We start from the raw sequence: 57671 nt of genomic DNA on the forward strand, positions 1-57671 counted from the left end.
GAAATCTTAGTGAAATAGCTGCGCCGGCGAATTCTGTTTGCAGCCTATTTTGCGCATGCTGCAGGCAGTTCAGCTTATTTGCTGTATTGATTTAAACTTTTCTTATTTATAAGAAATATGCATAATAAGATGCTGTTTTAGCTTTGCATTTTACAATTATTTATTACTTTTTTGGGTATAGGGTTTAGGGGTTTACTGTTAATGATTTACTGCTTTTATGGGAATCAAGCCGATCATGCCCATGAAGAGCGCATGCTTCAGAATTTTTTATCACAGCTGCAGCTGGACTGGGATGGTCCAGAAAAATGGATTTATATCGTTTATAACGCCATGTGGAATGGGCAGGATGTAGACTTTGTATGTTTTAGCCCATTTTCAATTATTGTGGGCGACTTTAAAAGCTATACCGGCGCACTAACAGCCGGTGAGAACGGCCCTTGGAAGCTGCTGAATCATAATAACGAATTGATTGAAGTCAAAGGCGGCAATCAGTTCAATCCCTACCGCCAGCTGCGCAATAATAAATTTTCCCTGCTGAATTTTTTAAGCAATGAGCCGGCTTTCAGCCGCTGTGAACTGGGGCATATCGGTGCCGTCACGGTCTTTACTGCATTAACAGATGTTGAAGATCAACTGAGTGAAAAAACCCGGAAGTGGATGGGCATTACGGATATCGCGCATTGCAGCGCATATTTCGCGGCTAAAAAAAGCGCTGGCATCCGCTTAGAGCAGCAGTGGGTGTCCGAACTTATGGGCAAAATGAACTTGATGCCCTATGAATGGCAGCCAAAACCGCCGGTTGATGCTGTTGCGCATGCATATTTAACGCCTAAAGCAGTGCCGGACACAGCAGCGACGGTAAAGGTGAAAATGCGGCAGGCGCAAATAAAGCCCCCGCGCAGCAGCCAGCCGCCGGCGCTGAGTAAATTTTGGCCGATAGCGTTTCTTGCATTACTGCTGCTTATTCCGGCCGCATGGCAAAAAATCGGGAATATTTTCACCCAAATGATGAGCAAAAAAACTGAAAGCGCTGTCAGTGAAACTTCGCATCAAAGCACCGTGGACACTCGGGGCCGTGCAGAAACGGACGCATCCTCAGAACAGCCTCAGGCCGAACTGAAATGGTCGGATGAAAAGCCGGCGCAGCGGGCACACCAGCAGGATGATTTTTGGGAAAACCGCCCAAGAAGCCTTGAGCGGCCGGAAGCGGAACGGCCAGCGCCAGCGGTCCAATTGACGGAACCTGCGGTGCAAAAAACGAAGCAGCAGCCGGCATCAGAACAAATACTGCAGCCGAAGCGCGGAGAGCAGAATCCGCCGCCGGTTATTGCTGAAACGCGCGCAAATCCGGCGCCCCGCGCAGCAGAAGCGAGAACGCCAGCCGCCGCAGCGGAAGAAAAAATACAGCAGGCTGATGACCTTGATTCACGCTTAAGGGATTCGAGCTACTAAAGCCTGCATAAATTTGAATTACAGGATGTATCACTAAAAATGCACATATTTTCAAAGAAAATCATTCCGCTTGCGATCAGTATGCTGGTTTTAGCCGCGCCGGACGCGGTCTATGCTTTGCCTTCACATGGGCAGTTTGATCAGACGATGGATGAGCTGAAAATTGCGCCATCTGGCAAACAGAAGCTTTATATTGCCCAGCTGACACAATGGGCAAAAGAAGGCCATACGCCATCACAGGTCAATCTGGGGCAAATGTATCTGCTAGGAGATTTTGTTCAAAAAGATCTGCGTCAGGCCTATGAATGGACCAATGCAGCCGCAGCAAAAAACAATCCGAAAGCGCAAAATAATCTGGGCAAGATGTATCTTCGCGGCATGGGGGTAAAAAAGGACACTTTAAAAGCCTATGAATTATTCGGCAAAGCTGCCCAAACAGGCCTTTCAGATGCGCACTATAACTTGGGGGTAATGTTTGAACAGGGCATTGGTGTCGAAATGTACTTGCCTTATGCATTCGGCTATTACCTGACTGCAGTTAAAACAGAGGCGCCGCAAATGCTGCAGCGGAATTTGGAACACGCCAAGCAAGGCCGCGCCATAGCGCAAAATGATTTGGGCTATATGTACGCGATCGGATTTGGAACTGAAAAAAATTCACAGCAGGCGCTCTATTGGTTTGAGCAAGCTGCAAAACAGCAGCTGCCGGAAGCCATGAATAATTTAGCTGTGCTGTATGACGGTTCCGGCGAGTTCGTAGCTAAAAATTTTGATCCGGGTTATTACAAGGCGATTAAGCATTACAGATCCTCTTTAACCGATTCAAAACGCTTGGAAAATACCGCTACGCAGGTAGCTTTGAATCGTGATTTGGCTAATCATTATTTTGCTTTGGCTTTGAAATTAAAGCATCCGGCTGCCCAATTCAATATGGCTAAAAAATATGAAACCGGGCTGGGTGTAAAAACAGACCTGCAGCAGGCAGTGCAGCTGTATCAGGCTTCGATTGCTCAAGGCTTTGTTTTGGCTGAGTTTGGTTTAGCCCGATTGTATCTCGATCAAAATGACGCGGTCAACAGAGCAAAAGCGCTTCCGCTGTTTGAGAGCGCAGCGCGTAAAGGGGACAGCCGTGCCATGAATTATGCCGCGCTGCTCTCTGGACATATGATTGATATACCCGGCTGGTTCAATCCAGAAGAAAATACAGGGCCTGAAGCCTTTCAGCGCTGGGTAAAGACACAGCCGAGGGATCAATTGACTGAGGAAGATTATACAGAAGCAGGCATACAAAAACTGACCGAGCAAGCGCAGCGCGGAAGCGCATCGGCGCAGTATAAGCTGGCGATATTTAGATCCGAAGGTTTTAAATATTTGCAGCAAGATTATGCTGAAGCGGAAAAGCTATTTAAAGCAGCAGCTGCGCAAGGAAATGCCCACGCCATTTATAAACTGGGCTGGCTCTATTCACGTGAATATGTACCGGCTGCGAAGGACGCATCTGACAGCAGTCTGTTTGCCAGTCATAAATTAGGGCTGGCTTATTTTGAAGCAGCAGCCGCTCAAGGTGTTCCAGAAGCGCAGCATGAATTAGCGATGACCTATTATGCAGGCATGGGGGTCGAAAAAAATCCGGCGCTGGCTGCAAGCTATTACCGTCAAGCCGCAGCAAGCGGATTTCCCCACGCAGTAAGATGGATCAACCGGTTCAAAGATGCAGACCGTAAATAACGCGGATTAATGAAGACTTCTTCGCGGAAAGATCAAGCTGACTAAGCGGTTTCCTTGTCATATATAAGCGCTCAGATGCTATGTGGGCTTTTTTCATTTCTGTTTGCCTGTTGGCGCATCTGTTTATTTTGGTGCATTTTGCAGGCAAAGCGCATTTTCTGCACCTGAAAGATTCAGGCCTCTTCTGATTCTTTGCCAAACTTCCAGAATTAGCAGTATTACCGGTTGTATAAATAGTATTACTGTTTTGGCACAGCCTTTGCATTTCTACTTACATCATAAAGTGATCTAGGGTTCCGATACATGAAGTTTCATGTAGGTCTGCGACCGAGAGTTCACGGCTTAAGTTGCAAGCTCAAGCTACACGGAGGGATAAAAGCCCGGGAGGTAAATAGTTAAGAATTAGGCAGAGGCTGCAATGAGCACAAAACATTATCATGACGATAAAGCACTATGGACTGAACTTTTACCGGGTGGACACCACTGGTCAGCACGTATTCAGCGAGGGGCAATATTACAGATTAAATCGCTAGGGCAAAATGCCAATGTGTCGCTGTACTGTGTAAATAGTGAAGATAAGCTTGAGCGCTATAACATGCCAGATAGCCTCAAAGGTCAACACACGGCATATTTAAGTACAGGTCATATTTTGGCGTCGGATTTAGGCCGTGCCATGATCTCGATTGTGAAAGATGATCACGCTTGGAATGATGCTTTTTGTGCACCAAGTACGGCATCGCAAATTGAAAACCAATTCGGCAACAAAACTTTCCAAGATGCCCGTAATGATATGTACCGTAATGGCAAAGATAGCTTATTGCTTGAAATGACCAAGTTTGGCTTATCTGCAACTGACCTCAGCAGTACCTTAAATTTATTCTCTAAAGTTCAACCTGATGACAATGGCAACTTAAGTTATGTTGCATCGGACAATACAAATCAAATCATTGAACTGCGCTTTGAAATGGATTGTTTAGTCTTTTTATCTAGTGCACCACATGCTCTAGATAACACCACTGAATATGCACCTGCCGATGTTCAATTGTCTTTATACAAAGCACTTCCTTTAGGCGACAACGATGTATGTCGTGATTCATGCCCGCAAAATCAACGTGCATTTCAAAACAACAATCGTTACTACGCACTCAGCGCTTAATTTGGAGGATACAACATGACAGCTTTAGTGAACTCACTACAACCTCATGAAAAAACAGTTTTAAGTGAAGTTTGTCCTGCCGGTAAAGCATGGATGTGTGAAGTCAAAAAAGGGCAATATTTCCGTATTGTAGACTTAGAGGGCAATCAAGCGGTTGATACGCTCTTTATCTCGGCGTCAAACCCTGAAGAGCGCTATAGCGCAACTGATACCTTAGCGATTAATCAACAAATCTATTTAGAAAAAGGCACAGCTTTATACACCAACTTTGGCAACAAAATTGCCAGCATTCATGACGACAACTGTGGCCGTCACGATACTTTAGGCGGTGCATGTTCATGTGAAAGTAACACCGTTCGTTATGCACATGACAAATATCCAATGCACAGTTGCCGTAACAATTTCATGATTGCATTGTCTCAGCATCCAATTGCCAAAAAACATGGCTTAAACGTACGTCACATCGGTCCAAACATTAACTTCTTTATGAATGTGCCTGTGACTGCGGAAGGTCATCTTAAATTTGATGATGGTATTTCTGCACCGGGAAAATATGTCGAGATTAAAGCCGAAATGGATTTAATTGTCCTCATTTCTAATTGCCCACAACTGAATAACCCATGTAATGCTTATAACCCTACAAAAATTCAACTGATCGTCCGTGAAGGTGAGGAGTAATAGCATGTTTAATAAAGTCCTCATTGCCAACCGTGGTGCAATCGCTTGCCGTGTGATCCGTACACTCAAGAAATTAGGTATTCAATCTGTTGCTGTGTATTCCGAAGCAGACCGTGATTCTTTGCATGTGACCTTAGCCGATGAAGCAGTATTTATTGGCGATAGTCCTGCCAGCCAAAGTTATTTAAATGTCGATAAAATTTTAGAAGTCGCGAAACAAACAGGCGCAGAGGCGATTCATCCAGGCTATGGTTTCTTGTCTGAAAATGCTGAATTTTGTGATCTCTGTGAAGCTCAAGGCATTGTATTTTTAGGGCCAAATTCGGCGCAAATGAAATCCTTTGGCTTAAAACATACGGCGCGCGAACTTGCGATTCAAGCCAATGTACCACTTCTTCCCGGTAGTCAGCTTTTGGCAGATGAAGCTGAAGCACTGCTTGAAGCCAATCGTATTGGTTATCCTGTGATGCTGAAAAGTACCGCGGGCGGTGGTGGTATTGGTATGCGTTTGGTGTGGAATGAAGAAGAGCTGAAAGATGCTTATTCTACAGTGTCATATCTTGCCCAAGCCAACTTTAAAGACGCAGGTTTATATTTAGAGAAATTTGTACAGAATGCCCGCCATATCGAAGTGCAGATTTTTGGTGATGGCAAGGGCTTAGTTTTAGCACTTGGTGAGCGTGATTGTTCGGTGCAGCGCCGAAACCAAAAAGTCGTGGAAGAAACGCCAGCACCCCATATCAATGATGAGCAACGTGCCTATATTCAATCGGTTGCGATTGGGCTGATGCAGTCGGTAAGTTACCGTTCGGCAGGTACAGTTGAGTTTGTGATGGATACCGACACACAGGAATTCTATTTCTTAGAAGTGAATACCCGCCTGCAAGTTGAACATGGCGTGACGGAGCAAGTGTTTGGTGTAGACCTTGTGGAATGGATGGTCACTCTCGGTAGTGGTGATTGGGTTGTACCAACAGCAGAACTTGAATCGAGAGGTCATTCGATTCAAGTACGTTTATATGCCGAAGACCCGATCAAGAACTTCCAGCCAAGTGCAGGTTTACTTACACATGTCGAGTTTGATAGCCATGCCCGCAATGAAACTTGGGTGGAAACAGGTTCCAATGTATCGTCATTTTATGACCCGATGATTGCCAAAATCATTGTCACGGCAGATGACCGCGATTCAGCAATTCAAGCCATGACCGAAACACTTGCCAAAACATCGGTTGCAGGCATCGAAACCAATCTTGAATATCTACAAAATATTATCGACTGCGATGTATTTAAAGCCGGTACGCAAACCACACGTTTCTTAAATACATTCGAGTGGAAAACTCAAAAAATTGAAGTGCTACAAGCCGACATTCAAACTTCTGTGCAAGATGTGACAGGTCGTTTGGGGTACTGGGATGTCGGTGTGCCACCCTCAGGTGCGATAGATCCATTATCACTGAATGTTGCAAACCAGTTGCTTGGTAATGCCTATAACACTGCAGGGCTTGAATGTACCCTACAAGGGCCAACCTTAAAATTCCATTGTGACAGCCAAATCGTACTTGCCGGCGGTGATATGCCGTCGACTTTAGATGGTCAGTCTGTGCCAATGTGGCAAACCGTCAATGTGTGTAAAGGTCAGATTTTAAAATGTGGCAAAATCGCGACAGGTTGCCGTACTTATATCGGCATCAAAGGTGGTCTGAATGTGCCTGAATATCTCGGCTCACAAGCGACTTTTACCTTGGGGCAGTTTGGTGGTCATGCCGGGCGTAACTTACTGATTGGCGATATGCTCCCAATTACAGCATTCACAAGCGATGAAATTAAAGCTCTTGCACCTGAACAAGTGCCTTCATTTAGCCATGAATGGGAAATTGCGGTGATGTATGGCCCACATGGTGCGCCTGATTTCTTTACCAAAAATGACATTGATACTTTCTTTGCCAATACTTTTGAGATTCACTTTAACTCAAGCCGTACCGGTATTCGTTTAATCGGGCCAAAACCGGAATGGGCACGTGAGGATGGTGGTGAAGCAGGTCTGCATCCATCCAATATTCATGACAATGCTTATGCCATTGGTGCGATTGATTTCACTGGTGATATGCCGATTATCTTGGGTCCAGATGGTCCAAGTCTCGGTGGTTTCGTTTGTCCTGCGGTGGTGATTCATTCTGAGCTATGGAAATTAGGTCAATTGAAAGCCGGTGACAAAGTTAAATTTGTGCCTGTGAGCTATCACCAAGCCAAAATGCTGAATGAAAAATATCATGCGCAACTAGAAGCTTCAGATACCCAAGCTGTCGCATTTGATGAGTCGTTCTATCCTGAACTCGCAACCTTAAAAAATGCCGTGCTTGATACCTTAAAAGGTGAAAATGGTGCGCCTGATGTGGTGTATCGTCCTGCGGGCAATAACTACATGTTGGTGGAATATGGTGAGTTGGTGCTTGATCTAAACTTACGTTTCCGTATCCATGCGCTCATGCAATGGGTTCAAAAGCAAAATATCACAGGGATTATTGATCTCACACCGGGGATTCGTTCGCTGCAAATTCATTTTGATTCGATCAAGCTTGATCAAATTGATTTACTTCGTTTACTGCAAGTCGCTGAAGCTGAACTGCCTGATGTGACTGAGATGCAAGCACCGTCACGGACTGTGTATTTACCACTCGCTTGGGAAGATTCACAAACCCAGCTAGCGACAGAGCGTTATATGCAAACGGTACGTCCAGATGCACCATGGTGTCCTGATAATATTGAGTTTATCCGTCGTATTAATGGTTTAAAAGACAAACAAGCGGTCAAAGATGTGGTTTATGACGCAAGTTATTTGGTCATGGGCTTGGGCGATGTGTACTTAGGCGCACCTGTGGCAACGCCACTTGATCCGCGTCAGCGTTTAGTCACCACCAAATATAATCCTGCACGAACTTGGACACCTGAAAATGCCGTGGGTATTGGCGGTACATATATGTGTGTCTACGGCATGGAAGGTCCGGGAGGCTATCAGTTTGTTGGTCGTACCACGCAAATGTGGTCACGCTACCGTAAAAATGCCGACTTTGAACAAGGCAAGCCATGGTTATTACGCTTCTTCGACCAAATTAAATTCTATGAAGTGTCTGAAACTGAACTCATGCAAATGCGTGAGGACTTTAAAGCAGGACGCTTAAAACTGCGTGTAGAAGAAGGTGTGCTGAACCTAAAAGAATACAATGACTTTTTGACTGAAAATGCAGAATCAATCTCAGCATTTAAATCTGTCCAACAAGCCAATTTTGATGAAGAACGTCGCCGTTGGCATGAAGCAGGGCTTGCAGAGTATATTTCTGAAAGTTTAGATGCTGTAACTGATGATAGCGATATTCAAATACCTGATGGTGGCTGTGCAGTGGAATCGCACATGCCGGGCAGTATTTGGAAAATTGAATGCAAGTCAGGTGATATTGTTGAAGAAGGTGCAACGCTTGCGGTGATTGAAGCGATGAAGATTGAGATTCCAATTATTGCACCTGAACGTATGAAGGTTTCTGAAATTACCATTGAAAAAGGGCAAACAGTGAAAACAGGGCAGGTGTTGTTTACGTTGTCGCCTGTGGCTTAAAGTAGATAAGTTATATTAGGGAGTAGTTTTTACTCCCTTTTTTCTTTATAAATGTGTAATCCGTTAAGTTATACAATTTATAAATATATGTTTGATTACCAAAATGATTTCCCTTTATTAATTGACTCTTTACCTGAACGTCTTCAGAGATTATTGCGTTTAGAGTCTATTGAGAACCCTTCAGCTGAAATTGAAGTTGCAACAAGGTTTGAGAAAAATAAATATGAGGATGGTTATGAATACATCCATATGATTATGGCTTGTATTCCAGAAAATGATTTATCAAAAATTTCAGTATTTGCTGAAGCAACTACAGGATTAGTTAAAGAAAGCATACCGTGTGTAAGCAATAAAGGTGGTCTTAGACAAATTACATTAGATGTTTCAGGCTACGATTATATCGTTGCTTCGTGGGGGGATGGAGCAAAATACAGTTATAACTTAGCTGAAAAAGTATGGACGACTTTAGGATTGACGCCTCGATTACTTGGTAATGAGGATCAACGAATTATTTATGATGACTTATCATCGCCATTATTAAGCGTTGCGAGTGGTGATGTTTCTTGTGAGTATGAATTTACTCAATCTAAAAATATAAAATGGACTATGCGAAATGACTACTTAAGAAATTTTTTATGGATGAAGAATTGTTATGCGTTTAGAGTTTTCTATTATGAAAGCTACATTGAAGAAACTGACGAAGTAAATCAGTTATTAAGCAATGAAGATTTTTACAACAAGAAAATATCTATTTGGGGTGAACTTTGCATTCGTCGGGTCAATGGCAGAATATTGATTCAGCTCCATGCTGTAACATGTGCAGTAGAGCCTGATAAGTGTCATTCAACTAGTGCTGATCAACTTATATGGCCAAATCAAACGAAACCATTTACGAGAAAAGAACTTACAAACTTTGCTACTCAAGAATTTGTTTATGTTAAAGATGAATTTTTAGTAAAATATGAAAAAGATACTTTGTATGAAGCTATACCATTTAAACAATATGGTGACCATTTTTATTGTTCACCTTCATATAAAGGTCAATGGTCATTTCAAAATTGTCTAAGAGAAGGGCGTAATTTATTCAGAGTATCGTTGTACGAGTTATACAAAAATGTGCCTGATGAAGAAATTTTTCATGTACATGGATATGCTTTAACTCAAATTGAAGCTGATCAGTTTGATTTGAGTCAGGAAAATATTGTATTAAAAACAGAAAAGTTTTTATTACAGTTATGTAGTTTAAACACAAATTTAACTAATCTAGACCGAATATTGACAGGGAATAGTGATACTTCTAAGTTCTCAGAATTTGTGATTGATGATTATAAAAGTGAAGGCTTTAGAGCATTTCCTGTTTTGGAAAAGCTATATCAAGTCGCACCTATAAATATGTACGAGCAAGATTTTTTAGGGAGATGTAAAACAATTAACGAAATCCTGATGCGACTGAAACCAGGAAGCATAAAAAATTTGTTAGCCCAAATGGGTGTTGAAAGAAAAATAATTAGTGATCTGAAAACTTTGAAGCTATTACAAGTTTTATTAAACTTAGTGGAAAAACTTGATAATGATCATGAATCAAAAGAAACTTTGATTGGTTACTCCATAGATTTTAATGTATTAGAAAGCAATCCTAAAATGGCATCATTATTTATAAATAATGATTTAAGAAATGCCGAAGCTCATGAATCAGTTGGTGAAGCATTTGAACATCTAAGGAAATTAGGTTTCGATTCTTCTTCAGTGCAAGATGGCTATGGAAAAGCATTGGATTTCATGTTTGATAAAATTATAGATACTTTAGATACATTGAATCGTCACATTGAAAATGTTTTAAATCGTTAAAAATGAGTACAGGACCAATTTAAAGACCTATTAATAGGTCTTTAAATTGGTTGTTATTTATCTATTTTTTCATATATAGGACACCGATCAATACGAACAATTCTATCCACTCACTTTTTATCGCAAGCTTTTAAGATATAAAAGAGATTTTTTAAATTATGGCTAAAAGACTAGAAGAACTTTTAGATGCTCGTAGCTCTGAAAGTCGAAAGCGAATTGTGGAAGATGCAAAAATAATTTTGAATGATTGTCTTTCGGAAGATGTGCTTTTAACAGAACTAGCAGAAAAAGCTAAAGGGCAAAAAACGATAAAGACCACTTTAGACGACCTACGAGCTCGAGTTCACAAAAACTTCGATTAAAAAGTTCGCTTATTTATCCAAATGCTCTCTCAAAATGCGTCGCAACTCTAAAATGGCATCTGGAGACTCATGGATGGAATGCCCACCATTGAATATTTTTTCAGACACAGCACCATCTAAATGAGAACTTGTATAGGGAACAATGCCATCCGACATTTTGCTCGGTTCAGTACTTTGCGTCTGATTCCCCATAATAGAATGATAAGGAATATCTTTATTTGGCATGATGTCAGCAGACAACAGCATAAAACGTGATTTTTGACTTAAATCTGCTGGCCCAGACTTGATCAAACCCATCGTTGAATTTTTTGCATTTGGGATTTCAACATTGACATCATTTAAAAAACTTAAAGGCAATACCACGATTTTTTTCGCCAAATTGGTAAACCAGCGGTCTGCATAGTCAGTACCATGATGCGGTGCGGCAATGAAAATTGCACGACTAACTGGCTTCAAGGCTTTAAAGACAAAACGATCGCGGATAATTGGATGACGTTGTAACTGTGTATTTTGTTCATAGTTCATGAGTGGAATAGCTTGAGCGGAAATATCTGCATCACTAACCAATAAACGACTGATGATGCCGCCCATACTATGTCCGATAATGACAGCATCTTGAGCCGAAGGCGTATTGGGCTGAACAGTTGCAAATGCCTGTTTGAGTAAAGCATTGATTTGAAAACGACTCTCAAATATTGGCATATTGGTTGAGTAAAACACTTGCCAAACTTGGTAATGATCACGTAGTTTTTGATCACCCATAATGTTATTGGTCAGGCCGATCCAAGTTTCAGGACTGCTGGCTAATCCGTGAACCATGACAATAATCTTTTTATTGGGTTGATAAGGCTCTAACATAAACACATGTGGCATGCGCAAATGTTCTTCCTTATTCAGAAGTGTCCAATAGCCAGATTGTCCTAATTTATTTTCGGCTAACCAAAGTCCATAAGGCACAGAATAATTGGCTGTTAGCGTATAGGACTGAGATTCAATTTTAGCCTTTTTAAATTGATAGGGATTAAATAATTCAACCTTAAAGTCTGATTGCGGCGACAAAATTTCACTAATGCTGCTATTGGTCTTGGCAGGCTCTGCTATCGCACTGACAGATAAATAGCGTGCAGTATGGATATTCGGGTTGGGTTTATTTGAATAATATTGTTCAGGGTCTAGTACAAAAAGCTGCGCAGCAGACAGATCCGTGGCTTTTTTGACTAAGACAAATTCAGAACCAATTCCTTCCTGACGGTTAATGGTTTTTAAGCCTGAAAAATTAAAATTATAGCTCGACTGTAATTTATCAATGTCCGCATTTTTGATTTCAGGATAATGTTCATAGTTAAAATGATAAAGCGATGAACCCAGCATTAAACTTTCAGGCATTTGCTGATAGTCAAAACGGCTGAATGATGAGGTGATTAAACGTGATAAAGCCACATTATAAAAGGTGCGGACTTGTCCCTGACGCAAATCAAATAAGCGTTCTTCAGGGGCTTGAGCGGATTTAAATAGATAGACATAGCTGTAGCGCAGACTGAAATCAAAGTCTGCAAGCTGTTGATCCATACACATTTTTATTTTGCTTGAAGCTAATTTTCCGCTGTGTTGTTTTAAGCTTTTTTTGCATTGTGGATTTTGATCGGCTCTTAAAGCACGTGCCATGTACAGCTCACTTGCTGCTGCATAGACTTGAGCAATATCTAAAGTTTCATTATTACGCATTTTGTGAATACAGCTTTCAAGCGCATTTAAACAAGATTGGTCGCTTTCATTCACCATTAACAGGATTTGATGGCTAAATGTACTGAGCTTCTGATGGGTTAATATGCTATCTGTTTTATTATTTAGTGACGCACTGAGTTGATTTTCTTGTAATTTGACCAATTGGCATCCACTGAGCAAACTCAGGCTGATGATACACATAAAACGAGCGGGTAAATGCGTGAAAGGCATCATTGGAAAGGTCACAGGCATCTATTTTTTGTTATTTTAACCTTTATAAAATAGTAAAAATAGGGCAGGTGTTACAGCGCTCAATCCAAGAAAATTACTACGTATACATCCTTTCTATAAGCTAATGTACGAATGCTGTAATACAGAAAAGTTGATCTGAGGTTCAAACAATATCACGTATTAAATTTAATCTAATTGTGCTGCTGGTTTTTTAAGGTCATGTTGAGCAGTTTGTGGTGAATGAATCGTAATTTATCCAATACTGGATTCGACAATGTAAATGGATATGCATCATCTAAGCCCATGCTGCGGTTCAACGCATTTAAATTAAAGGTCAAGGTCATCCAGTGTTGCAGTAGTAGGTCAAAATCTTGAGCGCCAATCGGGTTTTCTTTCAGTTCTAAATTATTCAAATCCGACTTATTGGTTTTGACCACTAATCCTGCATAGTAGGCTGTTTCTAGGGTGTCCATCATATGCAAATAATGCGCCCATGTTTCCGCCCAATCTTCCCAAGGATGCGTACTGGCATATGAACTGACATAGTAATCCGCCCAATTTTGTGGCGCACCGTCATTATAATGTCGTTTCAAAGCTTCACTATAATCTTGTCGTTCATCACCAAACAGTTCTCGAAATTCATCAATCAGCTCTGGGTGTAAATGTTTAATCAAATCAAAATAATAATGACCGCTTTCATGTCTAAAATGACCTAGAAGTGTGCGGTAGTTTTCACCCATTTTTATGCGCGTTGTTTCACGGTAAATCACATCTGCTTCACTGGCATTTAAGGTAATAATGCCATTGGCATGACCGGTCATGACAGGTGTATTTTCTGTTGGCATGAGAAAGTCAAAACGCAGCCCAAAACGGTCATCTTGACTGCGTTTAGGACGCGGCATGGTATTCAGTTGCTGCATTAAATACAAAAAACGCCGTTTGGCATGTTCCAATCGTGCCCAGTACACAATATGGTCTGGGTTATCTAAGTTGGGAATGGTATGCGTGAGCAGGCAAGACTCACAGTAAATTTCTTCACTGTCGGCAGGCACCATCCAGTTACATACCTGATGATGCTGATAATTATGACAAGGTTTAAAGCGGTTTCCCTTTATTTCAGGATTTAACGCAAGCCATAGCGTAGTGCTGTGCTTTTCAAAACAGCCCATTTGCTTTTCAGAGGCAATATAACCCAGCGCAGTCTGACAATTGACACAGTGTGAATTGGCAAAAAAGATTTGGTTAGAACAGACCGCGCAGCTGAAATACTTCATAGGCGTTGAGTGATGAATAGAAAGTTTAATCAGTATAAATGATGTTCAATGTTGATGAAATAAATTGCACTTCGAGTTTGTTGCGGGTCTGTCAATGTTCTCGGTTAATAAGACCAATAAGCTTTAGAAATAGCCTTCAGAAAATCACCCATCGCAGCAATAGTGCAAATGAGTCGCTATGAGTGCACTTGTTGCACAAATGATGAACAATAAAATCTATAAGAAAGTTAAAAGAAGAAAATAATCGATCATTTTTCATATTCCTCACTTGGCACAGTTTCTGCATTTCTATCGATATTACAAAATAAATATTTTGTATTACTCAAACAGGAGATGCATATGAAACGCTATCAATCCGCAACATTTCTGCATCAATTAAAGCAGTTTTTTATTGAGCTACTGAGCGCCCGCGCGGGTTTCTATATTCATCCAAAAAAATAAGGAAAAACAGTGCCTAAACAAAAGCTGGCGCGTATCAGTATTACCGTGCCTGAACAAACAGTCGATTCATTGGACCAAAAAATTGTCGATCAGCATTATGAAAGCCGTTCTCAGGCCATTGTCGACATGATCAATAAGCATCTGATTGCCGATCAGGAGCAGCGCAACGAAGTGATGGTTGGCACATTTACCTTACTTTATGACGCAAGTAGTACGGCGCTACGTATTCAGCTTTTAGATTTACAGCAGCAGTTTTTAGAACAAGTGGTGAGTTCGCTGCATATTCAACTCGATGACCACAAAATTTTAGAAGTCATGATTCTGCAAGGCGTCAGTTCAGAGCTCAAAGTTATCAGTCAGCATTTTTCAGCACTTAAAGGTGTGATTAAAGGACATTTGGAGTTGATGGACGCTGTAATGCCGCCAATTCCGCAAAATGCAAAGGATTTAGGAGTTTAAAATGGACCAATTATATCGATCACAAGGTCAGTTTAAAGATCAAATCACAAACCAAAAGCAAGCACATGCTAATGCAGCCAACCATAGACCAAATCGTGCAAAGCGTAATGCTCAATCTGTCAGTAATCCGAATACACCATCGTTTTTGAACACCAATACCAAATTTAACTGTAATGCCATCGGGGAAATCGAACTATGATCAAAAAAGCCTGCTTATCTGCATCCGTTGTGACCGCTATCTTACTGGGGGGGTGTGACAATACAGCCAAAACACCTGAACCAAACGCGCAAGCAGAAGGCACAGTCAATACAAAAGCCATTACGATCGGCTATAGCGACTGGCCTGGTTTTGTCGCATGGCAGGTTGCTATTGAAAAAGGCTGGTTGAAAGAAGCCGGTGTCAATGTAGACTTTAAATGGTTTGATTATTCAGCCTCACTATCTGCATTTGCTGCAAATCAGTTGGATGCCGTTTTGGTCACCAATGGTGACAACTTAGTCACAGGTTCTGGCGGCACGAAAGGCGTCATGATTATGGCGACGGACTATTCTGCGGGTAATGATGTCATCATTGCTAAAGATGGCATCAATAGCCTTGCCGATCTAAAAGGAAAAAGTGTCGCGACAGAAAAAGGCTTGGTTGATCATTTGCTTTTGGCGACGGCGTTGGATGATGCAAAAATTCAAGCCTCTGAAGTAAAGTTGGTCAACACTATGACCAATGAGCTGCCACAAGTATTTGCCAGTCCAGATATTGCAGCGATTACCGTGTGGCAACCGGTCGCAAATCAAGCACTGAAAGCTGTTGCTGGATCTAAAATCATTTATACATCGAAAGATAAACCTGGTCTGATTTACGACACATTAACCGTCAATATGACGCATTTATCTGCCAACAAAGAAGAATGGAAAAAAATCATTCAAGTTTGGGATAAAACAGTTAAATACATCAACGACCCTGCAACGCATGCCGATGCAGTGAAAATCATGTCTACTCGTGTCGGCGTTGATCCTGCACAGTATGAACAGTTTATTGGAGGCACACATTTGCTGGATTTAGCTGCCAACAAACAAGTCTTTAAAAAAGGAACTGGTTTTGACTCGATTTATGGTTCTAGTTACCACGTAAATAAATTTAATGTTGCTAATGGCATTTATAAAACTGAAATGGATGTCGATGGATCAATCTATCCAGCTTTGGTTGAAGAACTGAAATAAGTTGAAACGTAAATAAAAATAAGCCCTGAATAGTATAAATTCTTCAGGGCTTAACATCACAATTTAATATCAATGCAAATAATGAAGTGCAGAACTCAAGCTTCTTCATCCATGGCATTTGAGTAAAACTTTACACCCAGTTTGATACAGTCACGGCCATGACTCATACGCCAGCGGTTGGTATCACGCAGTGAATATACGCACCCACAATATTCTTGCTGGTAAAATTCCTCATTTTTATTGATCTCTAGCATTCGCACAGCGCCACCATTTTTATGCCAGTTATAGTCCTAATAACTTATGCCTTCATAATGTGAAGCGGAGCGATGACCACAGTCATTAATCTGCTTCATATTTTTCCAGCGTGAAATACCCAGTGAACTGCTGATTAGGCTAAAGCCATGTTCTGCTGCATATGATGCCGTACGTTCAAAGCGCATATCAAAACACATGGTACAGCGGATACCTTTTTCAGGCTCATTTTCCATGCCTTTGGCGCGTTCAAACCAGTTTTCTGTGTCGTAATCACAGTCGATAAACGGAATATTGTGTTTTTCTGCAAAGCGGATATTTTCCTCTTTACGGATTTCATATTCTTTTACTGGATGAATATTGGGATTGTAAAAAAAGATCGAAAAATCAATACCAGATTCAATTAAAGTTTCCATGACTTCGCCAGAACAGGGCGCACAGCAAGAATGCAATAAAAGCTTGTCATGACCTACAGGGAGAGTCAGTGTCTGACGTTCTAATTTATTAGACATGATTTTAAGAAGGTATAAGTATAAACCGAATATTGAGCGATTCCTTAACATACCAAAGCTCGAATATGCTGATTTTTTTTAAGTACAAGTTGAGTCATATTCAGTATATTGACTAAAAAGCTGAAACGACATGAATATATGCTTATTTCATATTTTGTTTATCTATTTATGGCAAGGTTTAAGAACTTTATAGCTCAGGACAAAAGTATATTAGTGTTACAGATTCAATATTAAAACAATTAGTGATTTGATCTTTTTTCATTTTAAAGTTAGAAAAATTCACCCTAATGAGTAAATCGCTGAATTTTGAGAGTGGAGATATTGAGCCAATCTGTACGATTCGACACATTTCAGATGTGTGTTTGAATGAAAAAATTTTCATTGAATTTTTTTTAAGCCTTTATTTATATTAAATAAAATTTAAATACTACCTGAGTGGCAGTTTTTTTATCGCCAGTTGAATGATGCATAGTTGAAGAAAATTCATTGTATTTAAATCTTAAACATGAATTTATCTCACTTTGAGTTGAGGTTAAATCATTTTTATTCATCTTAAGTTTCACGTATAAATTACTTCATACAGAAATTTTGATTATTTTTAATTTTAGGGTAGTGAATCTCCATGAGTCATAAATTTGCATGTTCAATCAAACGTATCCGCTTTGATGAAAACTATAAACCAGCTGACAATACACGTTTAACAACGAACTTTGCCAATTTGGCACGTGGTGAACACCGTGAAGAGAATCTGCGCCGTACTTTGGCAATGATTAATAACCGTTTCAATAGTTTAGCTACTTGTGACAACCCAAATGCAGATCGTTATTCACTTGAAATTGACATCATTTCGGCTGAACTCGATGTGGAAGGCAATGGTCAAACTTTCCCATTTATTGAAACTTTAAAGAGCACCATCATCGACCATAAAACCAATGAACGCATTGAAGGCATGATCGGCAACAGTTTTTCATCGTATGTACGTGACTATGACTTCAGCGTGGTATTACCAGCACTCGGTTGTAAGTTCAATGAAAAACCTGAAGATTTTGGTGATTTACATGGAAAGCTATATCAACACTTGATCAATTCAGAGGTATTTAAAGCTGAATTTAAGAAACAACCTGTCATCTGTTTAAGTGTTTCAACGACAAAAACCTATTACCGTACTGCAAATGTGCATCCGATCTTAGGTGTGGAATACACCAATGATGATCACTCCCGTACAGATGATTATTTTGCAAAAATGGGCTTAAGCGTTCGTTACTTCAAACCTGAAAATGCGACTGCACCATTGGCATTTTATTCAGCAAATAACTTGCTGAGCGACTATACAGATTTCGAACTGATCAGCGCGATCAGCACCATGGAAAGCTTCCAAAAAATCTACCGTCCTGAAATTTACAATACCAATGCGACAGCAGGTTTAGTGTATCAACCAAGCTTAAGTTTCGGTGATTACTCATTAACCCGTATTGTGTATGACCGTGTTGAACGTGGTCAGTTGGCGGTTAAACAGGGCAAATGGACAGAAGAGAACTTTATCCAGCCATATAAAGACATTCTGAATGAGTGGGCGGCTAATTTTAGTATTGAAAATGCAGACGCAGCTTAATTTTAAAACATGTAAATAGATGAAAACGCGGGTGAGTTAAAACACCCGTTTTAAAGAAAATAGAGATAGAAGATCGAATATGGCCATTTTACTCCCAACTTCAACTGCTGGCAGCTTACCTAAACCATCTTGGCTGGCTGAACCTGAAAAATTGTGGTCAGCATGGAAACTTGAAGGCGAAGAATTATTAGATGCAAAACGTGATGCGTTGAAATTATCTTTGCATGAACAAATCCATGCAGGCATTGATATTGTCAGTGATGGTGAACAAACCCGTCAGCATTTTGTGACCACGTTTATTGAACATCTTGAAGGTGTAGATTTCGAAAAGCGTGAAACGATGCGTATTCGTAATCGTTACGATGCAAGTGTACCGTCTGTGGTGGGCGAAGTATCGCGTAAGAAAGCAGTGTTTGTGGATGATGCAAAATTCTTACGCAGCCAAACCAATCAGCCGATCAAATGGGCACTGCCTGGCCCAATGACAATGATTGATACTTTGTATGATGGTCATTACAAGAGCCGTGAAAAATTGGCTTGGGAATTTGCTAAAATCCTGAATCAAGAAGCGTTAGAGCTTGAAGCGGCAGGCGTAGATATCATTCAATTTGATGAGCCTGCGTTTAACGTATTTTTTGATGAAGTCAATGACTGGGGTATTGCGACCTTAGAGCGTGCGCTTGAAGGTTTGAAATGCGAAACAGCAGTTCACATTTGCTATGGTTACGGTATTAAAGCCAATACTGATTGGAAACAAACTTTAGGTAATGAATGGCGCCAATACGAAGAATCATTCCCGAAATTGCAGCAATCGAAGCTCGATATCATCTCGCTTGAATGCCAAAACTCTCGTGTACCGATGGATTTAATCGAACTCATCCGCGGTAAAAAAGTGATGGTTGGCGCCATTGATGTAGCAACCAATCAGGTTGAAACAGCAGAAGAAGTAGCAAATACATTACGCAAAGCATTGCAATTTGTAGATGCCGACAAGCTATATCCTTCAACGAACTGCGGTATGGCGCCTTTACCTCGCCAAGTGGCGCAAGGCAAACTAAATGCGCTAAGCGCAGGCGCTGCCATTATTCGCCAAGAATTGACCGCATAAATTCGAGCTGACTCAATTTCATGTAAGGGCAATAAGGAAATTAAATATGCTATTGTCCAAACCTGAGAAAGAGATAAGCCATATAGACCATTGAGATTGAAGAGATGATTGAAGCAACTGATTTTAGAAATGCAATGTCTTTATTGACGACTGCAGTCAACGTGATTACGACTGAGGGTGAAGCAGGCATGCATGGATTTACAGCATCAGCCGTATGCAGTGTGACAGATACACCGCCAACTTTGCTGGTTTGTATGAATCAATCATCTCGTTCTCATGCGCATTTTCTTGAAAATAAAGTTCTGTCTGTCAATGTTTTGGGCGCACAGCATGAAAACATTTCCAATGCTTTTGCTTCAAGCAAATTCAATTCGGAAGAGCGTTTTAAATTGGGTTCTTGGACTGTATTAGAAACAGGTTCACCGATATTAAAAGATGCTTTAGTTAGTTTTGACTGTCAGATTGAACAGATTCAAGAAGTGGGTACGCACAGTGTGTTTATGTGCCGTGTGGTTGCAATCAAGCAAAGTCAGCAGGAGGAAAGCTTGGTATATTTCAACCGCGCTTATCATGCTGTGGGTCAAGTGGAGTTGGCTTAAACCAGTCAGACTTCTTCAATACATCACTTTAAAAGTATCTATTTCGTGGAACTCATTACTTTCTTAATTATTGGCGCATTTGCAGGTTTTGCTGCGGGGCTGTTTGGCGTTGGCGGCGGTACTATCATTGTGCCTTTGCTCTATATTGTTTTTAGCCAAATGGGCTATAGTCCCGATGTGATTATGCATTTGGCGCTCGGCACATCTTTGGCTACGATTGTTGTGACATCGATCAGCTCCTTGATGGCGCACAATAAAAATGGTGCTGTGATTTGGCCTGTATTTAAAAATTTAGCTCCGTCTATGGCGATTGGCTGTTTTGCAGGCGCAGGGATTGCAGGCTGGCTGTCAGGTTTACATCTGCAAATGATTGTCGGCGTGTTTTTACTTTGGGTGGCTTATACCATGTTTATGGGAGCAAAAAAGCCAGTCGATCCAAATAAAACACTACCATCTACAGCTAAACAAATTGCAGCAGGTTCGGGTATCGGCGTTGCATCGGCCATCTTCGGGATTGGCGGCGGCAGTATTACGGTACCGTATTTAACGGCAAATGGCGTGGTGATGCAAAAAGCGGTCGGGACGTCTGCGGCTTGCGGTTTACCCATTGCCATTGCTGGTGCATTAGGCTTTATGTTTTTTGGTATGCAACAGCAAGTTGAAATTCCAAATACCATTGGCTTTATTCATATCTATGCCTTTTTGGGCATTAGTGTGATGAGTTTCTTTACGGCTAAATATGGCGCGAAAACTGCGCATGCGCTTTCACCAGCAGTACTGAAAAAATGTTTTGCTGTGCTGTTATGTATTGTTGGATGCTTTTTTCTAGTGAAAGGCATTTTATAGAAGCCGACTGATCACAGTTAATTCATTCGAAACGTATGCTCTAGTGTGCAACAGCAAGCTAGAGCATTTTTATCTATAGCAATTTAAGTCTTTAAAATTTCAGAGATATTATTTAAAAACTTCATTTTAAAACTGACATTTCAAAGCTCTGTGCTTTTAGAAAAAACATTAATAATCACAATGCCCAATAAAATAAAGGCCAAACCAATTATGGCAGGCAGGTCTAAATTTTGTTTAAACACAATCCAGCCCACGCATGAAATAAGCACAATGCCTGCAGCGGACCACATGGCGTAGGCCAATCCCATAGGAATCGATTTAAAGGTCAAACCTAAAAAAAAGAGCGCAATGGCATAGCCCAACACGGTAAAAATAATCGGTACTAGTTCGGTAAAGCCATTGCTGGCTTTTAAGGCGGACGTTGCAATCACTTCGGCAATGATTGCAATGAGTAAATATATAAATGACATTGATTTCCTATAGGCATTCTACGGCATGGTGCAATAGGTGCTGTTTTTCATTTCGTAACCAATCTGCACTTTCTGTCGTGGTATCAGTGCGACGCTGAAATGCATAATGTGGAACGTAAATATCCACCTCGTACATCAGCTGTACTGCTTGACCATTAATAATGACGTTTTGCATCAAATGTGTTTCATCAATAAATTCAAAATGATCAAAATTAAGTGATTGATCTTGCTGAGAGGAAGTCGTTGTATAGTACTTATGCAGACCATCAACAGCGATGGACACTTCAAAGCTTTCAATCAGCGCTTCATACCCAGCAGGTGCAGATGGTATGTCTATGCTGGCAATTGTTTGCTGATCTGTAGGTAAACGGCTCAGTGCAAAGGCCACATACTTATCACAAATAATTAAACCACCATCCATCGGCAATAGTTGATGACTTTCTACATCGAGGGCTGACTTCAACCGCAGGCCTAAAAATAGCCCTTCATGCACTTGTTGACGCCAGTCTTCGACATACACATTGCTTGGAGAGAATTCTAAAATACAGTTGCCAATCGCGTGCAGTTTTGCAGGTTCTGGCCATTGCACATGATTTTGATAATTCGAGTGTGCTTTAACACCCCAAGACAATAATTGTTGTTTAGCATCCCAAAGAGTGTTGCCAATCCAGCCTTGACGCTCATTCACTGGCGTATTTTCTTGGCTTTTTAAACGTAGATCGATGGTAAAACTACGTGACTGAAACCAATACACAATGGTTTTTTCATCCGTTAAACCATTTGAAAAACTGATACTTTTTCGGCGAAAAGCACCATATAAATAGTCTGGAATAGGACCTAAAACCTCTTGGCTTGCTGGAAGCTGTGCTAAAGCCTGAAATAGATTCATGCGCTTGCTCCTTGTACTTCTGTATTTTCATCCATACCAAATGATGACAAAGGCACAGCATTTCTTAGACTCAGATCTCCTGAAGCGATACGTTTTTTGAGATAACTAAAGGTTTGCGCGGTTTGATTAAATAAATGTTCGCCACCAATTAAGGGCTGATATTTGGGTGCGTCAGTAGAATGTACTGGCTCAATGATCGTGTCGTAATTACAGGCACAGAACAGAGGAAAAGAGTAGCGCTCTTCAGAGACTTTTTTAACACGGTGCTTGGTGGCCAAATATTTGCCATTCGACAAAATTTCCATCATGTCGCCAATATTCATCACCAAAGTATTTTCAATCAAAGGAATATCCATCCATTCACCTTGTTTATTGAGTACCTGTAAACCCGGTGCCGTCGGCAAGAGCAGTGTAAAACATTCATAGTCTGTATGTGCGCCAATGCCTTCAGCATCTTTCACTTCAGGGTTATAGGGATAATGGACTAAACGCAGTTGACTGGTCGCATGGGTAATTTTGCGATCAAAAAAATGCTCATCTACATTCAATGCTAAAGCAAAGGCCTGAAAAATCTGCTCGCTAATACTGCGTAAATGGTGGTAATAATCACTGACCGTACTTTTAAATGTGGCATCATCTGGCCATAACGTAGGGCCAAGCAAAGGAAATGCTGTCGTTTCGCCGTGGTAATCATAATTGACGTCATAGGCTTCTTTTAAGTCGTAGCTGTTGCCTGCAAATTGTTCTTCACCAATTGGCACATAGCCACTGTGATTTTTCGACAGTCCAATATAGTGTTGCATTTTACTGGCGGTATCTTGTTGAAAATAACGCTTTGCCACCTGAATCAGTGATTCCGAAAAATCAAAATTGAACTGATCACCTTTTAAATATAGAAAACCAACATCTTTACAGGCTTGATCCAACGCAGAGGCTACTTCTAAACGCTCTGACAATACCGTGCTTTGCATTTTCGATATATCAACAAGTGGCAAAACATAAGATTCATTCATCTTCAATTCCTATAATGTTGGCCGTCCAACGCTGTAGTACATCATTTAGGCCGTCCTAAAGATGAAGAGGGATTAATCCAGTTATTTTTGCGTACTGACTTGGGTCATACGCGGAATTTTCGGTAGGTTTTCCATCGCTGGGTCGAGCTCGTCTTCCTGCGCATGTACCAAGAAATCCACCCGTTCGCGCAGTTGTTTAAATTCAGGACTCAGCATGAGTTCAGGATTACGAGGACGGGGTAAATCGACCTCAATTATTTCTTTAATTTCGCCAGGATTGGCTTTGAGCGCCACAATACGATCCGCCAATAAAATGGCTTCATCCATGTCGTGGGTCACAAAAATGATGGTGATATCAATGTTTTGCCAAAGATCCATTAAATGTTTTTGCATTTTTTGACGGGTATGCGGGTCAAGCGCGCCAAACGGCTCATCCATCAATAATATTTTGGGTTCATTGACCAATGCGCGGGCAATAGCAACGCGCTGTTTCATTCCACCAGACAGCTGATGCGGGTACTGATCTTGGTATTTTTCTAGACCAATAATATCAATCCATTCGCGGGCGCTGGATTCAGCCGAGGCATTGCTGGCACCTTTCATTAAAGGGCCAAACATCACATTTTCTTTGACCGTTTTCCATGGAAAAAGCGTGTAGCCTTGAAACACCATGCCACGCTCAGGGCTTGGGCCTTCAATGGCTTGGCCATCGACCAGCAATTCACCGCTACTGTAAGGGTCAAGTCCAGCCACAATTCGGCTAAAGGTCGATTTACCGCAACCCGATGGGCCAATCACGCAGATAAATTCACGTTTATGAATCTTTAAATCCAACTGATTTAAAATAGTGCGTTCAATTTTGCCGTGCTTAAAACTTTGTGTAAGTTTTTTTGCTTCTAAAATGACAGGGCGTGCATAAATTGCATCGAAATAAGTGCTGGCATTAAATTCTGTGCTGTTCATTATTTTGCTCCTGCTTTCCATTTAAATAGACCTTGACCGAGTTTCATTAGCACCACATCGCACACCAAACCAATCACCCCAATGATGAGGATCGCGGCATAGACATTGTCAAAGTTTTGGTAACGCGCTTGTTGAGTAATAAACCACGTAATCCCAGATGTTGTGCCAATCAGTTCAGACACGATCAGATAGGTCCAAGCCCAGCCGAGCAAGACACGCAAGTCGCGGTAAATATCTGGTAGTGCCGCTGGAATCACCACATGAAATAAGCTTTTTAATTTATTGGTACCTAGCGTAAAACCTGCTTCAATCAGGCCTCGGTCAACCATCCGTGTGGTATTGGCAATAATCAGAATTTGCTGAAACAGCGTACCAATCACGATAATGGCGATTTTAGGTGCATCATTAATGCCTAAAATCGCAACGGCTAATGCACCAAAAGCAGGAGCGGGCAAGTAGCGGAAAAACTCAACAAAGGGTTCGGTCAGTTGTGATATTTTTTGAGAAAAACCGCAAAGAATCCCCAGCGGAATACCGATGAGAGAGGCAATAAAAAAAGCGCTGAACACAATTTTAATACTGTGCCATAAGCTTTGATGAAACCATGGGGCATCAGGTTGGGCAGGTGGAGTTATAAAAGCCGTAACTAATGCTTTTGCTACTTCGTGCGGTGCAGGTAAATAGATTGGATTGACCAGTTTACCTTGAGGTGGTGCTAAACCTGCATTGACCGCAGATTGCGCTTCGGCATAAAACACCGCTTTGTCTACACGGCTATCGACTTGCAAATACGACACACTGCCAGACTGCGTAATTTGCACCTGTGGATGCCATAAAAATGGCAAATAACTCACTGCACACCAAATAAGCACAGGAATTAAAAATGATCCGAAGCCGAGCAATAGCTTGCTTCTCGGACTGAGCTCTCTTGCGACATAACCCATACTGACCAAGCCCCAATATTACTTTTTTAATAAAACGTAATACTATTAAGCAATTTGAATGCCAAACGCTTGTATGCCGTGTTTTATTGGCCTTATGCAAAGTTAGATAGGCTATAAACAGCAAAAAGCCTGCAAAAGAAGCAGGCAATATTAGTTTTTTTGATCGATACTGATGCCAAAATGTGTTTTTATGGCGCAACCAATTGCAAAAAAAGTTTTTTCATTCCTTCACTCGCACCCGCTTTAATCAATTGATACTGCTCAGGTACACGCTGATAATCTGCTTTCGGGTCGATATGAAATGCACGGCAGTTGGCAGGGATTTCGTGAATCAATCCAGCCACAGGATAGACAGCCAGACTCGTGCCAATCACAATAAAAATATCTGCCGTTTGTACACTTAAACTGGCATCTTCATAGGCAGGAACTGCTTCGCCAAACCAGACTACATGTGGCCGTAAAGGATATCCTTCAGGGCATTTGTCGGTCTCTAAGTTTAAATCTGCACCTTCAATAGGGAAAATTTCCTGCGTATATTGCGCCTGAGGGCCAGAGCTTTTAGCGTAACGAATATTGCCATGCAGATGCAGTACATTGTGACTGCCTGCACGTTCATGTAGATCATCAATATTTTGTGTGATGACTTGTACATCAAAAAAATCATCGAGTTCAGCAATCAATTTATGCGCTGTATTTGGCTCTGCGGCTAAAATATGTTTACGGCGTTCATTATAAAAACGCTGTACTAAAGCAGGGTCACGTGCCCAAGCTTCAGGTGTGGCCACATCTTCAATGCGATGCTGCTCCCAAAGACCATTACTGTCACGGAAGGTATTGATGCCGCTTTCTGCGCTCATGCCGGCACCTGAAAACACCACAATTTTTGCATAGATTATAGCCTTATATTTTAATTGATGCGTCCATTAGGTACGGTTACATGTATTGAACGAATAATGCAGCGAATTTACTGTACTCAAAATATAGCGACTACTTCAACTCAGCTGATGCAATTCTTGTAGCACCCAATCGACAAATTTTTGTATTTGCGGTGAACTGTCTTGACTCGAGTGGACCAAATAATACTTTCTGCTACCGTGCAGTTTTTTATTTGATGCAATCACCAATTCTTTTTTTCTCAGTTCTGCTTCGATCAGCATTTGTGGAATCAGTGCCATTCCCATGCCATGACTGGCTGCAACAGAAAGCATAGAAAATAATTCATGCCTCTGCCCATCGAAAGGCTTGGGATGCTGAATTTGATGGGCTTGAAACCATTCTTGCCAAATACTTGGACGGGTTGTTTGCTGTAATAAGGGTAATCGAAGCAATTCTTCATCACTTAAATTAAAACTATGATCATCCGTCATTTCCGCATGGGGAAAATTGTTTTCAATCAATTTGGGGGAACAAACGGGAACCACTTCTTCATCCATTAAATAATGCGCTTGAATGCCAGGCCAATGCTCAATTTGCTGTTGCGTTCCTGCAAAAATAGCTGCGTCAAAGACATTTTCATTAAACAAAAAAGGTTTGGTACTGGTTTCCAAATGCACGGTAATTTCAGGATGCTGTGCATTTAATTTATTTAATTTTGGCAACAGCCAACGTGTGGCAAACGTTGGCACAACGCCCAGCTTTAAAGTACCGCCTAAGCCTTTGTGCGTCATGATATCTGAGGTGCTTTTTTCGATGCCTTGCAAAAAGGGTTTAATACTTTTTGCATATTGTTTGCCTGCTTCTGTGAGATCGACACCGTGACGTGTTCGGCTAAATAGCATTACACCTAAATATTCTTCAAGCTGTTGAATTTGGCGTGACACAGCACTTTGAGTAATAAATAACTCTTGAGAAGCATGCGTATAACTTGCGTGTTTTGCAGCAGATTCAAAGCAAATTAAGCTTTGCAATGATGGAATATTACGCCGCATAGATAAAGTCCTTTTTATCGAGAGGTATCACAAAATGGCATATAAGAATGATTTTCATATACCACTATAGTCTATAAATAAAGCAATCCATCGCTTAAATCAGTGGCTAAAGTGCTTAACACGCTGTGAACAAAGCTCAGGTATGCGAAAGGCGCATATCTACATGCAAATTAATCGTTTGAATGAATCACTTTTCACACATAGCATCAAATAAAACAAAGAAAGCCCGAAAAAGCAGAGGATGCTATGAATCAAATGGTCAATGTAAAAAAACCAAAAGTACAATTTAACTGGCAAGATCCGTTTCTTTTGGAACAGCAATTAACTGAAGAAGAACGCATGATTCGCGATACTGCGCATGCATACTGTCAAGAGCGTTTACAGCCACGTGTACTCGAACAATTCCGCCATGAAAAAACCGATGCATCTATTTTCCGAGAAATGGGCGAACTTGGCTTACTTGGCCCAACGATTCCAGAGCAATACGGCGGCGCAGGTCTAAACTATGTTAGTTATGGTCTCGTTGCACGTGAAATTGAATATGTTGATTCTGGCTACCGTTCAATGGCCAGCGTTCAAAGTTCTTTGGTGATGGTGCCCATTAATGAATTTGGCTCTGAAGCGCAAAAACAGAAATACCTACCAAAGCTGGCAACAGGCGAATACATTGGCTGTTTTGGTTTAACTGAACCAGATCATGGCTCTGACCCAGGTAGCATGATTACTCGTGCAAAAAAAGTCGAAGGTGGCTATCGTCTCACGGGTGCAAAAATGTGGATTACCAACAGCCCAATTGCCGACGTGTTTGTTGTTTGGGCGAAAGAAGTATCGCCTGAAGGTAATGTTGGTGACATTCGTGGTTTTATTTTAGAAAAAGGCTGGGAAGGTCTATCTGCTCCTGCAATTCACGGTAAAGTTGGCTTACGTGCATCGATTACCGGTGAAATTGTGATGGACAATGTCTTTGTCCCTGAAGAGAATGCTTTTCCAGAAGTACGTGGTTTAAAAGGTCCATTTACCTGTCTAAATAGTGCTCGTTATGGTATCGCTTGGGGCGCAATGGGCGCCGCAGAATTCTGCTGGCATACAGCGCACCAATATACTATGGACCGTAAACAGTTTGGCCGACCTTTAGCTGCGAATCAGTTGATTCAAAAGAAATTGGCGGATATGCAAACTGAGATTGCCTTGGGTCTACAAGCTGCGCTTCGATTTGGACGTATGAAAGATGAAGGCATTGCTGCTGTAGAAGGCACATCACTCATTAAACGTAACAACTGTGGCAAGGCTTTAGATATTGCCCGTGTTGCGCGTGACATGATGGGTGGTAACGGCATTTCTGATGAGTTTGGTGTTGCCCGCCATCTGGTCAATCTCGAAGTCGTCAACACGTATGAAGGAACGCATGATGTACATGCACTGATCTTAGGTCGTGCGCAAACAGGCATCGCGGCTTTTAGTAACTAATTGAATTATATATCGATAAGGTGCTCTGCATAGAGTGCCTTAGAGACTTTTTATGCAAAAATAAACTTAATCAATAAAGGATTCATCGTGAAACACTCTTGTAACTCTGTGCAATAGCCTGAGCAGTGATGAAATAAAAAGAATAAAAAAGGCAAATGTGCAGACATAGGAATGCCGATGACTCATTTGGGAAAATGAGGAACAAGGAAATGAATAACGAAATGCAAAACGGAGCAGGAACGCTCAAATTGCCTTCTAACGTGGGCACGATGCATCGGATTACCAGCAACACTTGGAAAATGGCTTTTATTTTTGCCTTTATTTCTTTGGTGATTGATGGTGTAGACATCATGTTGCTGTCATTCAGCCTGACCAGTTTAAAGGCTGAATTTGGTTTAAGTACATTTCAAGCCGGAATGCTCGGTAGTTCTTCTTTAGCAGGGATGGCGCTGGGTGGTATTTCGGGTGGATGGGCGTGCGATAAATTCGGTCGTGTGAAAACTATTGCTTGGTCGGTCGTATTTTTCTCAATCATGACCTGTATCTTAGGCTTTACACAAAGCTATGAACAATTTTTAATTTTACGTTTTATTGGCGCTTTTGGACTGGGTTCTCTTTACATGGCGTGTAATACGCTGATGGCAGAATATGTACCAACCAAATACCGCACAACGGTACTTGGGACTTTGCAAACCGGTCAAACCGTGGGTTATATCGTTGCAACGCTGCTGGCGGGTGCCATTATTCCAGATCACGGCTGGCGGATGCTATTTTATGTCACCATTATTCCTGCTGCTTTTGCCCTGATCTTTATGCGTTTTGTTCCTGAACCAAAATCTTGGCAGGAAGCAAAAATTGAGCAGCTAAAACGCCGTGAATTAAAACTTGAACCTGTACAGCAACATGCTGCAGTCAATCAAAATGCACCTTCTGAAAGTATTTATAAACGTATTTTTGGGCATACCAATCATCGTAAAATGTTCTTCTTTTGGATGTCGACCGCTGCATTTCTACAATTCGGTTATTACGGTGTCAACAACTGGATGCCAACGTATTTAGAAACTGAACTCAGCATGAACTTTAAAGCCATGACTGGCTATATGGTAGGTGCATATACCGCCATGATTTTGGGTAAAATTTTAGCAGGCTATGCCGCTGACAGGTTCGGACGTCGTATTACCTTTGTGTTTGGTACGGTAGCTACGGCAGCATTCTTACCGATCATCATTTTCTATAACACACCAACCAACATCGCCTATTTACTCGTAACTTTCGGTTTCCTATACGGTATTCCATACGGTGTAAATGCAACTTATATGGCAGAAAGCTTCTCGACGGATGTACGCGGTACGGCTATTGGCGGTGCTTACAATATGGGACGTTTAGGCGCAGCCATAGCACCAGCAACCATTGGTATGATTGCCGCTGGCGGATCATTCACCATGGCCTTTATTGTAATGGGTGCTGCGTACTTTATTGCAGGTGTTATTCCGGGCTTGTTCATTCGTGAACGTCAATATGATCCCCAGCAAGCATCACTTTCTTCAGATGCGGAAAAAGAAAAACTGGCAAGTGTAGATACATATGTTGCTGATGCAGAACAAAAAGCATCTGCAAAAACTGCAACAGTAAAATAATTAAAAGATCTGTGCCATAGCTCAATACTATGGCACATCTGGAGTGAACTATGGGTGCATTAAAAGGAATTCGTGTATTGGACTTAAGCCGTGTTTTGGCAGGTCCTTGGTGCGGTCAAATATTGGCTGATTTAGGTGCAGAGGTAATCAAAATTGAGCGTCCTAAAGTCGGGGATGATACCCGCATGTGGGGACCACCCTGGATGCCAAATCAGCAAGGTCAAGCGACGAAAGAATCAGGCTATTACCAATGTGCGAACCGCAATAAATATTCTGTAGCCATTGATATCGCCAGTGAAGAAGGGCAAGCCCTAGTCCGTGAAATTGCCCAAACTGCAGATGTCGTGATTGAAAACTACAAAGCAGGCTCACTTGCCAAATATGGTTTGGATTATGCATCGCTCAGTGCACTAAATCCCAATATCGTATATTGCTCAATTACAGGTTTTGGTCAGGATGGTCCACGTGCGGAAGAACCAGGCTATGACTTTATTATTCAAGGCATGTCAGGTCTGATGAGTATTACTGGTGAATCTGATGATGTAATCGGTGGTGGCGCACAAAAGGTGGGAGTCGCTGTGGTCGACATTCAGACCGGACTGTACTCAACGATTGCAATTCAGGCGGCATTGTTAGCACGGCAACATACTGGACGTGGTCAATATATTGATATGTCATTACTCGATGTACAGGTGGCGGCGCTAGCCAATCAAGGTATGAACTATTTGACCTCGGGTAAAGCACCCAAGCGTATGGGAAATAATCACCCGAATATTGTGCCGTATCAAACCTTTAAAGCCAAAGATAAGGAATTTATTATTGCCTGTGGTAATGATAAGCAATTTAAAGACTTGTGTATTGCGATTGGCTATACAGAACTGTTAGATCAACCAAACTATTTACGTAATCAAGATCGAGTGAAGCACCGTGAGGAATTAATTCCATTATTGAGTGCCTATTTTCTGACTCAAGATGCTCAAGTTTGGGTCGATGCGATTCATGCGGTAAAAGTGCCTGTGGGTGTAATCAACTCTGTAGAAGACGCATTAAATGAACCGCAAATTCAACATCGTCAAATGGTGGTGAATATTCCACATGCTTTAAATCATGATTTTAAAGTGATTGGATCACCGATGAAATTATCTGATACGCCTGTAGAATACCGTCATGCACCGCCGCAGTTAGGGCAGCACACAATCGAAATTTTGTCCCAATTTAAAACTGAAGCTGAATTAAATGAATTGGCTGCACAAGGTATCATTGATCAACTCAATCATCCTGCAGCTTAAAATTTCATGGGATTATTCTTCAAACTATTCTTCAATATATGGGCTTAAACGCCTATGTGGAATGAGTGGAGTTAAAAGTTTAGACCGAAGGACTCCAATACTTCGGTCTTTTTCAATATCAATATTCATTTATGGAGTGCTTTTAATGTTAATTTTCTAGATAAAGTATAATTATTCATTAAAGCTTGGGCCTGCAATACGGTCTTTATTTTTTCGTATGAAAGAGATGTCCATACTTTTGCGCCTTGATATTTTTTCTTTAAGCTATAACTTTAAAATTCTGGAATCCACAAACCAATTTCCGCAATGCTGCAGGCAATAAGCATTTATATGCCTATTTTTCAAGTCTACTAATTGCACAGCAAGATCATCGATACCACCTCCATTAGCGAGAGTATAAGTCTTCAAACGAAATAAAGCCCTGCACAATGGTAAGGCTCTATTTTAATAACATTACATTGAATTTGTTCAGCTGCTTATTATTGCTGTATAAAATTCTGCAAAGCCTGATTAAATGCATCTGGCTGTTCAATGTTTGAAATATGCGATGCATTAATTTCAAATAATTGGCTATTTGCAATGTGTTCTTGCATAAATTGACCATCTGCAACTGTGGTTACGGGGTCTTGTTGACCTGCAATAATTAATACAGGTACGTGAATAGACGAGATTTCATTGCGTAAATCCGCTTTAGCCAAAGCTTCACAACAACTTGCATAACCTTCTGGGCTGCCAGCTCCGAGGTCGTTACTCAAAGATTGTACAGTTGCCGTGTTACTTTGGATAAAGGGTTCTGTAAACCATCGTGATGCTGCCGTTTCTGCAATTGGTTTCAGACCTTGTTGACGGACTAACTGTGCACGTTCATTCCAAGCTGATTCTTGCCCAATTTTTGCAGCGGTATTGCATACAATGACATGGTTAAAGCGTTCAGGATGATGTATTGCAAGCCATTGACCTGTTAAACCACCCATCGATATTCCACAAAATGTGGCCTGTTGAATATTTAAATGATCCAATAAATGGATGACATCTGTACCCAATTTATCAAGGCTATAAGGCCCTTGAGGGGCAGAAGATGCACCATGACCACGTGTATCATAACAAATGACAAAATAATCCTGCTGCAGCGCCTCTATCTGAGGCTTCCACATGCTGAACTTTGTGCCTAAAGAATTAGAAAAGACAATCGCAGGTTGTGTGTGGTCACCAAAAGTTGCGTAATTAATCAAAGCATCATTGGATATGAATGTAGGCATATTTTGAATCCTTAATTTTATAAATCCCCTAAATCCCCCTATAAGAAGGAGGACTTTTATTGAGGATTAAACACGTTCAATAATCAAAGCGATGCCTTGACCGACACCAATGCACATCGAACAGAGGGCATATTGACCTGAAATTGCCTCAAGTTGATTTAACGCAGTCGTCACTAAACGAGCTCCAGATGCACCTAAAGGATGCCCCAAAGCAATAGCGCCACCGTTTGGATTGACATGTTTAGCGCCATCTTCTAAACCTAGTTCACGGGTAACCGCTAAGGCTTGAGCCGCAAAAGCTTCATTCAGCTCGATCACATCCATTTGTTCAAGGCTTAGACCTGTTTGAGCTAATAGCTTTTTGATGGCAGGCGCAGGACCAAAGCCCATGATTTTGGGTTCAACACCCACCACCGTTGCCGCAATAATTTTGGCTCGTGGCTTTAACTTAAATTTGTTAACAGCATCATCTGAAGCAATCAGTAGTGCAGCCGCACCATCATTGATCCCTGAAGCATTGCCCGCAGTTACCGTACCATCTGCTTTCACCACAGGTTTGAGTTTTGCTAAGCCTTCTGCTGTCGTCGATGCGCGTGGATGCTCATCTGTATCGACTATCAGTGGGTCGCCTTTACGCTGTGGAATGATTACAGAGATGATTTCTTTCTCAAAAAAACCATTGGCTTGTGCAGCAGCTGTACGGCGCTGACTTTCTAAGGCAAAAGCATCTTGATCAGCACGGTTAATATTGAATTGTTCTGCCACATTTTCAGCAGTTTGAGGCATGGTTTCCACGCCATACATTTGTTTGAGTATTGGATTGATAAAACGCCAGCCCATGGTGGTGTCTTCAATCTTTTGGCTGCGTCCATAAGCACTTTCCGATTTACCCATAACAAAGGGCGCACGGGACATACTTTCTACACCACCGGCAATAATTAAGTCTGCTTCATTTGCCTTAATTGCACGGGCTGCCATCGCAATTGCATCAAGTGATGAACCACAAAGTCGGTTTACAGTTGTAGCAGGAACTTGAAAAGGTACACCTGCAAGTAGCGACGACATTCGTGCAACATTACGGTTATCTTCACCGGCTTGGTTCGCACAGCCGTAAATCACGTCATCGACAGACTCCCAAGCAATACTTGGATTTCGCTGCATCAGTGCCTTAATAGGTAAGGCACCTAGGTCGTCGGTACGTACTGCTGCTAAACCGCCCGCATAGCGACCGAAAGGTGTACGGATTGCATCAATAATATAGGCATTTTTCATTTTATAAATCCTAAAAAACTCAGCTCCTCCCTTTTAACGGGAGGTTGGGAGGGATTTACAGGAAGTTAATTTTTTAAATTAATCCTCCCTAAATCCCTCCTTTAATCAAGGAGGGACTTTTTGCTTTAAGCTGTCGCATCAATCAGCTTCGCACCTGTCATTGACTGTAATTCGTCAAAGCTCAAGCCCTCGACTTTTTCAATCACTTTCAAACCTTCAATCGTCACATCAATGACGCACAAATCTGTGTAAATACGATCGACACATTGCAGGCCTGTGGCAGGATATGACAACTCAGCGACAATTTTCGGTTCACCTTTTTTGGTCACATGGTCTGTAGTAATAAAGACTTTTTTCGCCCCAACAGCCAAATCCATTGCACCACCTACAGCAGGAATTGCATCTGGCGCACCAGTATGCCAATTTGCCAAGTCACCATTTTGGGCAACCTGAAAAGCGCCTAGTACTGCAATATCTAAATGACCGCCACGCATCATGGCAAAAGAGTCGCCATGGTGAAAAAAGCAGCCGCCCGTTTGCATGGTGACAAACTCTTTTCCTGCATTAATTAATTCAGGGTCTTCTTCGCCTTTAGCCGGAGGAGGACCAAACGCTAAAAGGCCATTTTCTGAATGTAGAAAAACATCTTTATCTGTTGGTAAATAATTTGAAATTTTAGTGGGTAAGCCAATGCCTAAATTGACATAAGCACCATCTGGAATATCTTGTGCAACACGTTCTGCAATTTGATCACGGGTTAATTTGGTATAGCTCATGGTTCTTTCCTCACGTGATTTATGCAGATTGCTCAAGCTGTGCAGGTTGAACAGCCACAACATGTTGTACAAAAATGCCAGGGGTAATAATGTGCTCTGGGTCCAATGCACCAAGTTCAACCACTTCTGAGACTTGAGCAATCGTCACATCTGCCGCCATGGCCATAATGGGGCCAAAATTACGCGCTGATTTGTTGTAAACCAAGTTGCCCCAGCGGTCGCCCTGATGTGCTTTGATTAAAGCAAAATCAGCTTTAATTGGATTTTCGAGGACAAAATCTTTGCCTTCATAATTGAGTGTAGGTTTGCCTTCTGCCAGCAACGTACCGAAACCAGTTGGTGTATAAATTGGACCCAACCCCATACCTGCAGCCTGAATACGGCAAGCCAAATTACCTTGTGGTACAAGCTCAAGTTCTATCTTTCCTGCACGATATAATTCATCGAACACCCAAGAGTCGGATTGGCGAGGGAAAGAACAAATCATCTTACGGACAGCACCAGCTTTGAGTAATTTAGCCAGTCCATAGTCACCATTACCTGCATTGTTGTTGACGATGATGAGATCTTTGATGCCAAGTTCTATCAATCCATCAATCAGTTCAGCAGGCTGACCAGCCGTACCGAAACCGCCAATCATAATGGTTGATCCATCCTTAATTTGAGAAAGTGCTTCTGTTAAGGAAGCGGTACTTTTATCAATCATGCTACGATCCTTCATCAAGAACGATAAAACTATTTACCTGACTAACCACTTCAGTCATGCAAGGCAGATAATCTTTTATTTCAAATATTTACAAACTTAAAAATGCAGAAAATGGATTCCAACTATGTGCTACACAATTGGAATCCAATCGCATCAGCTGTCATCACTACGAACAGAAGAAGGATGACGATTTAAAGCCATAACTTCAATATTCATATACGGGTAAAGGGGCAATCCTTGTAAAATGTTGTGTAGCTCTTCATTGCTTTCAACATCAAAAATACTGATATTTGAATATTGACCGGTAATGCGCCAGATATGACGCCATTTGCCTTTACGTTGTAGATCTTGTGAATAAGCTTTTTCTACAGCTTTAATTTCATTGGCTTTTTCGACTGGCATATCTAATGGAATATTGACATCCATGCGTACTTGGAAAAGCATTTCTCACTCCTAGCTAAATGTTATTTGCGACGTAAGTCATCAATTTTGTTTTCATCAATTTCAATCCCTAAACCCGCTGTGGTCGGAATCTTGAGTTCGAAATCTTGATATTGAAGTGGGGTTTTTAAAATTTCTTCAGTTAGCAGCAATGGACCAAAAAGCTCTGTGCCATAAGCTAAATTGTCAAATGTAGAAAATGCATGTGCCGATGCAATAGTGCCCACAGGGCCTTCAAGCATGGTTCCACCATATAAATCGATACCCGCAAGTTTGGCGATTTTAGAAACCTCACAGCCTTCGATTAAACCGCCAGACTGTGCAACTTTGACTGCAAAAACAGATGCAGAATTGTGCCGCGCAAGTTGATATGCCGTTTGCGGACCCATCAGTGATTCATCTGCCATAATGGCTATATCAAAACGACGAGTTAAACGGCGCATCGCGTCAATGTTATCGATCGCGCAAGGCTGCTCAATCAGATCAACACCACCATCTTGTAACAATTGAATGCCTTTAATGGCATCTAGTTCAGACCATGCACGGTTGACATCCACACGAATAGAAATGTCCGAACCTAACGCTTTTTTTATGGCTAATACATGCTCAACATCAGCTTCAACGGGGCGTGAACCGATTTTAAGTTTGAAAATATTATGTCGTTTTGCCGCAATCATTTTTTGTGCTTCGGCAATGTCTTTTTCTGTATTGCCAGACGCAAGTACCCAAAGAACAGGTAAGCTGTCACGTAAGCGCCCGCCCAATACTTCGCTTAAAGGCAAATTTAAACGCTGCGCCAAAATATCGAGTAGCGCCGTTTGAATGGCACATTTAGCAAAGCGATTGCCGTTAATATTACGTTTAATGGCTTGCATGGTTTGAGCAACATTCAAACCAGTGAGGGTTTTCAGTAAAGGACTAAAATAAGTTTCAATATTGGTACGAATGCTTTCAGGGCTTTCTTCACCATAGCCTAGACCGCCAATCGTCGTCGCTTCACCCCAACCGATATAACCATCTTCGGTAGTGATTTTAATCAAAACAAGGGTTTGCGTTTGCATGGTTGCAACAGCCATCTTGTGCGGACGGATTGTTGGGATTTCCACGAGCAGGGTTTCAATCGACTTATACATCTTGCGTATTTCTTATCTATCCAACTATTTATATACCCTAATTTAATGTAATATCTTTAACTAGAGCGATTTTGGTATTTTTAGATACTTAAAAGGTATATAAATGGAATTAAGGCACTTACGTTACTTTGTCACCGTGGTTGAAGAGCAAAGTATTACCAAGGCAGCAGAAAAATTATGTATTGCTCAGCCGCCTTTGAGCCGCCAAATTCAAAAACTTGAAGAAGAGCTGGGGATTACCTTGTTTGAGCGTGGTTCTAGACCCGTGAAAACCACAGAAGCAGGTATGTTCTTTTATGAGCATGCTGTGCAGATATTGACGCATACCGCCCAGGCCACAACCATGGCACAACGGATTAATGCCGTCGATAAAACTGTCCGCATTGGTTATGTCAGTTCGCTTTTATACGCATTATTGCCGCAAATTATTTATCTATTTCGACAACGTAACCCAGATATTCATGTTGAACTCATAGAATGTGGTACACGCGATCAGATTGAAGCCTTAAAAACCGGTCGAATCGATATTGGTTTTGGACGACTTCGATTAACCGATCCGTCCATTAAACGTGTTTTATTAAGAAAAGAAGCGCTACGTTTAGCTATTCATAAAAATCATCATTTGGCTGAATTTAAAGACAAAGGCATTTATCTTTCTCAAATTTTAGATGAACCAATTTTTGCCTATCCAACAACACCTAAACCGAATTTTTCTACCCTTATCCAATCCATTTTTACCGAATTAGGACTTGTACCTAAACATTTAACCGAAGTGCGTGAAATTCATATGGCTTTGGGCTTGGTGGCGTCGGGAGAGGGTATTTCTCTGATCCCTGAAAGTGCCAGTGATATTGGCATGAAAAATTTGATGTATATCCCAATCTTAGATTTGGAAGCCTATAGTCCAATCTCTTTGTCGGTGCGCAATATGGATCATAGTAATTACATTCCAAAGATACTGGATTGCATTCGTGAAGTCTTTGTTGAAGAAAATATCGATCTGCGCGCCATCGATGCAGATGCATAACTAAGTCAAGGTTTCATGGTCGATGTAACACAAGATCCATTATTCAGATGATAGGGTCTTATGGAATATCAATCACTTCAGCCCAAAGCATCCTGATAAATACAAGACTGAGCTATTTCAAAAACCTTTTCATCTTCAATATTCAATTGATCATATTGCTGCATTTTTTGAATCATCCATTCAAAATCTGACGTTTGTGGCGCTTGGCTCTTGCCAAAATTTTGAATGATTCTTTTGATCCGATGAAAAGCCTCGACGTGAATCTGCTCAGAACAATCAAAACGGATGATGTGATATTGCTTTAACAAAGAAAATATTTCAGAAAAATGCGTTTGTTGAAGCAGATCGTTTTGGGCTTTTTGGATGGCAAGATTGATTGCGTTTAAGGTATTAGGATGTTTTTCTGCCCAATCATGGGTAAAAGCCAAAACTTTATCTGGAATATGATCAATAATATCTTGGCTATTGACGATAATACGACTATAGCCTTGTATTTCAGCTTGCGTATTCCACGGCTCTCCGACACAGAATACATCAATTCGTTGCGTTGATATTGCTTCGACCATATAAGGCGGTGGTAAAGTTGAAAACGTTTGCGTTTGAGCAATTTCTGTGTCTGCAAGTGCCAGCCATTCTCTTAGAATATAATGATGAATCGAATGCTGAAAAACATGCGCCAACTGAATCGTTTGATTCTGTTTTACCGCAGATACGATTTTCTCTGCTGAATTTTTTGGAAGATCCAAAGCATGGATATTTAATTCATAGCACAGCTTTTGACTCAAACTAATATAAGCACAATTAGTACTGAGTGTAAGAGAGGTTTGTAAGGGAATGCCGAGATGGTCTTTACCCGTCACAGACGCAGGCAGCATGGCCGATAAGCAATGGGCAGCATCTAAAAAACCAAAAGCTAGACGGTCGCGTAAACTTGCCCAAGACGGTTCTTGAGTCAGTGTGACATTTAACCCTTGTTCAGCAAAATATCCTTGATGTTCTGCCCAGAGCAAAGCAACACAGTCGAGTAAAGGAATATAGCCCAATTGAATATCTGTTTTTTCAAGCTTTTGCATGGTTTATTCCTTAAATTGAGACTGTAACAACGCTTGCGCATCAAGCAGCCGACGCGCCATTTCACCCATTGTCATACGGTGACTCATGGCATTTTTTCTCAGTAAATTAAATGCTTGATCTTCGGTTAAACCATGCATTTGTATTAAAAGCACTTTGGCTTTTTCAATATCTTTTCGATCGGCCAGTTTGCACTTGGTTTCAGCCAAATCATTCAGTAGTTTTTTATGCTTTTTATATTGTTCAATCGAAATTTCTAAAATGCTATTCAAACGTGCAGGGTCAATACCATCGACAATATATGCTGTCACACCCGCATCAATCGCGCTTCGGATAATTTCGAGACTCGAATTTTTAGTGAATAGAACAGTCGGTAAGTCAAATTGGCTGACACAGCTTTCAATGACATCGCGATGCGGATGATCCATATCCAATAAAATCACATCTGCCTGAATATTTTGCAGATATGACATATTTAAATGATCAATCATAAAACTGGCGACCACATCAAAGTCATGCTGAATTAATGAGGCTTGAATAAATTCAGCGCGTTCTTGATCATCATCAATCAGGGCTATTTTTAGTTTTGGCATGCAAACGCTCAGACAGAGCCAAACAAATACGTATTGAGCTTGCTAAGCAAATTAAATGCCAAATCTAAAGGCAATACAAAATATAAATCTGCTTCTATGTTTGAGCATAGTTATGTGCGCATTTTTAAATTGAACCATTTCCATGCACTGATCTTGTGCAGGGCTGAACCACGCTTGAACATTTAGCTGCATCTCTATAGGCACATTGACTATCTATTTACCTTAATTCGCTTAATTTCTGACAAGTCGGCGTTCAAAGCCGCAATGTAAAGATGAATTGAAGTCGAAAATAAAAACTTGGCATGGCTCGTGCTTAATACTTGTTGAGTCAATGAAGACTCTAAAAATTTGTTAGACGGCCAACGACGTCCGTTCTGATCGACTCTGTTATGTGTTAGCGACATAACCGAGTAATTCATGCGTTCAGTTCAGTCAGGAGAAGGTTATGTCTTCAAATTTAAATGCCAAAAAAGCCACAAAAATAAGTCTATTTAATTTTTCTTCAGCAGCAATGCAGGCCTTCCACATGAGTTGGCTCGCATTCTTTGTTTGCTTCTTTGCATGGTTTGCCTGTGCGCCTTTGATGCCAGTGATTGCAGGTGAATTTAATCTAACAAAAGACCAAATCGCTAATATTAATATTGCTGCGGTTGCAATCACCATTTTAGTTCGTCTGATCGTTGGGCCTTTATGTGATAAATACGGCCCGCGTAAAACATATACAGCATTATTAATTGTCGGCAGCATCCCAGTCTTTGGGGTTGCATCTGCGAATAGCTATGAATCTTTTCTTTTCTTCCGCTTGCTGATCGGTGCGATCGGCGCAAGCTTTGTCATCACGCAATACCACACTAGCATTATGTTTGCGCCTAATGTGGTGGGGACAGCCAATGCGGCAACAGCAGGCTGGGGTAATGCCGGCGGCGGTGCAACTCAAGCCCTCATGCCTTTATTGCTTGGCGCACTCGTTATGTTTGGTGTAGAGCAAGCGATGGGCTGGCGCATAGCGTTAATCGTTCCTGGTGTGATGATGTTGATCGTAGGCGCGCTGTATTGGAAATTTACCCAAGACTGCCCGCAAGGCAACTTTAAAGAACTGCGTGAACAAGGCGTTGCAGTCGGTTCAGATAAAAAAGGCGGTGTAGCCATTCTCATGCACGCTGCACGTAACTATCGCGTATGGATTTTATTTGGCGCTTATGCAGCTTGCTTTGGTATAGAAATCTTTATTCACAACATTATTGCGCTGTATTACGTCGACAACTTCCAATTTGGATTAAAAGAAGCGGGTATGGCAGCAGGGATCTTCGGTCTATTGGCACTGTTTGCCCGCGCGCTCGGCGGCATTGTTTCAGACAAAGTCGCGACTACCAAAGGCTTGGATGGCCGTACCAAAGTTCTGTTTGCGATGATTCTGCTAGAAGGACTGTTTTTAATACTGTTCTCGCAAATGAGCACGCCAATCTTCGCCATTCTTGCCATGACAGTCTTTGCGCTCTTCACCCATATGGCGTGCGGCGCAACCTATGCCTTGGTGCCATTCATTGACCGTGATGCTTTAGGCGGCGTGGCAGGCATTATCGGCGCAGGCGGTAACGTTGGTGCGGTAGCTGCAGGATTCTTGCTTAAAGGCATGTTGGATATTCAAACCACGCTGATGGTGCTTGGCGGTTTGGTGGTGATTGCTGCAAGCTGTGTACTGATGATCCGCTTCTCTGTAGAGCATAAAGAAAAAGAACAGCGCTTATTTGAACAAGCTGTGAATGAAAGAAATCTAGCTGAAGTTCAAAACTAATACAAATAGCAGCCTAAGCGTATAGAGGCTTAGGCTGTGCAAAAGAAAATATTACGGAGAAAGAATATGAAAATCATCATGATTGGTCATGGCATGGTTGGCCACAAGTTTATCGAATCTGTACTGGAACACGCAGGTGATGATGTTGAATTAACCATTTTAGCTGAAGAGCCGCGTCTTGCTTATGACCGTGTGCATTTAACTGAATACTTCAGCGGCAAGTCAGCGAAAGACTTAACCCTGTGCCGCAGCGACTTTGCTGATGCATACGGTATAGATTTACGCCTGAGCACCAAAGCGGTTGAAATTGATCAGCGTAATAAAACGGTCACGACCAATCACGGTGATATTCTTTCTTTTGACAAGCTGGTGCTCGCAACAGGTTCATATGCATTTGTGCCGCCAATTCCAGGCAATGAGCGTGAAAACTGCTTTGTGTACCGTACCATTGAAGACTTGGATGCCATCCGTGCCGCAAGCTTCAATGCTAAAACAGGTGTGGTGATCGGCGGCGGTTTATTGGGTTTAGAAGCAGCAAAAGCGCTGCGTGATTTAAACTTAGAAACCCATGTTGTTGAATTTGCACCACGCTTAATGGCAGTTCAGATTGATGATCTAGGCGGTAAAGTTTTACGCTCTAAAATTGAAAATCTAGGTGTTAAAGTCCATACGCAAAAAGCGACATCTTGCATCGAAGATGGTGCAAATGCGAAGCACGTGATGAAGTTTGGTGATGGTTCTGAACTGGAAACCGATATCATCTTATTCTCTGCAGGTATCCGCCCGCGCGATGAATTAGCGCGCCAAAGCGGTCTAGCGATTGGTGAACGTGGCGGTATTGCGATTAACGATTATTGCCAAACTTCAAACCCTGACATTTATGCCATTGGTGAATGTGCGCTTTGGCAGAATAAAATTTATGGCTTAGTTGCACCGGGCTATGACATGGCGCGTATTGCAGCAAAGCATGTGATGGAACAAAACTGCACGCTTTTCGCTGGTGCAGATATGAGCACCAAGCTGAAACTGATGGGTGTTGATGTTGCATCTGTTGGCGATGCGCATGCAATGACACCAAATTCTTTAAGTTATTTCTATGCAGATGAAGCAGCTCAGGTTTATAAAAAAATTGTCGTGAATGCAGAGAAAACTAAGCTGCTAGGTGCAGTATTGGTGGGCTGTGCTAAAGAATACAATGACCTGCTGCAAATGATGCTGAATGGCTTAGAAGTTCCAGAAAGCCCAGAAAGCCTAATCATGCCTGGTTATGCACAATCTGCAGGTAAATCGGGCGGAAGCGGTGTCGATCTGCTGCCAGACAGCGCAACGATTTGTTCATGTAACAACGTCTCTAAAGCAGATATTTGTTCAGCCATTGCAGACGGATCGACCTCTTTAGGCGCATTGAAAAAATGTACTAAAGCTGCAACAGCTTGCGGCGGCTGTGCGCCATTAGTCACTCAAGTACTTAAATCGGAGCTTCAGCGTCAAGGTGTAACTGTAAATAACCATTTATGTGAACACTTTGCTTATTCACGCCAAGAGCTCTATCACTTGGTACGTGTGAACGAAATCAAAACCTTTGATGACCTGATTCAACAGCATGGCCATGGTTTAGGCTGTGATATCTGTAAACCGACGGCAGCCAATATCCTAGCTTCATGCTGGAATGACTTTGTACTTAAACCGAGCCATGCGGGCCTGCAAGACAGTAATGACTACTACCTCGGCAATATTCAAAAAGACGGTTCATATTCGGTTGTACCGCGTATGGCGGGCGGTGAAGTTACTCCGGATGGATTAATTGCCGTGGGTCAAATTGCCAAAGAATATGGTCTATATACCAAACTTACAGGCGGTCAGCGTGTTGATATGTTTGGTGCACAAGTGCATCAACTGCCTGAAATCTGGGAAAAATTGATTGCTGCTGGGTTTGAGTCTGGCCATGCCTACGGCAAATCACTGCGTACGGTGAAATCTTGTGTCGGCAGTACTTGGTGCCGTTATGGCGTGGACGATTCAGTCGGCTTGGCGATTTTTTTAGAGAACCGCTACAAAGGCCTTCGCTCACCGCACAAACTGAAAATGGCTGTGTCGGGCTGTACCCGTGAATGTGCTGAGGCGCAAAGTAAAGATGTTGGCGTGATTGCGACAGAAAAGGGCTGGAACCTTTATGTATGCGGTAACGGCGGTATGAAACCGCGTCATGCAGAATTATTGGCTTCTGACTTAGATACGCAAACATTGATCAAATACATTGACCGTTTCTTTATGTTCTACATTCAAACAGCAGACCGTTTGCAGCGTACTTCTGTATGGCGCGACAACATGGAAGGCGGTTTAGATTACCTGAAAGATGTCGTTGTGAATGATTCGCTTGGCGTAGCGGGTGAACTTGAACGCCGTATGAGCCATGTTGTGGGTACATATCAAGATGAATGGCGTACTGCTGTAGAAGATCCTGAAGTACGTAAACGCTTTGTGACTTTCGTGAATGCAAAAGCAGAACAGCAAAATGATCCGCATATTCAGTTTGCATCCGTTCGCGGTCAAATCAGACCCAAAACAGAAGCTGAACGCGATTCGTCACGCATTCCAGTGGTTGAAGCTTAAGAGAAAAACGAATTTAAAACTTCTTTTATTTGATTTACATCCTTATTCGGTTTCTCGTTAAAGCGGAAACGAAAGATGGTGAACTAAAAGAAGTTTAAAAAAGGATGAAGAATATGACAATTTTAAAAGAAATGAATGATTTAGACTGGTTTGATGTTTGTGCATTAGAAGATATTACGCCAAATACAGGTGTGGGCGCACTGATTGAAAATCAGCAAATTGCGATATTCCGTGTCGGTGAAGAAAAGCGGGTTTATGCACTGAGCAATCAAGACCCATTTAGCCAAGCCTATGTTATGTCCCGCGGTATTATTGGTGACTTGCAGGGTGAACGTGTTGTTGCATCACCCATTTATAAACAGCATTTCAGCCTTGCTACTGGACGCTGCTTAGAAGATAAAGACCAAAAACTCTTGGTTTTTCCAAGCAAAATTGAAAATGGCCGTGTGCTGATTAGTCCAACTGCTCAAAAAACCTATATTACCAATAACGCGCCATCGTCTGAGTTGATGAAACTTGTTATGGTCGGCAATGGCTTAGCAGGTATGCGTTGCTTAGAAGATCTGCTGGATATGGCGCCAGAGCGTTATGAAATTACAGTCATAGGCGAAGAACCTTGGGGTAATTACAACCGAATTATGCTTTCACCTGTGCTTTCAGGTGATAAAACCATTGAAGATATCATGCTGCACTCACATGCTTGGTATAAAGACAAAAATATCCGTTTTGTAGCAGGTGATGCGGCGGTACGCATAGACCGTCCGCGTAAGCAGGTATACACAGAAAAAGGCTTGGTCATCGATTATGACCGTCTGATTTTAGCGACAGGTTCTAAGCCGTTTATTCCGCCAATACCGGGAACTGACTTAAAAGGTGTTCTCAGCTTCCGTGATATTTATGATGTAAACCGCATGCTGGATTACTGTAAATCTAAGCAAAATGCAGTGGTGATTGGCGGCGGTTTACTTGGCCTAGAGGCTGCGTATGGCCTGAAACAGCGTGGCATGAATGTCACAGTACTGCATTTGATGGATCGTATTATGGACCGTCAGTTAGATGAAAAAGCCAGCTTAATGCTCAATCATGCGATTGAACAAAAAGGTATAAAAATCATGACCGCAGCAAATACCCAAGAGTTGATGGGTGAAGATGGCCATGTGAAGCAGCTTCGTTTGCAAGACGGTACTGTTTTAGATGCAGATCTTGTGGTTTTTGCGGTGGGTATTCGTCCGAATATTGAGCTTGCGCAAAGTGCAGGACTGCGCTGCGGCCGCGGTGTCATGGTGAATGACACCATGCAAACTTTTGATCCGAGTATTTATGCGGTGGGTGAATGTATTGAACACCGAAGCCAAACTTTCGGTTTAGTTGAACCGCTTTGGGGACAGGCATTCATTTGTGCATCGCATTTGGCCGAACATGGCAGCTTAACCTTCAAAGCGCCTACGGTTCCGACGCAGTTAAAAGTCAGCGGCTGTGATGTTTTTTCTGCAGGTAACTTTGAACCGTTGGATGATTTTGAAGACATTATTTTGAATGATGAAAAACGCCAAATCTATAAACGCATTATTATTCAAAAAGATAGAGTGATTGGTGCTGTGCTGTTTGGCGATACTGAAGACGGGGCATGGTATGCAGAATTGATTTCAGATCAAACTCCAATTTCAAGTATCCGAAACAAATTGCTGTTTGGTAAGGATTTTGCATTAAAGAAAGCAGGGTAACGGAATCGCCCTGATAAAAAAAGATACAAGATTTAAATCTTCATTGGATACGCGATAACGTCATCCGCTGTTGTTTAAGGCAGGATTGCAGATGAATAGTCATGTATTTGCAATACATCTGTTAGAAGCCGGTAGTGGACGAGTTCAGCGGATGACAATGGTTTTGCCTACTTTTCTCTAAAGAAAAGTAGGTCGAACCGAATGTTGACCTTTAAATATAAACGTAAATGAAAAGACACCGATTTGAGCGTGTTAAGTGTTTAAAAAAGTTTGGAAAAGGAGCCAGCAGAAGTGAATAGCATCCCGATAGTGGAACTGCATAGCTCCACAGAAAATAAAATTAAAACAACGCAAACCACTTGTCCATATTGCGGTGTCGGCTGCGGCGTGAGCGCAACAGTTGAACAGACAGCTTTAGGGCAAAAAGTGAGCGTGACTGGCGATGCGAACCATCCATCAAACTATGGCAAGCTGTGCATTAAAGGCAGTAACTTAGCCGATACGATTGGATTAGAAACACGTGTTTTACAGCCGATGCTTGGGCGTCAAACATCACCATTTCATACTCGTCAGGCTACAGATTGGAACACAGCAACAGCACTGATTGCCGAAAAATTTCAGCAATGTATAGATCTTTACGGACGTGAAAGCATCGCTTTTTATGTGTCGGGCCAACTGCTGACGGAGGATTACTATGCCGTTAACAAATTTGTCAAAGGCTATTTAGGTACTGCAAATATTGACACCAATTCACGGCTTTGCATGTCATCGGCTGTGGCGGCACATAAGCGTGCATTTGGTGAAGACCTTGTACCAGCAAGCTATGAAGACTTTGAGCATACAGATATGGTGGTGCTGGTCGGATCCAATACAGCATGGTGCCATCCCGTGCTGTATCAGCGCATTATGAAAGCCAAAGAAGAACGTGATTTGTTCGTGGTGGTCATTGATCCGCGCTTTACCAGTACCTGTGAGGCTGCAGATTTGCATTTGCCAATTTTACCGGGGCAAGATGTCGCACTGTTCAACGGTTTGCTGCAGTATTTAGTACAAAATAATCATAGTGATGTAGATTTTATCACCAAACATACTCAAGGTTTGGCGCAAGCGCTGGAGCAAAGTAAAACAGAAGCTTCTATGACAGCAGTTGCGGAGCGTACAGGTATTTCTTTAGAAAAATTACAGCTATTTTTTGAAAAATTTGCGCAAACTGACAAAGTTATGTCGCTATTTTCGATGGGGGTTAATCAGTCTTCGCGCGGTGTAGACAAAGCCAACAGTATTATTAACTGCCATTTGCTGACTGGCAAAATCGGAAAATTAGGTGCAGCGCCTTTTTCTATGACAGGTCAGCCCAATGCAATGGGTGGCCGCGAGGTTGGCGGCTTAGCCAATATGCTGGCTGCGCACTTAGATGTCGATAACACAGCGCATCAGGCATTAGTACAAGCGTTTTGGCAAAGTCCATTTATTGCCAATAAAGCGGGATTAAAAGCGGTTGATCTGTTTCAGGCGGTTGAAAGCGGCAAAATAAAAGTCATCTGGATTATGGCTACTAATCCTGTAGTTAGCTTGCCAGATGCAGATCAAGTCAAACGTGCCTTAGAGCAATGCGAGTTTGTAGTGGTGTCGGATATTTGCAAAGACACAGACACAGCAATATATGCAGATGTGCTTTTACCTGCATTGGGCTGGGGTGAAAAAGACGGAACCGTTACCAATTCTGAACGCCGTATTTCACGTCAAACTGCTTTTTTAGATGCGCCGGGTGAAGCCAGAGCAGACTGGTGGTCTATTGCACAAGTTGCGAAAAAGATGGGTTATAGCGGTTTTGACTACAGCAGCAGCTATGACATATTTATTGAACATGCAAAATTATCTGCTTATCAAAATGCGCCTTTAGATCAACGTGATACCACTGAGTCTTTTCGCTACTTTAACTTGCAGGGTTTAAGTAAGTTATCTGCACAAGATTATGCTGAATTAAAGCCCGTGCAATGGCCAGTTTGGCAGTTAGATCAGAGCGCTCATGCAGTCAGCCGTTTGTTTGCAGCAGGCCAATTCAGCCATGCCGATGCCAAAGCTAAGTTTGTAGCAACAACCGCTATTGACCCTTTGAACAAGATTTGCGGCGAATATCCGCTGGTTTTAAATACTGGCCGTATCCGTGATCAATGGCACACCATGAGCCGTACGGGTTTATCTGCAAACTTGAGTACACATATCGCCGAACCATTTTGTGAAATACACCCGCAAGATGCACTGAAGTTTGGTGTTAAAGATGGTGAACTGGTTGAGGTGAAATCTAACTTGGGCTTATGTATTTTACGTGCACAGGTCAGCAGTAAAATTCGACGCGGTCAAATTTTTGCGCCAATTCATTGGAATGACCAAGTCGCATCGGATGCGCGTATTGGCAAAGTGGTGAATCCTGTGGTCGATGCACTATCTGGTGAGCCTGAATTTAAACATACACCTGTATTTGTACAGCCGTTTTATACACAGTGGCAAGGTGTACTGTATGTACGTGACGGCTTTGAGCAAATGGTGCAAAACACCATTCAAAACACGGTGTGGTGGACCAAAATTAAAACAGCGAAAGCGACACGTTTTGAGTTGGCAGATCGTAAAAAATTTAGAAACACGGTTCAGCAGCTGAAAACATTACTGCCATATACCGATGAAAGCTTTGAATGGCTGAATTTGGAAGATCAAACTGCCGATTTGAGTCATACCGTGGTGCTGCAAGATGGGCATTTAATTGCCAGTCTATATATTGCGCAACGCTCTATGCTGCCAGACCGTGATTGGATTGCTGGCATGTTTAAGCGTGAACGACTAAGCGCAATGCACCGCAAAGCGCTGCTTGCAGGTCAGCCGATGAACATGACCAACAGTGCAGGTCCGCTGGTCTGCAGCTGCTTTAAAGTCGGTAAAAATACCATTATCGAAACCATTAAAGAAAAGAATATTAGCCATGAAAAACAAGTTACTGCATGTTTAAAGGCTGGCGGCAATTGCGGTTCGTGCTTATCAGAAATTCGAGGCTTAATTAAAGCCTGTCAGACGGAGTACGCAGAATGATGAAGAAAATCACCAAATCAGTAGGCTATCCAGAAACAGACTTGGTTATTTTGGCGGGCGGTCAGGCCCGCAGAATGAACGGCATGAATAAAGTGCTGCAAAAATTTGATAATGAAATTCAGCTGATTAAGATCCATCAGCAGTTGAAATCACGGGCTGAAAATGTCTGGATCAACAGCCATCGCGATCATTCGATTTATAAACGGCTCATTCCCTCGATCCGCTTTTATCAAGATGATGAAGCCGGATTTTTAGGGCCATTGATGGGGATGAAAAGCGCGTGGTCACATGTTGAGTCTGATTATGTTTTGTTTGTCCCGTGCGATGTGACCTATATCCCGAAGAAAGTGCTTTCGAGATTGCATCAGGCCATGCAGCGGGATCCCTTGTGTGAAGTAGCTGTAGTGGAAATTAATGGCAAAGCGCTGTATCCATTTTGTTTGCTGAAACGAAGCAGTCTCACAATGCTGCAGGTGCATCTTGATCAAAAACAGCGCAGTTTGAAGGGGTGTTTTAGTAAAATGCACATGCAAGTTGCACGTTTTCAAAATAATGCACTCTTTTTTCACAGCATTAACTCTCTAGATGAGCTGCAGCAGCACCGTCAGCTGAATTTTCTCTAAAAGCTGTACCTTTTGCGGAGCTTTCATTTCAAATAATGAGCCTAATGTGCTGTTTTTGAACCCAGAGAGAAAATCTACAGCCAATATGAAGCTTTTGAGCATGATATCTAGAGATAAAACAGACTGCTTTTATACCTAAGATAATGGGCTCAACGGCAATTTATATTTTTAATTGCTATTAGTTATTTATAAGTTATTGATTTTGTGTGTCAAAAAACAAACCAAATCCTCTGAAATAAATATTCAAAAAAGCGCAAAGTTGGAACACTTATTGCAATTTTTACTGCAAGAAAAGAGGGCGCAAAATTTGTACTGAGCTAAGACAGGGCAAATGACAGCACCATGGAAGATAAACATGAACAGCATGACACAATTACAGCCAGTGACCATTTTTAAGGATCAGTTTGGCCGTGAAAAACACAAGTTGCGCATTTCAGTGACAGACCGCTGTAATTTTAAATGTGTCTATTGCATGCCTGAACATCCTGAATGGATGAAAAAGCACAATCTTCTCAGTTTTGAATCCCTTTACAATTTTTGTGAATTTATGGTGCTGCTCGGGATTGATCAGATCCGGATCACGGGCGGCGAACCGCTCATGCGTCAAGGCGTTGTGCATTTTATTCAACAGCTGCAGCAGTTGAGAAAGCTAGGCCTTAAACGTATTTCCATGACAACCAATGGACATTATCTGAAGCAATATGCACAGGCCTTAAAACAAGCCGGCTTAGATGGCATAAATATCAGCTTAGACAGTTTGGATGAAGCGCAATTTTTCCAGCTGACACAAAAACAATTACAGCCTGTATTAGATGGGATTGAAGCAGCTCAGCAAGCGGGCTTTGAAATCAAAATCAATTCCGTGTTAATCAAAGGCTTGAATGAACAGCAAATCATTCCATTAGCAAAATGGGCGCTGCAAAAAGGTTTCGAACTACGGTTTATCGAGTTTATGCCGCTGGATGGCGATCAAAACTGGTCTAAAGCTGCGGTCGTTACCGAACAAAACATACTGGATAAACTCAATACTGTTTTTGAAGTGCAAACACTGCACGGTCAAGGCACATCGCCAGCCAGATCATACTTAATCAACGGCTTGCCTATAGGCATTATTTCAACCATCAGCAATTCTTTTTGCGGCAGCTGCGACCGTTTGAGACTGAATGCGCAAGGCGAGTTTTTTAACTGCCTGTTTGCCCGAAAAGGTTTAAATCTCAGCCATGAAATTCAGCAGCTGAAAAGCAGTAAAACAACAGAGTTAATGCCGCTCGATGCAATGGCTTTGCAGCAAAAATTAGGCAGTTATATTTGGCAGAAGGAGCAAGGCTTTCATGCCATAACTGCCCAATCCAGCCCATCTAGAAAAATCAGCATGCATATGATTGGAGGTTAATGATGAGTCAGATCACCATCAAAATAGAATCTTTTGGCGCTATTGAACGCCTGCTGCCAGAGAATTTGAGTCTGACTTGCTTCGAACAGCAGTCAATCGCAGAGGTTTTGCTGCTGGTCGCAGATCAATTTCCGCAGTCATTCGACATGCTTGAACGCTGCGCCTGCGCTATGGGAGAAGACATTGTGCCAAGGCAAACCGCATTGATGCAGGACAGTACCGTTGTGCTGTTGTCACCTGTGGCGGGAGGCTGAATATGGAGCTCAAGCATATTTCACGCATACAAGACACGGTATTCAGCCAAGCCGATTTTGACAGCATTAAGGCATTTCCTGAATGCGGCGGTATAGGTGTATTTATAGGCGCGGTGCGTAATCACCATGAAGGCAAAGCGGTAAAAGCTTTGAAATATACCGCTTATGCGCCTGTGGCTGAAAAAATGATCCGGCAAATTGAACAGGAAGTTCAAGCCAAATACGGCGTGTCATATCTACGGGTTGTACACCGTATTGGCGCGCTGCAGGTCGGTGACACCGCCATTATCGCCATGGCCTATGCGCCGCACCGACGTGAGGCTTTTGCTGCCTGCGAAGAAGCGGTTGAGCGGGTTAAGCATGAAGTTCCGGTCTGGAAAGAAGAGTTTTATATGGACGGCAGCAGCCAATATGTAGAGGGCTGCTGTATTCGTAAAGATCATGTGCCCAAGGCGACAAGTCATACAGCGCAGCATGCTCATATTCATGGCGAGTCATGTGAACATGCACATCAAAACAGCCATCAGACCATGCATTTGAACGCCAATATTTACCAATGGCACCTATAAAACTCCAAATTTAATACTGCAGACGCAAATGAATAAGATAAGGACAAAGCAATGAAAAATGTGGGCATGAAAGCGGAAAGTTATCGTACAGCCATTGCAACTGGAATTCTGCATGCGCCGCCACATTGCATTGAACTGCTGCGTAATGGCAATACAGAAAAAGGCGATGCGCTGAAAACCGCACGGATTGCAGGTATATTGGGCGCAAAACGCACGGATGAACTCATTCCGCTGTGTCATCCGCTGCCGATCTACCGTGCAGATGTCGAATATGAATTATTTGAGGCGCATGTCGAAATCAGTGCTGTGGTCGAAACCATTGGCCCAACGGGTGTGGAAATGGAAGCATTAACTGCGGTCAGTCTTGCCGGTTTAACGCTGTATGACATGCTGAAACCGCACTGTGAGCCTGAAGATTTATGCCTAGATCAGGTGAAACTGCAAAAGAAAAAAGGCGGTAAATCACATTTTACCCGTGTATTGAAAGAAAGCTTATCGGCGTCGATTATTGTGCTTTCAGATACGGTTGCTGCCGGTAAAAAATCAGATACTGCAGGGCAAAATGTCCTCGAAATTTTAGAAGAAGCAAACTTCAGCAACATCAGCTATCAAGTGATACCGGACAGTCCTGAACAGCTTTTGGCTCTTATTGAACAGCATAAGACGCAATATCCGCTGATTTTGACCGTGGGCGGTACAGGTCTAGGCCAGAAAGATTTAACCGTTGAAACCATTCAGCCGCTGTTAAAACGGGAAATTCCAGGGCTGATGGAAGCATCCCGCAGTTTTGGGCAGAAACGCACCCCTTATGCGGCCCTCAGCCGCGGTGTTGCCGGCTATATTGATGACAGTTTAGTCATTACACTGCCGGGCAGCAGACAAGGCGCAAAAGAATCATTGATTGCCATTTTACCTGCCTTGGTGCATCTATTTGATGTGCAGAAGAATATTCCGCATGCAGGAGGCTACCAATGAACCAAGCCGTATTGCACGCAGGCTGCGGGGCCGAGGCTGGACTGATTTCAGTGGACGAAGCGCTTACGCTGATTCAGACACATACGCAAAGTTTAGCGCATGAAACTTTGGCGCTTCAGCACGCTTTAGGCCGTTATTTGGCGGCAGATGTGCATTCACCAATTCAGCTGCCTTTATTTGCGCAAAGCGCAGTGGATGGCTATGCCATTTGCGCAGCGGGTGAAATTAAACCCGGCGCGCAATTTAAGCTGATTGGAGAAATCCGCGCAGGGCAAACGGCTCAAATAAGCTTAAAAGCAGGGCAAGCTGTCCGCATATTTACCGGCGCGCCGATACCTGAAGGCACGGCAACTGTAGCGCGGCAAGAAATTGTAAAGGCGGATAGACAGCAGATTGAACTGACTGCAGCCTTAAGCCCGCATGCAGATATTCGAGATGCAGGTGAGGAAATTTCATTTGGACAATGTTTAGCAGCGCGTGGTCAAAAGCTGACGGTTGGATCAATTGCAGCGCTCAGTATGGCTGGTATTTCACACTGCGAAGTTTTTGCCTATCCGAAAATTGCGGTCGTAATTACAGGTGATGAAGTTGCGCAAAATATAGAAGATTACCGTGCTGGTAAAATATTTGATGCCAATGCGCCGCTGATTTTAGTATGGTTTCAGTCGCAGCACGTCCAAGTTGAAGTGATTCATATTGCAGATGAAAAACAGGCGGTTTTAGATTTATTCAACCGTTTAAAAGACAGCTTTGATTTAATTTTAACGACTGGCGGCGTATCTGTCGGTGATTATGATTTTGTTCGGCCGGCAGCCTTGGACATCGGTTTTCAGCAAATTTTCTGGAAAGTGAAACAAAAACCCGGCAAACCGATGCTGTTTGCACAATATCGACGTCCTGACAGCAGTTCCTGTTATTTACTCGGACTGCCGGGCAACCCCGCTGCAGTCTATGTCGGCATGCAAATTTATACAGATAGATTATTGAAAGCCCTACAAGGTCAAACACCTGCGCTGGACTGGTTCAGCGCAGTCATGACACATGACCTAAAAGCAGATGCACGTGAGCGGTTTTTAAGAATGTCGGCGCACTTTGATAAGCAAGGCAAGCTTCAACTAACCAGCCTATCTAAACAGCAGTCGCATATGTTGAGCAATTTAATGCAAGCCAATTGCATTGTTCGGATTCCTGCAGGGCAGTCTGTGCAAGCAGGACAAATTCTTCAAGGCGTATTTATTCAGCATTAGGAGTTTGCTATGCGATTCAAATTTATTTTAGCAGTAGGACTGAGCTTCATTGCTGGCGCATCTCAGGCGGAAACAGTCAAAATTTATGCTGCAGCCAGTTTAAGCAATGCTATCAGCGATATTGCAAAGCAATATCAGGCACAGAATCCAGACATCAAAATTGTACCGGTATTTGGCGCGTCATCTGCTTTAGCCAAACAAATTGAAGCCGGTGCGCCAAGTGATTTGTATTTTTCAGCAGATGTGGACTGGATGAATTATTTGGTGCAAAAACAGAAAATACCTGCAAAGCAAGTATTCAACATGCTAAGTAATGATTTGGTGCTGATTACGCCTAAAGCGGTGAATATGCAATTTAAAGCCGTGCCGCAGTTTAATTTTGCCAAGGCATTCAAAGGTCACTTATGTACAGGGCAAATGGAGTCTGTACCTGCTGGAAAATATGCCAAACAAAGCCTAACCAAGTTGGGCTGGCTATCAAGTTTGAATGGAAGGATTGTCGGGACAGATGATGTACGATCGGCTTTGGCTTTTGTTGAACGCGGTGAGTGCCAAGCGGGGATTGTTTACCGTACCGATGCGCTGATCAGTTCTAAAGTTAAAATAGCCGGGATTTTTCCAAATCAAACTCATCAACCGATCATTTATCCATTGGCTTTAACACATCAAGGCGCAGCTAAACCTGAGGCCGTGAAGTTTTACCGTTATCTTAAAGACCATGCGCAAAGCAAAATGCTTTTTAAGCATTATGGCTTTGGTGTGAAAGGCTAAAGCATGCTCAGCCCAGAAGAGTGGAGCGCCTTGTTTCTGTCGGCTAAGGTTGCCGTTTGCGCCACTGTATTTTGCTTGCCATTTGCTATTGGGCTGGCTTGGGTGCTGGCGCGCTATGAGTTTCATTTGAAATTTTTAGTCGAAGCGCTGTTACAAATGCCGATGGTGCTGCCGCCGGTGGTTTTAGGTTATCTGCTATTGGTGCTGTTTGGTTCAAATGGCTGGATCGGCAAGCTGCTCAATGAATGGGGCACTCAACTGGCTTTTAATTGGAAAGGCGCCGTTTTAGCATCCATGATTGTGTCATTTCCGCTGATTGTGCAGCCGATCCGTTTGTCTTTTCAAATGATTAATCAGCAGCTGGAGCAGGTTGCAGGCTCACTAGGCGCGCATCCGTTACGGGTATTTGCATCAATTAGCCTGCCGCTGGCATTGCCGGGCATTTTAATCGGGAGCATTTTAGGATTTAGCCGAAGTTTAGGCGAATTTGGCGCAACCATTACCTTTGTGGGTAATATTCCTGATGAAACCCGAACCATTCCAATTGCTATCTATTCGCTGATACAGCAGCCCAATGGCGAAGAATCCGCAATGCGTTTAGTGATCCTTTCACTGCTGGCGGCTTTTGGCGCATTGATTGCCAATTATTATATTTTACAGCGCTATCAGCGAAAACTCGGAGCCGGCCATGCTTCAGTGTGATTTTCAGTTTCAATATGCAGATTTTCAATTGCAGGCTCGGCTGCAGATGCAAGAACAGCTGCTTGGCATTATGGGGCCATCAGGCAGCGGCAAGTCTACGCTGCTGAAAAATTTGGTTGGTTTGCTGCAGCCGCAGCAAGGTTATATATCGCTGAATCAGCGTGATGTGTTCGATACGGCGCAGAAGATTAATGTGCCGATGCATCAACGCAGTATTGCGCTGATTTTTCAAAAAGCATGGCTTTTTCCGCATATGAATGTGCAGCAAAATCTGCAATATGCGGAGAACTTAGGCGCTCAGGAAAATGCGAAATTTAAATTTGAGCAAGTGACTAATCTGCTTGAGTTACAGCCACTGCTTAAACGGCGGGCGCATGAACTTTCTGGCGGTGAGGCGCAGCGCGTTTCCATAGGACGCGCATTGCTGTCACAGCCTGACTTACTGCTGTTAGATGAACCGCTGACAGGACTGGACCGCAGGCTGAAAGATCAAATATTGCCATTTTTAAACACGATGAAAGAACAGTTGGCGCTGCCGATGATATATGTTACGCATCATGGCGATGAGTTAGATTATTTAAAAGCCCATATTTTGTATATAGAAAATGGTCAAATAAGTTTTTAAATAAATATAAATTATATAAGTAATAACAGTGTATTAGATAAAAAAATGGTATTAAGCTGCATCTTAAAGTTTTGATTAGAACTATGAAAAACTCATTTTCTAGATTAAATTGTTACAAAACAAGGGAGAACACAGCGTTTTCCCTTTTTTATTCCTAATGATCTTGGAAATAATGATTTGTACGACTGACCGTGCAGACAGGGAATCTAATCGATGCATGATGATAGCTTAGCCACACATAATTCAACTGCAAAACTGGGTGCAGGGCTATCTAATCGGCATATTACAATGATCAGTATTGGTGGTGTAATTGGTGCTGGACTGTTTGTTGGATCATCTGCTGCGATTGCAAAAGCAGGGCCTGCCGCCGTTCTTGCTTATATTACTACCAGTATTTTGGTTTTTTTAATCATGCGAATGTTGGGAGAAATGGCTGTAGCTCAACCTGACACCGGCTCATTTTCAACCTATGCAAGAAAAGCCATTGGGCCTTGGGCGGGCTTTACCATCGGATGGTTATATTGGTGGTTTTGGGTTTTAGTTATTCCAATTGAAGCAATCGCTGGTGCAGAAATTCTGCATGCATGGTTTCCATCAATATCCAGCGCTGTTTTTGCCACTTTTTTTATTATTCTCCTCAGTTTGGCCAACTTTTTTAGTACTCGAAGTTTTGGTGAGTTTGAATTTTGGTTTTCTCTGATAAAAGTCTTGGCTATTGTAATTTTTATCGGCATTGGACTCACCGCCATATTGGGGTTTTGGCCCTTAGCACCTGATGTGAGTGGTGTAGAAAATCTGTTCAAAAATGATGGATTTATGCCAAATGGCCTGGGTGGCGTACTTTCTGCAATATTGATTTCAGCATTTTCATTTTTTGGCGTAGAAATCTTATCGATCGCTGCAGCAGAATCAAAAGATCCTGAGCAAAAAATTAAACGCGCAACCAATTTAGTACTGTATCGGGTCATCTTATTTTTTGTGGTTTCAATTTTTATAACGGTTGCACTGGTAGATTGGCGTTCACCACAATTACAACAATTAGGCACTTTCCAATATGTCTTGGTAAGTTTAAATGTCCCTCAATCAAAATTGATTATTGATAGTGTAGTCTTTATTGCGGTTGCAAGTTGTATGAATGCTGCACTTTATAGTTCATCAAGGATGCTATTTTCATTGGGGACACGCAAAGAAGCACCTCAATGGGTCACATCAATTAATGCCTCTGGTGTGCCTGCAATTGCAGTATTGGCATCGTCTGTAGTGGGCTTAATTTGCTGTGCAGTCAATTATTTATTTCCAGGCCAAGT

The 57671-nt window shown here is 42.1% G+C and carries 50 protein-coding genes, 1 pseudogene and 1 riboswitch (2 of these 52 running past the window's edge); of the genes and pseudogenes, 33 read left to right on the forward strand and 18 right to left on the reverse strand.

The window, feature by feature from the left end; translation table 11 throughout:
- From FTU13_RS06645 to FTU13_RS06680, 8 genes are all read left to right on the forward strand, one after another.
- Nucleotides 1-18, forward strand: the end of a protein-coding gene (locus FTU13_RS06645) for a LysR substrate-binding domain-containing protein (protein ID WP_078190935.1). The gene continues 876 nt to the left of window position 1, outside the view; 18 of the gene's 894 nt are visible here — the last part of the coding sequence; its start codon lies off the left edge, out of view; it ends in the stop codon at nt 16-18.
- Between the two features lie 183 nt (nt 19-201).
- Entirely contained in the window at nt 202-1452 is a 1251-nt protein-coding gene (locus FTU13_RS06650; RefSeq protein ID WP_180127626.1) for a nuclease-related domain-containing protein, read from the forward strand.
- 39 nt (nt 1453-1491) lie between these two features.
- A complete protein-coding gene (locus FTU13_RS06655; protein WP_180127624.1) occupies nt 1492-3180 on the forward strand; it encodes a tetratricopeptide repeat protein in 1689 nt (562 codons plus the stop codon).
- A 277-nt stretch (nt 3181-3457) separates the two neighbouring features.
- Nucleotides 3458-3569, forward strand: a riboswitch (guanidine-I (ykkC/yxkD leader).
- A gap of 29 nt (nt 3570-3598) precedes the next feature.
- Nucleotides 3599-4336 (forward strand): urea amidolyase associated protein UAAP1, encoded by a 738-nt coding sequence (locus FTU13_RS06660; protein ID WP_180127622.1) that lies wholly within the window; start codon nt 3599-3601, stop codon nt 4334-4336.
- Nucleotides 4337-4351: 15 nt separating this feature from the next.
- Entirely contained in the window at nt 4352-5014 is a 663-nt protein-coding gene (locus tag FTU13_RS06665; RefSeq protein WP_180127620.1) for an urea amidolyase associated protein UAAP2, read from the forward strand.
- Nucleotides 5015-5018: 4 nt separating this feature from the next.
- The gene (gene uca / locus FTU13_RS06670) at nt 5019-8624 is read left to right on the forward strand and encodes an urea carboxylase (RefSeq protein ID WP_180127617.1); all 3606 of its coding nucleotides are present in this window, start codon (nt 5019-5021) and stop codon (nt 8622-8624) included.
- Nucleotides 8625-8711: 87 nt separating this feature from the next.
- A complete protein-coding gene (locus FTU13_RS06675; protein WP_180127616.1) occupies nt 8712-10472 on the forward strand; it encodes a hypothetical protein in 1761 nt (586 codons plus the stop codon).
- 158 nt (nt 10473-10630) lie between these two features.
- Entirely contained in the window at nt 10631-10834 is a 204-nt protein-coding gene (locus FTU13_RS06680) for a hypothetical protein (protein WP_257226730.1), read from the forward strand.
- Nucleotides 10835-10843: 9 nt separating this feature from the next.
- On the opposite strand, the gene FTU13_RS06685 is transcribed toward FTU13_RS06680, so the two are convergent.
- Together FTU13_RS06685 and FTU13_RS06690 are read right to left on the reverse strand one after the other, a co-directional pair.
- Nucleotides 10844-12793, reverse strand: a complete 1950-nt coding sequence (locus FTU13_RS06685) for an alpha/beta fold hydrolase (RefSeq protein ID WP_180127614.1) — start codon at nt 12791-12793, stop codon at nt 10844-10846.
- A gap of 188 nt (nt 12794-12981) precedes the next feature.
- Entirely contained in the window at nt 12982-14064 is a 1083-nt protein-coding gene (locus tag FTU13_RS06690) for a putative zinc-binding metallopeptidase (RefSeq protein WP_180127612.1), read from the reverse strand.
- Between the two features lie 450 nt (nt 14065-14514).
- Between FTU13_RS06690 and FTU13_RS06695 the strand changes: the two genes are divergently transcribed.
- From FTU13_RS06695 to FTU13_RS06705, 3 genes are read left to right on the forward strand one after another with little or no spacing between them, the layout of a single operon-like run.
- Nucleotides 14515-14964, forward strand: coding sequence for a ribbon-helix-helix protein, CopG family (locus FTU13_RS06695; protein WP_180093967.1), 450 nt, complete (start codon nt 14515-14517; stop codon nt 14962-14964).
- A 1-nt stretch (nt 14965) separates the two neighbouring features.
- A complete protein-coding gene (locus tag FTU13_RS06700) occupies nt 14966-15163 on the forward strand; it encodes a hypothetical protein (protein ID WP_180127610.1) in 198 nt (65 codons plus the stop codon).
- Nucleotides 15160-16182 (forward strand): ABC transporter substrate-binding protein, encoded by a 1023-nt coding sequence (locus FTU13_RS06705; protein WP_180127608.1) that lies wholly within the window; start codon nt 15160-15162, stop codon nt 16180-16182. Before FTU13_RS06700 ends, FTU13_RS06705 begins: the two co-directional genes overlap by 4 nt.
- 95 nt (nt 16183-16277) lie before the next feature.
- On the opposite strand, the pseudogene FTU13_RS06710 reads toward FTU13_RS06705, so the two are convergent.
- Nucleotides 16278-16946, reverse strand: a pseudogene (locus FTU13_RS06710) (epoxyqueuosine reductase QueH).
- 622 nt (nt 16947-17568) lie between these two features.
- Between FTU13_RS06710 and FTU13_RS06715 the strand changes: the two are divergent.
- The 4 genes from FTU13_RS06715 to FTU13_RS06730 all read left to right on the forward strand — a co-directional run bounded on the left by FTU13_RS06715 (nt 17569) and on the right by FTU13_RS06730 (nt 21111).
- Nucleotides 17569-18558 (forward strand): putative oxygenase MesX, encoded by a 990-nt coding sequence (locus FTU13_RS06715; protein WP_180127606.1) that lies wholly within the window; start codon nt 17569-17571, stop codon nt 18556-18558.
- Nucleotides 18559-18637: 79 nt separating this feature from the next.
- Entirely contained in the window at nt 18638-19666 is a 1029-nt protein-coding gene (locus FTU13_RS06720) for a methionine synthase (protein ID WP_078193780.1), read from the forward strand.
- Between the two features lie 104 nt (nt 19667-19770).
- Entirely contained in the window at nt 19771-20265 is a 495-nt protein-coding gene (locus FTU13_RS06725) for a flavin reductase (protein ID WP_180127604.1), read from the forward strand.
- Nucleotides 20266-20310: 45 nt separating this feature from the next.
- Nucleotides 20311-21111 (forward strand): sulfite exporter TauE/SafE family protein, encoded by an 801-nt coding sequence (locus tag FTU13_RS06730; protein ID WP_180021809.1) that lies wholly within the window; start codon nt 20311-20313, stop codon nt 21109-21111.
- Nucleotides 21112-21251: 140 nt separating this feature from the next.
- Here FTU13_RS06730 and FTU13_RS06735 read toward each other — a convergent pair whose 3' ends face one another.
- The 7 genes from FTU13_RS06735 to FTU13_RS06765 form a co-directional block, all read right to left on the reverse strand.
- The gene (locus FTU13_RS06735; protein ID WP_180115613.1) at nt 21252-21581 is read right to left on the reverse strand and encodes a multidrug efflux SMR transporter; all 330 of its coding nucleotides are present in this window, start codon (nt 21579-21581) and stop codon (nt 21252-21254) included.
- 7 nt (nt 21582-21588) lie between these two features.
- Complete coding sequence (locus tag FTU13_RS06740; RefSeq protein ID WP_180127602.1) at nt 21589-22470, reverse strand: hypothetical protein; 882 nt, start codon at nt 22468-22470, stop codon at nt 21589-21591.
- Nucleotides 22467-23483 (reverse strand): isopenicillin N synthase family oxygenase, encoded by a 1017-nt coding sequence (locus FTU13_RS06745; RefSeq protein ID WP_180127600.1) that lies wholly within the window; start codon nt 23481-23483, stop codon nt 22467-22469. The genes FTU13_RS06740 and FTU13_RS06745 overlap by 4 nt, the downstream gene beginning before the upstream one ends.
- A gap of 81 nt (nt 23484-23564) precedes the next feature.
- A complete protein-coding gene (locus FTU13_RS06750; RefSeq protein ID WP_180093953.1) occupies nt 23565-24446 on the reverse strand; it encodes an ABC transporter ATP-binding protein in 882 nt (293 codons plus the stop codon).
- Nucleotides 24446-25390: an ABC transporter permease gene (locus tag FTU13_RS06755; protein ID WP_180127598.1), complete on the reverse strand. Its 945-nt coding sequence runs from the start codon at nt 25388-25390 to the stop codon at nt 24446-24448. The genes FTU13_RS06750 and FTU13_RS06755 overlap by 1 nt, the downstream gene beginning before the upstream one ends.
- A 188-nt stretch (nt 25391-25578) precedes the next feature.
- Nucleotides 25579-26247: a Sir2 family NAD-dependent protein deacetylase gene (locus tag FTU13_RS06760; protein ID WP_180127596.1), complete on the reverse strand. Its 669-nt coding sequence runs from the start codon at nt 26245-26247 to the stop codon at nt 25579-25581.
- Nucleotides 26248-26382: 135 nt separating this feature from the next.
- Nucleotides 26383-27318 carry a LysR substrate-binding domain-containing protein gene (locus FTU13_RS06765; protein ID WP_180023659.1) on the reverse strand — a complete coding sequence of 312 codons (936 nt, stop codon included), beginning with the start codon at nt 27316-27318 and terminating at the stop codon, nt 26383-26385.
- A 246-nt stretch (nt 27319-27564) separates the two neighbouring features.
- On the opposite strand from FTU13_RS06765, the gene FTU13_RS06770 reads away from it, so the two are divergent.
- The 3 genes from FTU13_RS06770 to FTU13_RS06780 all read left to right on the forward strand — a co-directional run bounded on the left by FTU13_RS06770 (nt 27565) and on the right by FTU13_RS06780 (nt 31711).
- Nucleotides 27565-28785, forward strand: a complete 1221-nt coding sequence (locus tag FTU13_RS06770) for an acyl-CoA dehydrogenase (protein ID WP_180127594.1) — start codon at nt 27565-27567, stop codon at nt 28783-28785.
- Nucleotides 28786-28994: 209 nt separating this feature from the next.
- Nucleotides 28995-30422: an MFS transporter gene (locus FTU13_RS06775; RefSeq protein ID WP_180127592.1), complete on the forward strand. Its 1428-nt coding sequence runs from the start codon at nt 28995-28997 to the stop codon at nt 30420-30422.
- A gap of 50 nt (nt 30423-30472) precedes the next feature.
- Nucleotides 30473-31711 (forward strand): CaiB/BaiF CoA-transferase family protein, encoded by a 1239-nt coding sequence (locus tag FTU13_RS06780; RefSeq protein ID WP_180127590.1) that lies wholly within the window; start codon nt 30473-30475, stop codon nt 31709-31711.
- Between the two features lie 479 nt (nt 31712-32190).
- Here the strand turns inward: FTU13_RS06780 and pcaD are convergent, their stop codons facing one another.
- The 6 genes from pcaD to FTU13_RS06810 form a co-directional block, all read right to left on the reverse strand.
- Nucleotides 32191-32970, reverse strand: a complete 780-nt coding sequence (gene pcaD, locus FTU13_RS06785; RefSeq protein WP_180127588.1) for a 3-oxoadipate enol-lactonase — start codon at nt 32968-32970, stop codon at nt 32191-32193.
- Between the two features lie 66 nt (nt 32971-33036).
- Nucleotides 33037-34242: a 3-oxoadipyl-CoA thiolase gene (gene pcaF, locus FTU13_RS06790; RefSeq protein WP_180054759.1), complete on the reverse strand. Its 1206-nt coding sequence runs from the start codon at nt 34240-34242 to the stop codon at nt 33037-33039.
- 125 nt (nt 34243-34367) lie between these two features.
- Nucleotides 34368-35018, reverse strand: a complete 651-nt coding sequence (locus FTU13_RS06795; RefSeq protein ID WP_180127586.1) for a 3-oxoacid CoA-transferase subunit B — start codon at nt 35016-35018, stop codon at nt 34368-34370.
- Between the two features lie 19 nt (nt 35019-35037).
- The gene (locus FTU13_RS06800; protein ID WP_078193765.1) at nt 35038-35724 is read right to left on the reverse strand and encodes a 3-oxoacid CoA-transferase subunit A; all 687 of its coding nucleotides are present in this window, start codon (nt 35722-35724) and stop codon (nt 35038-35040) included.
- A 153-nt stretch (nt 35725-35877) separates the two neighbouring features.
- A complete protein-coding gene (gene catC, locus FTU13_RS06805) occupies nt 35878-36168 on the reverse strand; it encodes a muconolactone Delta-isomerase (protein ID WP_180084991.1) in 291 nt (96 codons plus the stop codon).
- Nucleotides 36169-36188: 20 nt separating this feature from the next.
- Nucleotides 36189-37298, reverse strand: coding sequence for a muconate/chloromuconate family cycloisomerase (locus FTU13_RS06810; RefSeq protein ID WP_180023666.1), 1110 nt, complete (start codon nt 37296-37298; stop codon nt 36189-36191).
- Between the two features lie 103 nt (nt 37299-37401).
- Here FTU13_RS06810 and catM point away from each other — a divergent pair, with 103 nt between their 5' ends.
- Nucleotides 37402-38325 (forward strand): cis,cis-muconate-binding transcription regulator CatM, encoded by a 924-nt coding sequence (gene catM, locus FTU13_RS06815; RefSeq protein ID WP_180023667.1) that lies wholly within the window; start codon nt 37402-37404, stop codon nt 38323-38325.
- 77 nt (nt 38326-38402) lie between these two features.
- Here catM and FTU13_RS06820 read toward each other — a convergent pair whose 3' ends face one another.
- Nucleotides 38403-39398: an ABC transporter substrate-binding protein gene (locus FTU13_RS06820; protein WP_180161102.1), complete on the reverse strand. Its 996-nt coding sequence runs from the start codon at nt 39396-39398 to the stop codon at nt 38403-38405.
- A 3-nt stretch (nt 39399-39401) separates the two neighbouring features.
- Nucleotides 39402-39989: an ANTAR domain-containing response regulator gene (locus FTU13_RS06825; protein ID WP_078190882.1), complete on the reverse strand. Its 588-nt coding sequence runs from the start codon at nt 39987-39989 to the stop codon at nt 39402-39404.
- A 445-nt stretch (nt 39990-40434) separates the two neighbouring features.
- On the opposite strand from FTU13_RS06825, the gene FTU13_RS06830 reads away from it, so the two are divergent.
- The 14 genes from FTU13_RS06830 to FTU13_RS06895 all read left to right on the forward strand — a co-directional run.
- Entirely contained in the window at nt 40435-41784 is a 1350-nt protein-coding gene (locus tag FTU13_RS06830; RefSeq protein ID WP_180127582.1) for an MFS transporter, read from the forward strand.
- A 66-nt stretch (nt 41785-41850) separates the two neighbouring features.
- Complete coding sequence (nirB, locus tag FTU13_RS06835; RefSeq protein WP_218955134.1) at nt 41851-44397, forward strand: nitrite reductase large subunit NirB; 2547 nt, start codon at nt 41851-41853, stop codon at nt 44395-44397.
- A gap of 113 nt (nt 44398-44510) precedes the next feature.
- Nucleotides 44511-46121: a nitrite reductase small subunit NirD gene (nirD, locus tag FTU13_RS06840; protein ID WP_180127580.1), complete on the forward strand. Its 1611-nt coding sequence runs from the start codon at nt 44511-44513 to the stop codon at nt 46119-46121.
- Nucleotides 46122-46412: 291 nt separating this feature from the next.
- Nucleotides 46413-49205: a nitrate reductase gene (locus FTU13_RS06845; RefSeq protein WP_180127578.1), complete on the forward strand. Its 2793-nt coding sequence runs from the start codon at nt 46413-46415 to the stop codon at nt 49203-49205.
- A complete protein-coding gene (locus FTU13_RS06850; RefSeq protein WP_373423882.1) occupies nt 49205-49828 on the forward strand; it encodes a molybdenum cofactor guanylyltransferase in 624 nt (207 codons plus the stop codon). The genes FTU13_RS06845 and FTU13_RS06850 overlap by 1 nt, the downstream gene beginning before the upstream one ends.
- 355 nt (nt 49829-50183) lie before the next feature.
- On the forward strand, nt 50184-51221 hold the full coding sequence (gene moaA, locus FTU13_RS06855) for a GTP 3',8-cyclase MoaA (protein ID WP_180127576.1): 1038 nt from the start codon (nt 50184-50186) through the stop codon (nt 51219-51221).
- A gap of 2 nt (nt 51222-51223) precedes the next feature.
- Nucleotides 51224-51475, forward strand: coding sequence for a MoaD/ThiS family protein (locus tag FTU13_RS06860; RefSeq protein WP_180127574.1), 252 nt, complete (start codon nt 51224-51226; stop codon nt 51473-51475).
- 2 nt (nt 51476-51477) lie between these two features.
- Complete coding sequence (locus FTU13_RS06865; RefSeq protein ID WP_180127572.1) at nt 51478-52044, forward strand: molybdenum cofactor biosynthesis protein MoaE; 567 nt, start codon at nt 51478-51480, stop codon at nt 52042-52044.
- A 51-nt stretch (nt 52045-52095) separates the two neighbouring features.
- A complete protein-coding gene (moaCB, locus tag FTU13_RS06870; protein WP_180023676.1) occupies nt 52096-53019 on the forward strand; it encodes a bifunctional molybdenum cofactor biosynthesis protein MoaC/MoaB in 924 nt (307 codons plus the stop codon).
- Nucleotides 53016-54266, forward strand: coding sequence for a molybdopterin molybdotransferase MoeA (locus FTU13_RS06875; protein WP_180127570.1), 1251 nt, complete (start codon nt 53016-53018; stop codon nt 54264-54266). Before moaCB ends, FTU13_RS06875 begins: the two co-directional genes overlap by 4 nt.
- 9 nt (nt 54267-54275) lie before the next feature.
- Nucleotides 54276-55037 (forward strand): molybdate ABC transporter substrate-binding protein, encoded by a 762-nt coding sequence (gene modA / locus FTU13_RS06880; RefSeq protein WP_180127568.1) that lies wholly within the window; start codon nt 54276-54278, stop codon nt 55035-55037.
- Between the two features lie 3 nt (nt 55038-55040).
- The gene (modB, locus tag FTU13_RS06885; RefSeq protein ID WP_180127566.1) at nt 55041-55739 is read left to right on the forward strand and encodes a molybdate ABC transporter permease subunit; all 699 of its coding nucleotides are present in this window, start codon (nt 55041-55043) and stop codon (nt 55737-55739) included.
- A complete protein-coding gene (locus FTU13_RS06890; protein ID WP_180127564.1) occupies nt 55726-56364 on the forward strand; it encodes an ATP-binding cassette domain-containing protein in 639 nt (212 codons plus the stop codon). The genes modB and FTU13_RS06890 overlap by 14 nt, the downstream gene beginning before the upstream one ends.
- Nucleotides 56365-56577: 213 nt before the next feature.
- On the forward strand, nt 56578-57671 hold the 5' portion of the coding sequence (locus FTU13_RS06895; RefSeq protein WP_180127562.1) for an amino acid permease. The gene runs 310 nt beyond the window's last position; only the first 1094 of its 1404 coding nucleotides appear in the window; its start codon is at nt 56578-56580; its stop codon lies beyond the right edge, outside the window.

This window comes from Acinetobacter sp. YH12064 (genome assembly GCF_013419735.1).
Taxonomy (GTDB): Bacteria; Pseudomonadota; Gammaproteobacteria; order Pseudomonadales; family Moraxellaceae; genus Acinetobacter; species Acinetobacter amyesii.

Bases quoted from the DNA above. Each gene is read 5' to 3' on its own strand.
- pcaF (WP_180054759.1), bottom strand. From the start codon at position 34,242: ATGAAAAATGCCTATATTATTGATGCAATCCGTACACCTTTCGGTCGC.
- FTU13_RS06705 (WP_180127608.1), top strand. From the start codon at position 15,160: ATGATCAAAAAAGCCTGCTTATCTGCATCCGTTGTGACCGCTATCTTA.
- FTU13_RS06740 (WP_180127602.1), bottom strand. From the start codon at position 22,470: ATGAATCTATTTCAGGCTTTAGCACAGCTTCCAGCAAGCCAAGAGGTT.
- uca (WP_180127617.1), top strand. From the start codon at position 5,019: ATGTTTAATAAAGTCCTCATTGCCAACCGTGGTGCAATCGCTTGCCGT.
- nirB (WP_218955134.1), top strand. From the start codon at position 41,851: ATGAAAATCATCATGATTGGTCATGGCATGGTTGGCCACAAGTTTATC.
- FTU13_RS06660 (WP_180127622.1), top strand. From the start codon at position 3,599: ATGAGCACAAAACATTATCATGACGATAAAGCACTATGGACTGAACTT.
- FTU13_RS06800 (WP_078193765.1), bottom strand. From the start codon at position 35,724: ATGATTGATAAAAGTACCGCTTCCTTAACAGAAGCACTTTCTCAAATT.
- FTU13_RS06780 (WP_180127590.1), top strand. From the start codon at position 30,473: ATGGGTGCATTAAAAGGAATTCGTGTATTGGACTTAAGCCGTGTTTTG.
- catC (WP_180084991.1), bottom strand. From the start codon at position 36,168: ATGCTTTTCCAAGTACGCATGGATGTCAATATTCCATTAGATATGCCA.
- catM (WP_180023667.1), top strand. From the start codon at position 37,402: ATGGAATTAAGGCACTTACGTTACTTTGTCACCGTGGTTGAAGAGCAA.
- FTU13_RS06650 (WP_180127626.1), top strand. From the start codon at position 202: ATGATTTACTGCTTTTATGGGAATCAAGCCGATCATGCCCATGAAGAG.
- FTU13_RS06875 (WP_180127570.1), top strand. From the start codon at position 53,016: ATGAACCAAGCCGTATTGCACGCAGGCTGCGGGGCCGAGGCTGGACTG.
- FTU13_RS06725 (WP_180127604.1), top strand. From the start codon at position 19,771: ATGATTGAAGCAACTGATTTTAGAAATGCAATGTCTTTATTGACGACT.
- FTU13_RS06690 (WP_180127612.1), bottom strand. From the start codon at position 14,064: ATGAAGTATTTCAGCTGCGCGGTCTGTTCTAACCAAATCTTTTTTGCC.
- FTU13_RS06715 (WP_180127606.1), top strand. From the start codon at position 17,569: ATGAGTCATAAATTTGCATGTTCAATCAAACGTATCCGCTTTGATGAA.
- FTU13_RS06820 (WP_180161102.1), bottom strand. From the start codon at position 39,398: ATGCAAAAGCTTGAAAAAACAGATATTCAATTGGGCTATATTCCTTTA.
- FTU13_RS06685 (WP_180127614.1), bottom strand. From the start codon at position 12,793: ATGATGCCTTTCACGCATTTACCCGCTCGTTTTATGTGTATCATCAGC.
- modB (WP_180127566.1), top strand. From the start codon at position 55,041: ATGCTCAGCCCAGAAGAGTGGAGCGCCTTGTTTCTGTCGGCTAAGGTT.
- FTU13_RS06735 (WP_180115613.1), bottom strand. From the start codon at position 21,581: ATGTCATTTATATATTTACTCATTGCAATCATTGCCGAAGTGATTGCA.
- FTU13_RS06775 (WP_180127592.1), top strand. From the start codon at position 28,995: ATGAATAACGAAATGCAAAACGGAGCAGGAACGCTCAAATTGCCTTCT.
- FTU13_RS06655 (WP_180127624.1), top strand. From the start codon at position 1,492: ATGCACATATTTTCAAAGAAAATCATTCCGCTTGCGATCAGTATGCTG.
- moaA (WP_180127576.1), top strand. From the start codon at position 50,184: ATGAACAGCATGACACAATTACAGCCAGTGACCATTTTTAAGGATCAG.
- FTU13_RS06755 (WP_180127598.1), bottom strand. From the start codon at position 25,390: ATGGGTTATGTCGCAAGAGAGCTCAGTCCGAGAAGCAAGCTATTGCTC.
- FTU13_RS06720 (WP_078193780.1), top strand. From the start codon at position 18,638: ATGGCCATTTTACTCCCAACTTCAACTGCTGGCAGCTTACCTAAACCA.
- FTU13_RS06825 (WP_078190882.1), bottom strand. From the start codon at position 39,989: ATGCCAAAACTAAAAATAGCCCTGATTGATGATGATCAAGAACGCGCT.
- FTU13_RS06700 (WP_180127610.1), top strand. From the start codon at position 14,966: ATGGACCAATTATATCGATCACAAGGTCAGTTTAAAGATCAAATCACA.
- FTU13_RS06830 (WP_180127582.1), top strand. From the start codon at position 40,435: ATGTCTTCAAATTTAAATGCCAAAAAAGCCACAAAAATAAGTCTATTT.
- FTU13_RS06850 (WP_373423882.1), top strand. From the start codon at position 49,205: ATGAAGAAAATCACCAAATCAGTAGGCTATCCAGAAACAGACTTGGTT.
- nirD (WP_180127580.1), top strand. From the start codon at position 44,511: ATGACAATTTTAAAAGAAATGAATGATTTAGACTGGTTTGATGTTTGT.
- FTU13_RS06860 (WP_180127574.1), top strand. From the start codon at position 51,224: ATGAGTCAGATCACCATCAAAATAGAATCTTTTGGCGCTATTGAACGC.
- FTU13_RS06795 (WP_180127586.1), bottom strand. From the start codon at position 35,018: ATGAGCTATACCAAATTAACCCGTGATCAAATTGCAGAACGTGTTGCA.
- FTU13_RS06750 (WP_180093953.1), bottom strand. From the start codon at position 24,446: ATGAACAGCACAGAATTTAATGCCAGCACTTATTTCGATGCAATTTAT.
- pcaD (WP_180127588.1), bottom strand. From the start codon at position 32,970: ATGCCTACATTCATATCCAATGATGCTTTGATTAATTACGCAACTTTT.
- FTU13_RS06760 (WP_180127596.1), bottom strand. From the start codon at position 26,247: ATGAGCGCAGAAAGCGGCATCAATACCTTCCGTGACAGTAATGGTCTT.
- FTU13_RS06680 (WP_257226730.1), top strand. From the start codon at position 10,631: ATGGCTAAAAGACTAGAAGAACTTTTAGATGCTCGTAGCTCTGAAAGT.
- FTU13_RS06890 (WP_180127564.1), top strand. From the start codon at position 55,726: ATGCTTCAGTGTGATTTTCAGTTTCAATATGCAGATTTTCAATTGCAG.
- modA (WP_180127568.1), top strand. From the start codon at position 54,276: ATGCGATTCAAATTTATTTTAGCAGTAGGACTGAGCTTCATTGCTGGC.
- FTU13_RS06665 (WP_180127620.1), top strand. From the start codon at position 4,352: ATGACAGCTTTAGTGAACTCACTACAACCTCATGAAAAAACAGTTTTA.
- FTU13_RS06765 (WP_180023659.1), bottom strand. From the start codon at position 27,318: ATGCGGCGTAATATTCCATCATTGCAAAGCTTAATTTGCTTTGAATCT.
- FTU13_RS06810 (WP_180023666.1), bottom strand. From the start codon at position 37,298: ATGTATAAGTCGATTGAAACCCTGCTCGTGGAAATCCCAACAATCCGT.
- FTU13_RS06865 (WP_180127572.1), top strand. From the start codon at position 51,478: ATGGAGCTCAAGCATATTTCACGCATACAAGACACGGTATTCAGCCAA.
- moaCB (WP_180023676.1), top strand. From the start codon at position 52,096: ATGAAAAATGTGGGCATGAAAGCGGAAAGTTATCGTACAGCCATTGCA.
- FTU13_RS06770 (WP_180127594.1), top strand. From the start codon at position 27,565: ATGAATCAAATGGTCAATGTAAAAAAACCAAAAGTACAATTTAACTGG.
- FTU13_RS06675 (WP_180127616.1), top strand. From the start codon at position 8,712: ATGTTTGATTACCAAAATGATTTCCCTTTATTAATTGACTCTTTACCT.
- FTU13_RS06745 (WP_180127600.1), bottom strand. From the start codon at position 23,483: ATGAATGAATCTTATGTTTTGCCACTTGTTGATATATCGAAAATGCAA.